At 38.7% G+C, this 57671-nt stretch carries 48 protein-coding genes, 1 rRNA gene and 1 other RNA gene (1 of these 50 running past the window's edge); 28 read left to right on the top strand and 22 right to left on the bottom strand.

Annotated elements, in window-relative coordinates:
* The 4 genes in view from moaA to IV512_RS00235 are tightly spaced (at most 49 nt apart) and all read right to left on the bottom strand, a layout consistent with a single transcriptional unit that may run on beyond the window.
* Nucleotides 1–535 carry the 5' portion of a GTP 3',8-cyclase MoaA gene (gene moaA, locus IV512_RS00250; RefSeq protein WP_209399554.1) on the bottom strand. It extends 449 nt beyond the left edge of the window, so 535 of the gene's 984 nt are visible here — the first part of the coding sequence; the start codon lies at nucleotides 533–535; its stop codon lies off the left edge, out of view.
* Between the two features lie 30 nt (nucleotides 536–565).
* Nucleotides 566–988: a molybdenum cofactor biosynthesis protein MoaE gene (locus tag IV512_RS00245; RefSeq protein WP_100869057.1), complete on the bottom strand. Its 423-nt coding sequence runs from the start codon at nucleotides 986–988 to the stop codon at nucleotides 566–568.
* Complete coding sequence (locus tag IV512_RS00240; protein WP_209399552.1) at nucleotides 988–1230, bottom strand: MoaD/ThiS family protein; 243 nt, start codon at nucleotides 1228–1230, stop codon at nucleotides 988–990. The genes IV512_RS00245 and IV512_RS00240 overlap by 1 nt, the downstream gene beginning before the upstream one ends.
* Nucleotides 1231–1279: 49 nt before the next feature.
* Nucleotides 1280–2080 carry a DUF6503 family protein gene (locus tag IV512_RS00235; RefSeq protein WP_209399550.1) on the bottom strand — a complete coding sequence of 267 codons (801 nt, stop codon included), beginning with the start codon at nucleotides 2078–2080 and terminating at the stop codon, nucleotides 1280–1282.
* Nucleotides 2081–2142: 62 nt separating this feature from the next.
* Here IV512_RS00235 and IV512_RS00230 point away from each other — a divergent pair, with 62 nt between their 5' ends.
* The 14 genes from IV512_RS00230 to IV512_RS00165 all read left to right on the top strand — a co-directional run bounded on the left by IV512_RS00230 (nucleotide 2143) and on the right by IV512_RS00165 (nucleotide 20948).
* Nucleotides 2143–2949 (top strand): RNA methyltransferase, encoded by an 807-nt coding sequence (locus IV512_RS00230; RefSeq protein WP_209399548.1) that lies wholly within the window; start codon nucleotides 2143–2145, stop codon nucleotides 2947–2949.
* 106 nt (nucleotides 2950–3055) lie between these two features.
* A complete protein-coding gene (locus IV512_RS00225) occupies nucleotides 3056–4243 on the top strand; it encodes a M48 family metallopeptidase (protein WP_209400663.1) in 1188 nt (395 codons plus the stop codon).
* A gap of 120 nt (nucleotides 4244–4363) precedes the next feature.
* Entirely contained in the window at nucleotides 4364–6568 is a 2205-nt protein-coding gene (locus tag IV512_RS00220) for a bifunctional (p)ppGpp synthetase/guanosine-3',5'-bis(diphosphate) 3'-pyrophosphohydrolase (RefSeq protein WP_209399546.1), read from the top strand.
* Nucleotides 6569–6622: 54 nt separating this feature from the next.
* Nucleotides 6623–7078, top strand: a complete 456-nt coding sequence (locus IV512_RS00215) for a Fur family transcriptional regulator (RefSeq protein ID WP_100869063.1) — start codon at nucleotides 6623–6625, stop codon at nucleotides 7076–7078.
* A gap of 13 nt (nucleotides 7079–7091) precedes the next feature.
* Nucleotides 7092–8363 carry an adenylosuccinate synthase gene (locus IV512_RS00210; protein WP_209399544.1) on the top strand — a complete coding sequence of 424 codons (1272 nt, stop codon included), beginning with the start codon at nucleotides 7092–7094 and terminating at the stop codon, nucleotides 8361–8363.
* A 139-nt stretch (nucleotides 8364–8502) separates the two neighbouring features.
* Nucleotides 8503–10257: an OstA-like protein gene (locus IV512_RS00205; RefSeq protein ID WP_209399542.1), complete on the top strand. Its 1755-nt coding sequence runs from the start codon at nucleotides 8503–8505 to the stop codon at nucleotides 10255–10257.
* A 26-nt stretch (nucleotides 10258–10283) separates the two neighbouring features.
* A complete protein-coding gene (locus tag IV512_RS00200) occupies nucleotides 10284–11477 on the top strand; it encodes an aspartate aminotransferase family protein (protein WP_209399540.1) in 1194 nt (397 codons plus the stop codon).
* A gap of 84 nt (nucleotides 11478–11561) precedes the next feature.
* Entirely contained in the window at nucleotides 11562–12971 is a 1410-nt protein-coding gene (locus tag IV512_RS00195; RefSeq protein ID WP_209399539.1) for a tetratricopeptide repeat protein, read from the top strand.
* A 138-nt stretch (nucleotides 12972–13109) separates the two neighbouring features.
* Nucleotides 13110–14024, top strand: a complete 915-nt coding sequence (locus IV512_RS00190; RefSeq protein ID WP_209399537.1) for a DUF368 domain-containing protein — start codon at nucleotides 13110–13112, stop codon at nucleotides 14022–14024.
* A 9-nt stretch (nucleotides 14025–14033) separates the two neighbouring features.
* On the top strand, nucleotides 14034–15047 hold the full coding sequence (locus IV512_RS00185) for a DUF368 domain-containing protein (RefSeq protein ID WP_209399536.1): 1014 nt from the start codon (nucleotides 14034–14036) through the stop codon (nucleotides 15045–15047).
* A gap of 1 nt (nucleotide 15048) precedes the next feature.
* Nucleotides 15049–15798, top strand: coding sequence for a shikimate dehydrogenase (locus IV512_RS00180; protein ID WP_209399535.1), 750 nt, complete (start codon nucleotides 15049–15051; stop codon nucleotides 15796–15798).
* A 268-nt stretch (nucleotides 15799–16066) separates the two neighbouring features.
* Nucleotides 16067–18163: a DUF349 domain-containing protein gene (locus tag IV512_RS00175; protein WP_209399533.1), complete on the top strand. Its 2097-nt coding sequence runs from the start codon at nucleotides 16067–16069 to the stop codon at nucleotides 18161–18163.
* A gap of 436 nt (nucleotides 18164–18599) precedes the next feature.
* Nucleotides 18600–19868 carry an ATP-binding protein gene (locus tag IV512_RS00170; RefSeq protein WP_209399531.1) on the top strand — a complete coding sequence of 423 codons (1269 nt, stop codon included), beginning with the start codon at nucleotides 18600–18602 and terminating at the stop codon, nucleotides 19866–19868.
* A 564-nt stretch (nucleotides 19869–20432) separates the two neighbouring features.
* Nucleotides 20433–20948 (top strand): DUF3124 domain-containing protein, encoded by a 516-nt coding sequence (locus IV512_RS00165; protein WP_209399530.1) that lies wholly within the window; start codon nucleotides 20433–20435, stop codon nucleotides 20946–20948.
* Nucleotides 20949–21051: 103 nt separating this feature from the next.
* Here the strand turns inward: IV512_RS00165 and rny are convergent, their stop codons facing one another.
* The 4 genes from rny to IV512_RS00145 all read right to left on the bottom strand — a co-directional run bounded on the left by rny (nucleotide 21052) and on the right by IV512_RS00145 (nucleotide 23435).
* Nucleotides 21052–22620: a ribonuclease Y gene (gene rny, locus IV512_RS00160; RefSeq protein WP_209399529.1), complete on the bottom strand. Its 1569-nt coding sequence runs from the start codon at nucleotides 22618–22620 to the stop codon at nucleotides 21052–21054.
* 48 nt (nucleotides 22621–22668) lie between these two features.
* A non-coding RNA gene (gene ssrS, locus IV512_RS00155) (6S RNA) lies at nucleotides 22669–22778 on the bottom strand.
* Between the two features lie 54 nt (nucleotides 22779–22832).
* Nucleotides 22833–23129 carry a cell division protein ZapA gene (locus tag IV512_RS00150; RefSeq protein ID WP_209399528.1) on the bottom strand — a complete coding sequence of 99 codons (297 nt, stop codon included), beginning with the start codon at nucleotides 23127–23129 and terminating at the stop codon, nucleotides 22833–22835.
* Nucleotides 23130–23144: 15 nt separating this feature from the next.
* On the bottom strand, nucleotides 23145–23435 hold the full coding sequence (locus IV512_RS00145; RefSeq protein ID WP_209399527.1) for a hypothetical protein: 291 nt from the start codon (nucleotides 23433–23435) through the stop codon (nucleotides 23145–23147).
* Between the two features lie 193 nt (nucleotides 23436–23628).
* Between IV512_RS00145 and IV512_RS00140 the strand changes: the two genes are divergently transcribed.
* From IV512_RS00140 to IV512_RS00130, 3 genes are read left to right on the top strand one after another with little or no spacing between them, the layout of a single operon-like run.
* Nucleotides 23629–25320 carry a M23 family metallopeptidase gene (locus IV512_RS00140; RefSeq protein ID WP_209399526.1) on the top strand — a complete coding sequence of 564 codons (1692 nt, stop codon included), beginning with the start codon at nucleotides 23629–23631 and terminating at the stop codon, nucleotides 25318–25320.
* A 6-nt stretch (nucleotides 25321–25326) separates the two neighbouring features.
* A complete protein-coding gene (locus tag IV512_RS00135) occupies nucleotides 25327–27792 on the top strand; it encodes a TonB-dependent receptor plug domain-containing protein (RefSeq protein ID WP_209399524.1) in 2466 nt (821 codons plus the stop codon).
* Nucleotides 27793–27803: 11 nt separating this feature from the next.
* The gene (locus IV512_RS00130; protein WP_209399522.1) at nucleotides 27804–28457 is read left to right on the top strand and encodes a hypothetical protein; all 654 of its coding nucleotides are present in this window, start codon (nucleotides 27804–27806) and stop codon (nucleotides 28455–28457) included.
* A gap of 41 nt (nucleotides 28458–28498) precedes the next feature.
* Here IV512_RS00130 and IV512_RS00125 read toward each other — a convergent pair whose 3' ends face one another.
* A complete protein-coding gene (locus tag IV512_RS00125; RefSeq protein ID WP_209399520.1) occupies nucleotides 28499–29647 on the bottom strand; it encodes a cysteine desulfurase family protein in 1149 nt (382 codons plus the stop codon).
* 113 nt (nucleotides 29648–29760) lie between these two features.
* On the opposite strand from IV512_RS00125, the gene IV512_RS00120 reads away from it, so the two are divergent.
* Complete coding sequence (locus IV512_RS00120) at nucleotides 29761–30774, top strand: hypothetical protein (RefSeq protein ID WP_209399518.1); 1014 nt, start codon at nucleotides 29761–29763, stop codon at nucleotides 30772–30774.
* On the opposite strand, the gene IV512_RS00115 is transcribed toward IV512_RS00120, so the two are convergent.
* On the bottom strand, nucleotides 30771–31316 hold the full coding sequence (locus IV512_RS00115; protein WP_209399516.1) for a Smr/MutS family protein: 546 nt from the start codon (nucleotides 31314–31316) through the stop codon (nucleotides 30771–30773). The genes IV512_RS00120 and IV512_RS00115 overlap by 4 nt on opposite strands.
* A gap of 63 nt (nucleotides 31317–31379) precedes the next feature.
* Between IV512_RS00115 and IV512_RS00110 the strand changes: the two genes are divergently transcribed.
* From IV512_RS00110 to IV512_RS00100, 3 genes are read left to right on the top strand one after another with little or no spacing between them, the layout of a single operon-like run.
* A complete protein-coding gene (locus tag IV512_RS00110; protein WP_209399513.1) occupies nucleotides 31380–31679 on the top strand; it encodes a DUF2752 domain-containing protein in 300 nt (99 codons plus the stop codon).
* Between the two features lie 14 nt (nucleotides 31680–31693).
* Nucleotides 31694–32032, top strand: a complete 339-nt coding sequence (locus IV512_RS00105) for a CCC motif membrane protein (RefSeq protein ID WP_100869081.1) — start codon at nucleotides 31694–31696, stop codon at nucleotides 32030–32032.
* Between the two features lie 23 nt (nucleotides 32033–32055).
* A complete protein-coding gene (locus IV512_RS00100) occupies nucleotides 32056–32367 on the top strand; it encodes a CCC motif membrane protein (protein WP_100869082.1) in 312 nt (103 codons plus the stop codon).
* A gap of 79 nt (nucleotides 32368–32446) precedes the next feature.
* Here IV512_RS00100 and rocD read toward each other — a convergent pair whose 3' ends face one another.
* Nucleotides 32447–33691, bottom strand: coding sequence for an ornithine--oxo-acid transaminase (rocD, locus tag IV512_RS00095; protein WP_209399511.1), 1245 nt, complete (start codon nucleotides 33689–33691; stop codon nucleotides 32447–32449).
* A 257-nt stretch (nucleotides 33692–33948) separates the two neighbouring features.
* Here rocD and rlmD point away from each other — a divergent pair, with 257 nt between their 5' ends.
* From rlmD to IV512_RS00080, 3 genes are read left to right on the top strand one after another with little or no spacing between them, the layout of a single operon-like run.
* Nucleotides 33949–35358: a 23S rRNA (uracil(1939)-C(5))-methyltransferase RlmD gene (gene rlmD / locus IV512_RS00090; RefSeq protein WP_209399509.1), complete on the top strand. Its 1410-nt coding sequence runs from the start codon at nucleotides 33949–33951 to the stop codon at nucleotides 35356–35358.
* 4 nt (nucleotides 35359–35362) lie between these two features.
* Nucleotides 35363–35851, top strand: a complete 489-nt coding sequence (locus tag IV512_RS00085; RefSeq protein ID WP_209399507.1) for a DUF6452 family protein — start codon at nucleotides 35363–35365, stop codon at nucleotides 35849–35851.
* A complete protein-coding gene (locus IV512_RS00080) occupies nucleotides 35832–36653 on the top strand; it encodes a DUF6048 family protein (protein ID WP_209399504.1) in 822 nt (273 codons plus the stop codon). Before IV512_RS00085 ends, IV512_RS00080 begins: the two co-directional genes overlap by 20 nt.
* A gap of 6 nt (nucleotides 36654–36659) precedes the next feature.
* Here the strand turns inward: IV512_RS00080 and IV512_RS00075 are convergent, their stop codons facing one another.
* A complete protein-coding gene (locus tag IV512_RS00075) occupies nucleotides 36660–37823 on the bottom strand; it encodes a class I SAM-dependent RNA methyltransferase (protein WP_209399502.1) in 1164 nt (387 codons plus the stop codon).
* A 139-nt stretch (nucleotides 37824–37962) separates the two neighbouring features.
* Between IV512_RS00075 and IV512_RS00070 the strand changes: the two genes are divergently transcribed.
* Complete coding sequence (locus IV512_RS00070) at nucleotides 37963–38634, top strand: ZIP family metal transporter (protein WP_209399500.1); 672 nt, start codon at nucleotides 37963–37965, stop codon at nucleotides 38632–38634.
* Complete coding sequence (locus IV512_RS00065; protein WP_209399498.1) at nucleotides 38635–39066, top strand: DUF4268 domain-containing protein; 432 nt, start codon at nucleotides 38635–38637, stop codon at nucleotides 39064–39066.
* Nucleotides 39067–39073: 7 nt separating this feature from the next.
* On the opposite strand, the gene IV512_RS00060 is transcribed toward IV512_RS00065, so the two are convergent.
* The 5 genes from IV512_RS00060 to IV512_RS00040 form a co-directional block, all read right to left on the bottom strand.
* Entirely contained in the window at nucleotides 39074–40450 is a 1377-nt protein-coding gene (locus tag IV512_RS00060; protein ID WP_209399496.1) for a putative oxidoreductase C-terminal domain-containing protein, read from the bottom strand.
* Nucleotides 40451–40556: 106 nt separating this feature from the next.
* Nucleotides 40557–41933, bottom strand: a complete 1377-nt coding sequence (locus IV512_RS00055; RefSeq protein ID WP_209399494.1) for a Gfo/Idh/MocA family protein — start codon at nucleotides 41931–41933, stop codon at nucleotides 40557–40559.
* Nucleotides 41934–41945: 12 nt separating this feature from the next.
* Entirely contained in the window at nucleotides 41946–43178 is a 1233-nt protein-coding gene (locus tag IV512_RS00050; protein WP_209399492.1) for a PmoA family protein, read from the bottom strand.
* Nucleotides 43179–43293: 115 nt separating this feature from the next.
* Nucleotides 43294–44967 carry a RagB/SusD family nutrient uptake outer membrane protein gene (locus IV512_RS00045; RefSeq protein WP_209399490.1) on the bottom strand — a complete coding sequence of 558 codons (1674 nt, stop codon included), beginning with the start codon at nucleotides 44965–44967 and terminating at the stop codon, nucleotides 43294–43296.
* A 10-nt stretch (nucleotides 44968–44977) separates the two neighbouring features.
* Nucleotides 44978–48046 (bottom strand): TonB-dependent receptor, encoded by a 3069-nt coding sequence (locus IV512_RS00040; RefSeq protein WP_209399488.1) that lies wholly within the window; start codon nucleotides 48044–48046, stop codon nucleotides 44978–44980.
* A 249-nt stretch (nucleotides 48047–48295) separates the two neighbouring features.
* On the opposite strand from IV512_RS00040, the gene IV512_RS00035 reads away from it, so the two are divergent.
* The gene (locus IV512_RS00035; RefSeq protein ID WP_209399486.1) at nucleotides 48296–49318 is read left to right on the top strand and encodes a LacI family DNA-binding transcriptional regulator; all 1023 of its coding nucleotides are present in this window, start codon (nucleotides 48296–48298) and stop codon (nucleotides 49316–49318) included.
* 16 nt (nucleotides 49319–49334) lie between these two features.
* Nucleotides 49335–50249, top strand: a complete 915-nt coding sequence (locus IV512_RS00030) for a ThuA domain-containing protein (protein ID WP_209399483.1) — start codon at nucleotides 49335–49337, stop codon at nucleotides 50247–50249.
* Nucleotides 50250–50329: 80 nt separating this feature from the next.
* On the opposite strand, the gene IV512_RS00025 is transcribed toward IV512_RS00030, so the two are convergent.
* The 5 genes from IV512_RS00025 to rrf all read right to left on the bottom strand — a co-directional run bounded on the left by IV512_RS00025 (nucleotide 50330) and on the right by rrf (nucleotide 57464).
* Complete coding sequence (locus IV512_RS00025; protein ID WP_209399481.1) at nucleotides 50330–52591, bottom strand: c-type cytochrome; 2262 nt, start codon at nucleotides 52589–52591, stop codon at nucleotides 50330–50332.
* A gap of 35 nt (nucleotides 52592–52626) precedes the next feature.
* A complete protein-coding gene (locus IV512_RS00020) occupies nucleotides 52627–53250 on the bottom strand; it encodes a hemolysin III family protein (protein WP_209399478.1) in 624 nt (207 codons plus the stop codon).
* A 28-nt stretch (nucleotides 53251–53278) separates the two neighbouring features.
* Nucleotides 53279–55228, bottom strand: coding sequence for a sulfocyanin-like copper-binding protein (locus tag IV512_RS00015; RefSeq protein ID WP_209399476.1), 1950 nt, complete (start codon nucleotides 55226–55228; stop codon nucleotides 53279–53281).
* A 10-nt stretch (nucleotides 55229–55238) separates the two neighbouring features.
* Entirely contained in the window at nucleotides 55239–57125 is a 1887-nt protein-coding gene (locus IV512_RS00010) for a DUF1080 domain-containing protein (RefSeq protein ID WP_209399474.1), read from the bottom strand.
* A 227-nt stretch (nucleotides 57126–57352) separates the two neighbouring features.
* Nucleotides 57353–57464: ribosomal RNA gene (gene rrf / locus IV512_RS00005) — 5S ribosomal RNA — on the bottom strand.
* Nucleotides 57465–57671 lie beyond the last annotated feature (207 nt).

Genomic DNA, 57671 nt, shown 5'->3' with positions numbered 1-57671 from the left:
AGTGTTTGGTCAACTCGAGCATTGGCAGAATATCTTCGGTATTTTGACCTTCCAACGCAATAAAATTGATACGCACGTTGAAGCCTTCGGTAATCAAACGTACCATATTGTTATATACCGTATCATATTGATTACGGCGGGTTATTCGCTCAAAGGTTTCGCGATTGATAGCGTCCATACTAACATTGATGTTTCTTACACCAAGTTCTTTCAGTTCATCTATATACGGGCCTATCAAGGTTGCATTGGTAGTCACCGAAATATCGTTGAGTTTTTTCAAGCTTGAAAGCTTTCGAAAAAGAACCATCAAGTCTTTACGAACAAAGGGCTCACCGCCGGTAATCCGAATTTTATCGACACCTTGTGATACCAGAATTTCACTGAGTCTCGACAATTCGTCAATAGTAAAAAGCTTATCGTTTTTCACAAAATTAATGCCCTCGGCCGGCATACAGTAATTGCACCGCAAGTTACAGCGATCCGTCACCGCCAGTCTCACATAGTTAATCTCTCTATTGTGATTGTCTATCAGCATATTTTGTTTCTATTCAAGTGTCTTTAATTTTTATGGTGTTGCCGAAACCCATACCGATTTGTTCTTGAAAATTTCTTTTTTCCATATGGGCACCCGGTCTTTTAATGTATCGATTAAAAACCGACATGCTTCGAAACATGCATCTCGATGGCCCGAAGAGGCACCTACAACAACTACAGGTTCTTCCACCCCTTTGTTACCGACCGCATGGCGCATTACCACCCGGTTTAAATTCCATTTGGCATAGGCTTCTTCAGCGATTTTTCGCATTTCTTTGATGGCCATCGCTTTATAGGTCTCGAATTCGAGAGCAATAACCTGTTCGTTTTGCGTAAATTCACGAACTGCCCCGACAAAAACACATATACCACCGCTATTGGGGTGTGAAAGTTCACCGTAAACTTGTGACGCATCGATGTGGTCAACAATTTCAATCGTAATTTCTTGCTTCATTAGCCACCACTAACCGGAGGAATCAAGGCAATTTCATCTCCTCGACTCAATTTTTCTTCATCTTCGGCATACTCGCTATTTACCGCTACGGCCAGAGAAGACAATTTATCCAGTTCAGGAAAAGATTGTTTTAGCTTTTGCTTCAGTTCAAAAACAGAGCCAGGCAACACATCGCCTTCATCAAATCGAAAAGATGATTCGCCTACAATGTCTTTGGCTATGCCGAATAATAAAACCTCCATATTCAACTTATAGGTTAAAGATACAATGTACTTAAAATTTTACGATTCGCTACGGCTTTAAGACGACTTTTGCATTTTCAGGTTTTTGATAAAAATGCTCTGGCCTTGAAGATTCGGTCAAAGACATATTTTCAAAGATGGTAGGGTCTTTGGCTTCCTTTATGGTTCGACCTTCATAATTGTGCCATGTCATTGATTTAGGCAGTAAAATTCCGTTGATTTTATTCCAATCGTTGTAACGAATCCACCTTACATCATTTGATTTTTCATCACTACCAAAGGTAAAGGTATAACCCAACCAAGCCATTTGAAAAGTTTCAGGGTCGTAATGCAAGTAATAATCATCTTTTGACGAAGCCCCTACCCCATCATTATAACTCATATGAATACCTGGGTAAGATTTGCCCTCAAACTCTAAAGGCTCAGCCATTTCATAGTTTACGCCCGGATCAGCAAAAACGAAAGGCATTGCATAGAAATAGAACATGAGGTTGTGGTACACAACAGCGTTACCCTTATACAATTCTTTCTCATCTTTGAGCCATATCTCCGAACCATCGTAACCCATTGAAATATCAGCAATATCAATTCGGTCGTTTCTACTATGCAAGTCAATGGTATGTACTTCATTTCCATTAGGTTTTAGCAATTCAAAAGTCAATGTTTTTTGCTTTTTCCATGTTTTAAGCGACCCATGTGATTCAAGCACTTTCTTGAAAGATTCGGGATAGTCTCTTTCTATCGCCTGGTTTAAAGTTTCCACACTTTCTTCAGCACTATTTGTTTCTTTTTTTACTTCTTTACAACTAAATAACGCAACAAATAATACCAGGGTTAAAATTCGTGTCATGATAGGTTTTTAAGGTTTCTATCATTAGGTCGCACATTCTTTGTTTTATTTACATTTGCTCTATGCTTGAAATAAAACAGATTAGTAGCGTTCAAAATGCCTCGATTAAGAAAATAGCGCTTTTAAAAGAAAAATCAAGAGAGCGAAAAAAATCAGGTCTTTTTGTTTTAGAAGGACTTAGAGAACTTGAACTTGCACTAAAAGGAGGTTTTGCTATACGAACCATTCTGTTTCAAGCGGAGCTCATTTCTGAAGAGTCGATACAAAAATTTTTAAAGGATTGCCCAAATGCCGAGATAATTTCAGTTTCTAAAGATGTTTATAGAAAGTTGGCTCATAGGGAGACCACAGAAGGAATGATTGCTCTTGCAGAAGTCAAGTCACATACTTTAGAAGAATTTGAAATCTCTTCTGAAAACCCCTTAATTCTTGTTGCGGAAGCCCCTGAAAAACCAGGGAATATAGGTGCGCTTTTACGCACGGCCGATGCAGCCAATTTAGATGGGGTAATCATAGCCAATCCGAAGACCGATATCTATAACCCAAATATTATACGTTCAAGCGTTGGTTGCGTATTTACCAACAACATTGCTACCGGAACCACTTCGGAAATCATTGATTATTTAAAAGGTAAGAATATTAACATTTACTGTGCTGCGCTTTCGGCATCGATTAATTATACCGATTCGAATTTCACTCGGGCGTCGGCTATAGTGGTAGGCACCGAAGCTACAGGCCTATCAGAAGAATGGCTGAAAAATTCAGACCAGAATATAATTATACCCATGCAGGGAGAAATCGATTCAATGAACGTTTCAGTATCAGCTGCTATTATTATCTTTGAGGCCAAGAGACAACGAAATATTTAAATATATTACCTACCCCACGTATATTTCGTTTTAAATTAGGAGTACCAAACTCTAAACCACCCATATCGTGAATACGCTTTTCTACATCATAGTCGCAATTTTAATCATGCAATTTGTACTTGAAACAGTACTTGACTACCTGAATGCAAGACACTATAACGACCCAATACCGAATGAACTGAACGATGTTTTTGATAAGACAGAATATCAGAAATCGCAATCGTACAAAAAGACTACCTATCGATTTGGTTTGATTACTTCTACCTTTTCACTTCTGCTCACTTTGATTTTTCTCTTCTTCGGAGGCTTTGAGTGGATAGATGGTATAGCGCGAAGCATAACTCATAGCCCTATCTTAATAGCCCTAGTTTTCTTTGGCATAATAATGATAGGAAATGATTTGATTACTATGCCTTTCTCTTACTATTCTACGTTCGTCATCGAAGAGAAATTCGGGTTCAACAAAACCACAAAAAAAATATTCCTATTAGACAAATTAAAAGGATGGCTGATGATGGTAGTAGTGGGCGGTGCCATTCTTGCCCTGATTATTTGGTTTTTCGAATGGGCAGGAAGCAATTTTTGGATTTACGCTTGGGCACTGGTAGCTCTATTTACGATTTTCATGAACCTGTTTTATAGCAAGCTCATTGTTCCTTTATTCAATAAACAGACTCCGTTGGAGCTGGGAAGCTTAAAAACTAAAATTGAAAACTTCGCTCAGCAAGTAGGTTTTGAACTTCAGAACATTTTTGTCATAGACGGATCTAAAAGATCGACCAAGGCCAATGCCTATTTCTCAGGTTTCGGTAAAGAAAAAAGAGTGACCCTCTATGACACACTAATAAACGACCTCGATGAAGAAGAAATTGTTGCCGTATTGGCACATGAGGTCGGACACTATAAAAAAAATCACATTGTTTTCAATCTGATCGCCTCGTTAATTCTTACGGGCATAACACTTTTTATTCTATCGCTGTTCGTGAATAACCCCGAAGTGTCATACGCCATAGGTGTTTCTACGCCGAGCTTTCATGCCGCTCTAATCGGTTTTGGTATTTTGTATAGCCCTATTTCTGAAATTACCGGCTTGGCCATGAACCATCTTTCAAGAAAATTCGAGTATCAGGCAGACGATTATGCAAAAGACAATTATGCGGCACTTCCGCTCATTTCGTCCTTAAAAAAACTTTCGAAAAATAGTTTAAGTAATCTTACTCCACACCCGGCCTATGTTTTTATGCATTACTCTCATCCTCCCTTAAGCAAGCGCATCGCCAATTTGAGAAAATAGCGATTTCTGTTTTTCTCGGTTACTTTTACTCTGAACTTACAGCCGTACCAAGTATGCAATATTGAGGCAGGTACAATTTTTGTTGTTTACCAATAAAGATTGTCCTATTTTTATTTTAATATGACGCAGGCCGCTATAGAACAAGAAAACAAAGAGATTGCCAAGCAATACAAAGAGCTGCTTCGGTTGAGTTATCAAAACTTATCTGACGATGATAAAACTTTGATTCGCTCTGCTTTCGAGGTTGCTGTAGATGCACATAAAACTCAGCGAAGAAAATCGGGGGAAGCCTATATATTTCACCCTATAGCTGTAGCTAAAATCGTGGCATCTGAAATTGGCCTAGACGCAATTTCAATAGCTTCTGCCCTATTACATGATGTGGTCGAAGATACGGAGTACACCCTTGATGATATGGAACGTATGTTCGGGGAAACCGTTGCCAGAATCGTTGATGGACTTACAAAAATAGCGCATCTTAAAAAAGACATGAGCACTTCGCAGCAAGCGGAGAACTTTCGAAAAATGCTGCTCACCTTACACGATGACGTTCGGGTAATTTTAATAAAGATTGCTGATCGTTATCATAATATGCTCACTATGGATGCCATGCCGGAGCACAAACAAGTGCAGATGGCATCGGAAACCCTCTACATTTATGCTCCTTTAGCTCATCGAATCGGGTTGTACAACATCAAGACCGATTTAGAAGACTTAAGTTTGAAGTACACAGAACCAGATGTGTACCGAGATATCAAAGGCAAAATTGAGGAATCGAAAGAGGAACAACAGGCCTATATAGATGCATTTTCCGGAGTTATAGATAATTCGCTAAAAGAAGAAGGATTAAATTACACTATCAAGGGTCGAATGAAATCAATCTTCTCCATCAGGAGGAAAATGAAGGCCCAAAATGTGGTTTTCGACGAAATTTATGACAAGTTTGCGATTCGAATTATATACAAATCTGACCGGCAGAATGAAAAATTTTTGGCCTGGAAAATATATTCTATAGTAACCGATCATTTTACACCTAACCCCGTTCGGCTTCGAGATTGGATATCCTCCCCAAAATCCACAGGTTACGAAGCTCTTCATATTACCGTTATGGGACCCAAAGGCAGATGGGTAGAGGTTCAAATTCGCAGTGAACGAATGCATGAAATCGCTGAAAAGGGCTATGCTGCGCATTTTAAGTACAAACACGGCCAACAAAAAGAGCAAGGTATCGAAGTTTGGCTCAATCGTCTGCAAGAGGCGCTGGAAAATGCCAATTCCAATGCCATCGACTTTGTAGAAGAATTTAAGCTAAACCTCTACTCCAAAGAAATATTTGTGTTCACGCCTAAGGGAGAACTAAAATCGCTGCCCAAAGGTTCTACCCCTCTTGATTTCGCCTTTCACATTCATACACAAATTGGTATGAGAACGCGCGGGGCAAAGGTAAATGGAAAACTTGTACCCCTAAATACCACCTTACATAGCGGTGATCAGGTAGAAATAATTACATCAGACCAAGCCCAACCTAATCAAAATTGGCTTGACTATGCGACAACTGCTCGGGCGCGTGCAAAAATAAAATCGTCATTACGAGAAGAGAAAAAATCGGTTTCCGATGAAGGAAAAGAAATTCTACGTCGTAAACTGAAGTCCCAAAAGGTAACCTTGAGCGAAGATGTGATCAATAAAATGGTAATTTTTTTTAAACTTAAGACAAGTCTAGACCTCTTTTACCGAGTAGGCATTGGCGCCATAGACAATCAGATGATCAAAGATTTCGTATCATCTTATAGTAATGCCTTTATAAGTTTTTTTAAGAATAAAATACGTCGAAATCCAATTCCTGAAGATATTGACAAGCCAGAAATCACCTCGAAATTCGATGTGCTGGTTTTCGGTAAAGAAGAAGAGAAACTGGAATATACCCTTTCTAAATGTTGTAGCCCTATACCGGGCGACGATGTTTTTGGTTTTGTAACCGTTAATGAAGGCATTAAAGTTCATAAAAAGAACTGCCCAAATGCAATTCAATTACAATCGAATTACGCCTATCGTATCATCATGGCTAAATGGATCGATTCGACCCAACAAGAATTCCGCTCTGAAATAAAACTTACAGGCATAGACAATCTCGGTTTAGTCAACGAAATTACCGAGGTTATTTCTGACGACATGCATGTTAATATGCGAAACCTTAACTTTAGTACGGATGGAGGTACTTTCACGGGTCGCATAACCGTAGTGGTAAAGAATAATGGTATACTCAAAACCCTTATCGAAAACCTGAAGCAAATTCACGGAATCGATAAAGTAACCCGAATGTAGACTGGGTATTAAAATATAACTGTACATTTGCAAATTGAAGTACGTAATCTTGTTATGGCTGAAAATAAAAACCAGGAAATAGTAAAAAATGTCTTTACGACCTTTTTAGAGGACAACGGACATAGAAAAACTCCCGAACGTTACGCTATACTCCAAGAAATTTATGATAGTGAAGAGCATTTCGATATCGAATCGCTCTACATCAACATGAAGAACAAGAATTATAGGGTAAGTAGGGCCACCCTCTACAACACCATTGAACTTCTATTAGAATGTAAATTGGTTCGCAAGCACCAATTCGGCAAAAGTCAAGCGCAATACGAAAAATCATATTTCGACCGTCAGCATGACCACGTTATATTGACCGATACCGGAGAAGTGGTTGAGTTTTGCGATCCTCGCATTCAATCTATCAAGAAGACCATAGAAGAGGTTTTTGATATTCATATCAACACCCATTCTCTTTATTTCTATGGCACACGAAACAAAAAAGAAAACACAAACAGCTAAGCGAATTTTTTAAATGGCAGTAGATTTATTGTTAGGACTACAATGGGGAGACGAAGGAAAAGGCAAAATTGTAGACGTACTAACCAAAAACTATGATATCATCGCACGCTTTCAAGGTGGGCCAAATGCAGGTCACACTTTAGAGTTCGATGGTATAAAGCATGTTCTCCATACCATTCCCTCAGGAATTTTTCATAAAAATGCCATGAATGTGGTCGGTAACGGAGTGGTTATAGATCCCGTGATATTCAGAAAAGAATTGGATGCTTTAAAGCAATTCAACCTTGACATTAAATCGAAGCTGGTCATTTCAAGAAAGGCACACCTTATATTACCGACCCACCGTTTACTTGATGCCGCATCTGAAACCGCAAAGGGCAAGGCCAAAATAGGCTCAACACTTAAAGGTATCGGACCTACTTATATGGATAAGACGGGTCGAAACGGTATGCGAATCGGTGATTTAGAACTTGATGATTGGAAGGAAAAATACCGCGCATTGGCAGACAAGCATGAGGCAATGATCGATTATTACAATGTCGATATTGAATACGATTTGGCCGAACTGGAAAACGAGTTTTTTGCTTCAGTAGAAGAATTAAAAAACCTTGACTTCATCGATAGTGAAGAATACTTATATCAGGCCCAAAAATCAGGTAAAAAAATCTTGGCCGAAGGTGCTCAAGGTTCACTTCTCGATATTGATTTCGGCACCTACCCATTCGTAACCTCAAGTAATACGACAGCTGCTGGCGCATGCACAGGTTTAGGGGTTGCCCCGAACCAGATTGGCGAAGTATTGGGTATTTTTAAAGCCTATACCACCCGTGTTGGTTCCGGTCCGTTCCCGACCGAGCTTTTTGATGACGACGGCGAAACTATGGGCCGTGTTGGCAACGAATTTGGGGCTACAACAGGTAGACCTAGACGCTGTGGTTGGTTAGACCTTATCGCGTTAAAATATGCTGTACAAGTAAATGGTGTTACCGAACTTATGATGATGAAGGCCGATGTACTCAGTGGCTTCGAAACCTTAAAAATTTGTACTGCATACAATTATAAAGGGCAAAAAATAACCCATCTACCATACAATATTGAGGCAGAGAATGTAACGCCGATTTATAGTGAGATGAAGGGCTGGAAAGAAGATTTGACCAAGATGAGTAAGCCAGAAGAATTTCCTTCTGCTTTACAGGATTATATCGACTTTTTAGAGAAAGAACTTGAAGTACCTATCAAGATAGTTTCTGTCGGGCCAGATCGCACGCAGACGATACATAGATAGGTTCCCATGAGAGTTGCTTTTCGCTGATGTATATATCATAGACTAGCTATGTCGATGATATATACCTCCTTCCTAAATCTATGCTAAACCCTGCATTTGCCAAAGGAAAAAAACTATTTTTGATGAAAATTTGAAGGACTTGAAACAACTTCTCAGTGTTCTATTTTGCCTAGGCTACTTTCTAGTAGGCGTTGCCCAAGATGAGCAATCTGATGTCAACGATAGCATACAGAGTAAACAGATCAATATTGTTTACGGTGCTAATTTCACCAAAAATGAAGCTCAATTTCCCGGGGCCTCTATTTTCAGCAAAGACAACAGGCAAGTTCAGTTTGAACATCAAGGAGCCGACCTTTGGTGCGATATTGCAATTTACTATCAAAAAGAGAATCGATTGAGAGCGCTAGGCAATGTTCGCCTGCAGCAAGGGGACTCCATAGAACTCACTAGTGGAAAAATAAATTATGACGGGGAAACCAAATTGGCGAAAGCCTTTGAAAATGTGCTCTTAGAGGCCGAACAGCAAAGCGGGCCTGTTACCTTACGTACAGATACCCTCTATTTTGACCGTGAAAGTCAAGAATCTTATTACAATAGCTCAGGCACCGTTGTTGATTCTACAAACACCTTGACAAGTGAAATTGGTCGCTACTTTATGGAGGTGAACAAATATCAATTTTTAGATAGTGTTCATATTGAAAACCCTGAATACACCCTTGATTCAGAGCAACTTGACTATTACACCACTTCAAAGAACGCTTATATGTACGGGCCTTCTACCATTACTGGAGAAGCCTATAAAATTTACTGTGAACGTGGGTTTTACGACACCAAGGTAGAAAGTGGTTATGGCATCAAGAACACCAGAATCGATTATAACAATAGAATAATTGAAGGGGATAGTGTTTATTTTGACAAGGCTCGAGAATTTGCTTCCGCAACTAATAATATAGTGGTTACCGATACGGTGAACAATGGGGTAATACGGGCACATTATGCCGAAGTTTTCAAGGCCAAAGATTCTGTATTTGCTACCAAACGGGCAGTATCCATAAGTCTGGTCGAACAAGATTCACTCTACATGCATGGCGACACCCTAATGGTGACCGGTAAACCGAAGAATCGAATATCAAGGGCATTTAGAAATGCCAAGTTTTATAAAACGGATTTAAGCGGAAAATGTGACTCCCTTCACTTTTCAGAAAAAACAGGAGTTACACAACTCATTAAAAACCCTGTGATTTGGAACGGTGAAAATCAAATGACAGGTGATAGCATCCACCTCATCTCAAATTTAAAAACAGAGAAAATGGACTCGCTAAAGGTCATCAACAATGCCTTTATCGTATCGCTGGACAGTATAAGTAAAACTGGTTACAATCAAGCGAAAGGCAAGGACCTCTTCGGTAAATTTGTAGACAATGAACTCAAAGTCATTGACTTGATCAAGAATACCGAAGTCATTTATTACATGTACAATGATGATGATGAACTGATTGGCATTGACAAGACCATTTGTAGCAAGATTCGCATCACCATGGCCAATAACGATGTGGAAGACCTTACGTTTACAACCGATCCTGACGGTGATATTTTTCCGGAAAGAGAACTTCCGCTAGATAGTAGGAAGTTAAAAGGATTTGTTTGGCGTGGTGATGAACGCATAAAAACTATGGAGGGTATTTTTGATGAAGATGACAACAACGTTGAGTTGGTAGTAATAAGAGGTATAGACAATCCCATCGATATAGATGCGGAGGAAGCCGAGCGAAGTCAAAATTCCGGTGACCCTGTGAATGGCATACCCCCTCCGGAGAACAAAACGCCCCAACTAAAACCTATCGACCGACCGAAGCAGATAAAGGTAACCTCTGATCCCAATCAGTTTCAGTAAACTAGATATTAAATAATTACGTGGTCATGAAGAAAGATTTCTTTAAATATCAGGCCCAAACCTCTACCCATCCCTTAGCGATGGAAGTTTCTCGAGCAAAAGGAAGTTATATTTATGATACCGAAGGGAAAGCGCACCTAGATTTCGTTGCAGGAGTTTCTGCCTGTAGTTTAGGTCATTGTCACCCTAAGGTCGTTAAGGCGATTCAAGAGCAAACTGAAACCTATATGCATGTCATGGTTTATGGGGAGTATGCCCAAGCACCTGCGGTAGAATATTCTAAATTATTGACATCATTTTTACCCGAAAATCTTCAAACCACTTATTTGGTCAACTCGGGTACAGAGGCCGTTGAAGGCGCACTGAAACTAGCAAGAAGGGCCACTGGCCGAAGTCAATTAATTGCTGCCAAGACAGCTTATCACGGCAATACGATGGGCAGCTTGAGCGTTTTAGGTGTTGAAGAGCGAAAAAGTGCTTTCCGACCGCTTATTCCCGATGTATCCTTTATTACTTTTAATCAAGAGGAGGAGCTTAACAAAATTACCGACAAAACGGCAGCTGTCATACTCGAGACCATTCAAGGCGGAGCCGGCTTTATTCTGCCGCAGAACGATTATCTTAAAAAAGTAAGAACTCGATGTAATGAAACGGGAGCTCTCTTAATTTTAGACGAAATTCAACCGGGTTTTGGCCGAACCGGAAAATTATTCGCGTTCGAGAATTATGGCATCTCTCCCGATATTCTGGTAATCGGCAAGGGTATGGCCTCCGGTCTTCCTGTTGGTGCTTTCGTCGCTTCCCATAAACTAATGACCTATTTACAGCACGGCCCTAAAATGGGTCACATTACCACTTTTGGTGGTAATCCGGTAATTGCCGCCGCAAGTTTGGCAACCCTAAAATATATTACCGAAACCAACCTAATAGATGATTCTTTATATAAAGAAAAGCTATTTAGAAATGAGCTGAAACATCCGCTAATTAAAGAAATTAGAGGTAAAGGTCTAATGTTGGCCCTCATATTCGAGAAACCTGAGATAGCTGACCATGTAATCTTGACATGTGCCAATAAGGGTTTGATTCTATTCTGGTTATTGTTCGAACCTCGCGCCTTGCGCATCTCCCCACCGCTAACGATTTCTGAAAGCGAGATTAAGAAAGGATGTGGCATGATCCTTGAAGTTTTAAAGGAGTATGAGCAATATCTTGTTAACTAATTTGTTAATAATATAGACGCTGACGGAAAAAAAGAGCCTTTCAAAAGGCTAATTTTAATTCCATAGTTTAACCAAAACGTTCTTATGGCGTTAGAATCTAACGAAAAGCCCGACCGTCCCATCGCTAAGTTTGAATCGATGCTCAAGACTGACGATATCTATTTTTTCGATGCGGAAGATTTTGAGGACATCATTCATCACTACCTCAATAATGGCAAAATCACTTTGGCTAAAAAAGCGATCGGTATCGGTTTGCAACAGCACCCCGCTTCTGTAGAACTGAAGCTACTTGACGTAGAAGTTCTTGTTTTTGAAAACCATCTTGACCTTGCCGAACAATACTTAGATGAACTTCAGGTATTGGACAGTAATAATGAAGAAATCTTTATACAAAGAGCGAACATTTACTCTAAAAAAGACAACCATGAAGCTGCGGTTGCCTTGTTAAATAAAGCCCTAGATTTGGCCGAAAACAGCTTTGACATCTATTCCCTACTTGGTATGGAATATCTTTTCATGGATGATTTTAAATTGGCCAAGGAAAGTTTTATGCGCTGTGTCTCTTTTGATGAGCAAGATTATTCATCGCTTTATAACGTGATTTATTGTTTTGAATTTTTAGAAGACTACGAGGGTGCAATTATTTATCTTAACGATTACTTAGAGCGCAACCCTTATTGCGAAGTGGCTTGGCACCAATTAGGCAAGCAATATATCGCTAAAGATATGTTGGCAGAAGCTCTTTCCGCCTTCGATTTTGCGATTATATCAGACGATACCTTTATCGGTGCATACTTCGAAAAGGGCAAGGTGCTCGAAAAATTGGGTAGGTTTAACGAAGCGATAGAAAATTATGAGACCACCATTCAAATGGAGGATCCCACATCACATGCCTATCTTAGAATCGGTAAATGTCATGAACGTCTCGAAAATGACGAAATGGCCAAGTATTATTATTATCATACCGTTCATGAAGACCCTCTATTGGACAAAGGCTGGTTAGCTATTACCGATTTTTATTTTAAACGAAAGAATTTTAAGAAGGCGTTGTTCTATGTAAACAAGGCTTTAAACATAGATGGTGAAAACCCTCAGTATTGGAAAAAGTGTGCCATGATCAATGCCGCTTTAAACCGTCATGACCAAGCCGACTTTTCGTATAAACAAGCTGTTGATTTAGGAAATTACGAATTGGGTACTTGGCTAGATTGGGCCGATGTCGTTTTAAAAAATGATGACATACCCAGCGCTATTCAAGTTCTAAAACAGGGCCAAGAGTTTTATCCGGAAAATGCCGAGATCAGGTATAAGACGGCAGGTTTCTACCTTGAGATGAACGACCCCATCAATGCAAGAATAAGTCTTATCGATGCCCTAAAATTAGATTTTCACAAACTATCTATTTTTAAGGATGAATTTCCGCAGTATGCAGCAACTGATTGGGTCAGTAACATTGTTGCGAACATAAAAAAATCAACGGGAAAAACACGGTGAAGTAAGCCGATTGACCAATTACCGGTCATTTAAAAATCTAAATATTCCCCTACAGGGCCAAGCCGTTAAGGTTTGGCCTTTTTTTCTCCACTTACCACTATAAAAACTTATTTTTGTTTCTGTTGAAAATGACAATCAATGGAAAACAGAAACCTAACCCAGTATATTTTTGTAACGCTTAAAGGCATGGCCATGGGTGCCGCCGATGTAGTACCTGGGGTTTCCGGAGGTACAATTGCATTTATTTCCGGTATTTACGAAGAGTTAATCACTTCTATCAACAACATAGATATTTCCCTTTTCAAGACATTAAAAGAAAAAGGAATTAAAGAAGCTTGGTCACAACTCAATGGTAATTTCTTATTGGCACTTTTTCTTGGTATTGCCATTAGTGTACTTTCTTTGGCCAAGTTGGTGAGTTGGTTACTTGAAAACAAGCCGATTTTAATTTGGTCTTTTTTCTTCGGTTTGGTGATTGCAAGCATTCTTTTAGTTGGCAAAGAAGTAAAAAAATGGAATGCCCCGACAATTATCGCTTTGATTCTTGGGGCTGCCACGGCTTTCTATATTACCACGCTGCCACCATCCGCCAGTGTGGATAGTCTTCCATTTTTATTCTTGTCTGGGGCCTTAGCTGTCTGTGCGATGATACTACCAGGTATTTCGGGTGCTTTTATCTTAGTACTCTTGGGGTCTTACAAAACGATTATCGATGCACTTCACAATGTTGACCTAAAAGTTATTGCAGTGGTTGGTTTCGGCGCTGTATTTGGGCTTTTAAGTTTCGCACGTTTGTTGAAATGGATGTTCAACAACTATAAAAACGTTACATTGGCTTTACTCACTGGTTTTATCATAGGTTCTTTAAATAAAATCTGGCCATGGAAACGTATTTTAGAAACCAAGACCATTGGTGAAAAGATTATAGTTATCGACGAAAATGTCTCTCCCTTCTCTTTTGAAGGTGATAATCAGCTTACAATTGCCATTATTGCTGCCATTGTTGGGTTTTTGGTTATATTTATTCTTGAGCGAACCGCTGCGAAAAAATAGTTGCCCCGAATGTACGAAACACGAACTTTTCTAGATAAGTTCTTTCTTTTTATAAAAGGACTCTGCATGGGTGCGGCCAATAAAGTACCCGGGGTATCAGGAGGCATTGTTGCTTTTGTCGCCGGTTTCTACGAAGAATTCATCTATTCGCTTCAAAAAATAAACGCTAAAGCTTTTAAACTTTTGATCAGTGGTCGTTTTAAAAGCTTCTACCGTTATATAAACGGCCCATTTCTTTCGCTATTGATTTTTGGCATGCTGGTCAGTTATTTCAGCATTTCAAAACTTCTTGATTTCTTTCTCGAAAAAAAAGAACTGTACGTCTGGTCGGCTTTCTTCGGAATGATTTTAGGTTCTATTTATTATATCTCAAAAGATTTCGAACACTGGAACCGAAAGACTATTATTTCTGGCTTAATTGGTTTGGTTGTGGGTATATCAATTAGCTTTTTAAGTCCCGCTAAAGAAAATGACAACCTCTTCTTTATATTTCTATGTGGCATAATCAGTGTTTCGGGTATGACACTTCCCGGTCTATCGGGCTCCTTTATTCTAATATTATTGGGCAACTATGTATTACTATTAGTCGACTCGGTCAATGCACTTTATGATACCTTCGCTGAATTGCTTCGCGGCGATTTTAGTTTTGTAGAAAATAAAACCCGTATAGCCACTTTGAAAATATTGGCGGTATTTACTTTGGGCTCAGCTACCGGTCTTGTAAGCCTTTCACATTTGCTCAGTTATGTGCTCAAGTACTACAAACATATTACTACAGCGGTTATCATAGGCTTTATAACCGGATCTTTAGGCGTAGTATGGCCTTGGAAAAAAACAATTTATAAGACTGACGCTATTGGAAACCCCTTGTTAGATTCAAATGGCAAAGAGATAATCGTTAACTATGAAAGGTATTTTCCTGATTTATCGATTTCAGAAACTTGGTGGGCAGTATTCTTCATAGGTATCGGCATAGTGGTTTTATTGTCTTTAGATTGGTACGGCAAAAACAGAAAAAAATAAAATGGCAAATAAAGAGCATCGGTATGGTTTAGTGGGAAAGAATATTGCGTATTCTTTTTCCAAGGGCTATTTCAAAGAAAAATTTAAAAAATTAGGTCTAGCGAATTATTCGTATGAAAACTTTGATCTTCAAGATATTAACGAGTTCAGTGACGTTCTGAGAAAGACCTCTAGTTTAAAGGGGTTGAACGTGACCATACCCTACAAGCAAGAAGTAATTCCCTTTATGAACAGCCTTGATAGTCAAGCTGAACAGATTGGGGCAGTCAACACCATACAATTCACCAAAAACGGACCTAAAGGCTTTAATACCGATGCATACGGTTTTGAGAATACCATAAAACCATTTTTGCAAGACTATCATAAAAAAGCCCTTATTTTAGGTACTGGGGGCGCCTCTAAGGCAGTAGCCTTTGTGCTGAGCGAATTACAAATCGATAGTGTTTTTGTTTCTAGAAATCCCTCTGACGAGCAAATGAGCTACACCGACCTGAATGATAAGGTGTTTGAAGAGTATACTGTTCTGATAAACTGCACCCCTTTGGGTACACACCCGAATGTAGAAAAGAAACCGAATATACCGTACCAAGCAATTACAGAAAAGCATTTGCTTTTCGACCTTATTTACAACCCAAGTAAAACAGCCTTCTTGCAAGAAGGAGAATCTCGTGGAGCCCGCATTTGTAACGGTCATCGAATGCTCGAGCTTCAAGCTGATAGAGCATGGGAAATCTGGCAAGAAGTCTCGTAATGCCAAAGGCTACATACTAGGTTCAGAATTAGTTTGAACTTGAAATAATCGCTTGAATTGTAAATCTTAAAATAGATCAAGAACTTTTGTTCTTAATAAGGTTGTTAGTATCTTACCATTAAATCTAGCAGTTGATTTCCCCAAATAAAAAATAGGCCTGAAGTATTAAAGTTTTAGGAATATATATTCTGCAGATTAAGAGGATGAATGAGAAGAATTAAGCCTACTTACTTTGAAGATACTGGGCTTCAAAAAAATACAAACAACCATGTCTGAAGATAAAAAACTTCAAAAAAACATTGAAAACGAAAATGAGGTTCAGGCCCCTGAAAAAGCTTCGAGCCAAATCAAAGAAGATACCTCTGAAACAACTGATGAGATAGCGAATGTCGAGCCCAAGAGTGAAGAAGTGGCAATAACAACCACTAACACTGAAGCTGAAAGTGATAACGATGCCAATAAAAGCAATGAAGAAAAGGTATCGGGAGCAGAAACTATCGAGGGCAAAGAAGACGTACTTGACGAAATTGACGAGAATAATGCAGAAGACGCTGAAGATAGCGATAATGAACACCGTCACAACATTCCCCTATTAGATTATCATTCGATGTCTATGGAAAACCTAGTGGGAGAATTACAAAAATTGGTTCGTAATGAAAAAGTTCAGGCCATTAAAAAGCATGTAGATGGCATAAAGTCTGAATTCGATCTCAAATTTCAAGATTTTATCGAACAAAAGAAAGAAGATTTCGTAGCTAGTGGAGGTAACGAAGTAGATTTCAGATATAATTCGGTGACGAAAAGACAGTTCAATGAGGTGTATGCCGATTATCGTGAAAAGAGAAATCAATATTACAAGAGTCTCGAGAAAGACTTAAAGTCAAATTTGACCCATAGGCTTGAAATTATTGAAGAGTTAAAAGGTCTTGTAAATGTTGAAGAAGACATGAACACCACCTATAAGACTTTTAAAAATCTTCAAGAACAATGGCGTAATGCAGGACCGATTCCAAGAGCGAACTACAACGATGTATGGCGAACATATCAACACCATGTCGAAATTTTCTATGATTTTCTGCATCTAAATCGAGAGTTGCGCGACCTTGATTTCAAACATAATCTAGCCGAAAAAGAAAAATTGGCTCAACAAGCCGAGGCCTTGGCTACCGAACCCGATTTGAACAAAGTTTTTCGTGAGCTTCAGATTTTACACAAAATTTGGAAAGAAGAAATTGGTCCCGTAGGCCAGGCACATCGTGAGGCAATTTGGGAACGCTTCAGCAACGCGACCAAAGTATTGCACCAACGAAGGCAGGATCATTATAAGCAACTAGATGCTGAATACGAAAAAAATTGGGAGAAGAAGCAAGAATTTATCGCTGCCATTTCAAACATAGCGAACAATGTTTCGAACAACCATAAAGGGCTTCAACAACAGATCAAGCAAATTGAGGAGTTACGAAACAACTTTTTCAATGCCGGTAAGGTACCCCGAAACAAAAATGAAAAAACTTGGGCCGAGTTCAAGCAAGCAGTTCGTTCGTTCAACCGTAATAAAAATGCCTATTACAAAAATTTAAAGAAAGAACAGCAAGAGAATCTCAATAGAAAAAGGGAACTTTTGAACTTGGCAATCTCATTAAAAGACAGCGATGATTGGGACAGCACTACCCCCGAAATGAAACGCATTCAAAGTGAATGGAAAAAAATAGGCCATGTTCCCAGAAAATATTCAGATAAAATCTGGAAAGAATTTAAAAATGCCTGCAACCACTACTTCGACCGTTTACATGCTTCAAAAAACAAGGGGCAACAAGAAGAGGAAGATAACTATGTAAAAAAAGAAGCATGCCTTGAGCGATTAAAGGCTATGCAACTTACTGAAGACCGAAAAGCAAACCTGCAGGTTATTAAAGATTTTGTTAGCGAATGGAAATCGTATGGCAGAGTACCATTTCGTAAAAAGAATATTGACCAAAAGTTCAATAAAATTTTAGATGCCCTTTTTAAGAAACTAAAGGTAAGCAAGCAAGATGCCGAACTTTTAAAATATGGCGATAAGGTGCAACAATTGGCAGATGCCGACAACGAACGTGCTATACAGAACGAGCGAACTTTTATCAGAAAAAAAATAGAGGAAAGTAAAGGGGAAATTCGACAACTAGAGAACAACCTTGAGTTCTTTTCCAATGCCTCAGAAGACAATCCTTTGGTGCAAGACGTTATTAAACGAGTGAACGGTCACAAAGAGTCACTTGCCACTTGGAAAGCCAAATTAAAAAAACTAAATATCTTGAAAAATAGCATTAACCGAGAAGCAGAGTCTTCGGATAATGAAGAAAAGGGAGATAGTATAGACGAATAGTTAATCGAACCAACTAGCTACCATATTGTTTAAATCATTGTTACAAAGATTTAAAGCTTTTAATTCAAAACATTCGATACTAACTCTTTAATACTTATTATTGATTTCTAATTATCTTAACTTTTTTTTGAATTAGGGTTCGATAAAACTTGAATCACCACCAAAAATTACATTTACCCTAAAAACTTCCAATAATGTAGTTCTAGCATTTTTTTAAAGAAAAGGTAGATATATCAACCTTCTTGAAACCGGTTTGTTACGAAATTTAAAATTCTCAACATAGTCATCAACTATTAAGTATTTTTCTTACAAATTATAAAGAAAGATTACAATAACATCTGCTCTATATACGTTTTTAGACTTAACAGTGATATCAATCAGGCTTAAATGATAATTCCTCCGCATTTAAACTGTGAGTCTTTTAATTATTGTGATAATGATCAAACCACAAATACCGCTCAATGAAAGAGAGCGGATATTAGCTTTAAAGAGCTTTAATGTTTTAGATACTCTAGTGGAAGAGGAATATGATGCTATTACCAAAATTGCAGCTGAAATATGCAATACACCAATGGCCTTGGTTTCACTTGTAGATTCCGATAGGCAATGGTTCAAATCTCATTATGGTATTGATGCTACAGAGACACCAAGAGATTTGGCATTCTGTGCCCATGCCATAAATACTCCCGAAAATATACTAATTGTTGAAGACTCACATAAAGATGATAGGTTTAAAGATAATCCATTGGTAACTGGCGGACCTCTAGTTCAATTTTATGCAGGTGCTCCTCTAAACACTCAAGAGGGGTTTTCAATCGGTACCCTTTGCGTCATAGATACAAAACCCAGAAAAAACTTTTCGCAAAAACAAAAGGAATGTTTAAAGGCCTTGGCAAACCAAGTTATGGCCCAATTAGAGTTACGTCGCCATATTTTGCTTCAAAAATTGGTTAATGAAGAGCTTAATCGTAAAAACGACCAACTCAAGCATTTTTCTTACCGCTTGGCTCATGATATGAAAACGCCACTTCATGGTATCAGCTCGTTAGTAGGTTTTATAAAAGAAGATTATCTCCATCTTTTAAAGGAAACGGAAATACCCGAATGGCTAGATACTATAGATGACCGTGTCAGCTATATGGAAGCCCTCATCAATGGAATTATGACCCATACGAATATTTTGAACAACCCCATTGAGTTCAAAACCTTTCAAATCGTTGATGAAATTAATAAGATTGAAGATAAAATAGATTCAACAACGCATTTCAACCTAAAGTTAAATAACTTTGAGGGTCAATTAAACCATTCTTTAGAGTGCATATCCTTTATTTTTAGTGAACTGATAAAAAACACCTTAAAGTTTTCAAATCAATCTCTACCTGAGATTGAAATTGGCATTAGCGATGAGAACAAGCACTATGAATTCTCTTATATAGATAATGGCCCGGGTATTACAGAACAGATGCACAAAAAAGTTTTTGTCATGTTTGAAACGCTTAAAAGAACCAATGTGACCGACACCGGTATCGGCTTGGCCACCGTGAAAGCTTTAGTAGAAAAATTAGGTGGAGTAATTACCCTGAACAACAGAGCAGATAACCAATCTGGTGTAGATTTTCGTTTTACCCTTGCTAAAGAGATTTATACCACACCACTTCAAATGACCCAATGTGTTAACTTAAAAGCGCCCCATGAGTTGAAATAAAATTTCACCAAGTAAGTACTTATGTAAATAAGATGTGTCCTTAAAGTCACAGAGGTTTGTCCACTAGCCTGAGCGTTGAACGATAAAACATTACGATAACTAGCATTGGAAAAAAAATTATCCAAAATAGTTTTTTTTGTGAAAACTACCGATAAATAAAATGATTTACCCAACCACAAATCAACATTTGTGACAATCTCACCGAAGTCGCCACTGTAGTACTTTTTGACCGCTGCGTTGATTTAAACCACTTTCACTCTACAAGAAGTCGTTCGCTACCCGTAAAAAGAGATAAGGGCTTAATAGTGCCTATTTTTCAGTTAGATTTTATAAAACTGTAGATTTGAAGAATGAGCATCTCAATTGTTAAATGCTAAAAGACAGACTTGAAATTAGCACTCTGACCAGACTTTATCTTTAGGGTAAAATTTTGTAACTAAAATCGTTTAACTAGCAAAAGCTATTAAGTCTAAATTTGGTAGTTTTGAGAAAACTAGCCATTGACTTCAAATACTTCTATTTTTAGTCATCTAGAACGATGTTTTACGAATTTATAGAACGTTTATGAAAACACTTTATTTATTGTTAGTAGCGTCGATACTGTTTGTTGGCTGTGACTTCGAACAAGAGAAAGAAATCAGTTCTTTCAATCCTGAAAATTGGTCGAAAAGAAAAGTAAATCTGAAAGCCAAGAATAGTTTAGAATACGGTAAGTCTTATCTTTCTATTTACTCACAGATTTATAGTCTATCGGAACACAAGACCCATAACCTTACCGCGATGGTAAGCATGAGAAATACAAGTGATCAAGACACATTATATATTCTCAAGGCTGAATATTTTGATACCCACGGGAAATCGATACGCACTTATTTTGACCATGCCATATATTTGGCCCCTATGGAAACTACGGAAATAATTATTGACGAAGTCGATATTTCAGGTGGTACCGGTTCTAACTTTGTTTTCGAATGGCAAATACCTCAAGACTCTCCCGAACCTTTGTTCGAAGGTGTTATGAATTCAACTGTCGGTCAACAAGGCTTATCATTTACCACACAATCAAGAAGAATTAAATAAACAAGAAAAATTCTACTGTGTTAAAACTTAAGGTAGTTGTAGCTGGCACCAACAAAAAGAGGCTGCATTAGGCAGCCTCTTTTTGTTGCTAATATCTTAAACTCTACTTCGCTACATTTACCGAACGCGTTTCACGAATTACAGTAACTTTAACCTGACCTGGGTAGGTCATATCAGTCTGTATTTTCTGAGATATTTCGAATGACAATTGAGCGGCTTTTTCATCGTTCACCTTCTCACTCTCTACGATGACCCTAAGTTCTCTACCTGCTTGAATGGCATATGCTTTTTGAACCCCTCCAAAGCCAAAAGCAATATCCTCTAGATCTTTAAGTCGTTGAATATAAGAGTCAAGAACCTGTCTTCTCGCCCCTGGTCTTGCGCCACTGATAGCATCACAAACTTGAACTATCGGCGATATTAATGTTTTCATTTCTATTTCATCGTGGTGAGCTCCGATAGCATTGCATACATCTGGTTTCTCACCGTACTTCTCTGCCCACTGCATACCTAAGATTGCATGTGGTGTTTCCACCTCTGCCTCGGTATTAGGCACTTTACCAATATCATGAAGCAAACCGGCACGTTTCGCCAGTTTAGGGTTCAAGCCCAATTCGGCTGCCATTACCCCACAAAGTTTAGCAACCTCCCTAGAGTGTTGAAGCAGGTTTTGCCCATATGAAGAGCGGTACTTCATACGACCAACTGCTCTAACTAATTCTGGGTGTAAACCATGTATGCCTAAATCGATAACGGCCCTTTTACCTACCTCAACGATTTCTTGTTCTATTTGTTTTTCGGTTTTCTTAACAATTTCCTCAATTCTGGCCGGGTGAATTCTACCATCGGTAACCAACTTATGAAGAGAGAGTCTGGCCACCTCTCGGCGAACAGAATCAAAACAGGAAAGAATAATAGCCTCTGGAGTATCATCTACAATAATCTCAACGCCGGTTGCAGATTCTAAAGCCCGTATGTTTCGCCCTTCTCGACCAATGATTCGACCTTTTACATCGTCTGACTCTAGGTTAAAGACAGATACGCAGTTTTCAACGGCTTCTTCTGTACCGATACGCTGAATCGTGTTGATTACAATCTTTTTGGCCTCTTGCTGAGCGGTAAGTTTAGCTTCTTCTAAAGTAGTTTGAACGTAGGCCATCGCGTCTGCTTTGGCGGTTTCTTTCAAAGATTCCAATAGTTGACCTTTGGCGTCTTCGGCAGAAAGCCCTGAAATAACCTCCAATTGCTGAACTTGATTTCTATGAAGTTTATCAAGCTCTGCCTGTTTCTTCTCAAAAATAGACTCTTTGTGGTTAACTTCTTTAATCTTAACGTCGAGTTGATTGTTCAACTTTTTGTTCTTGGCCAACTCACTGCTTACTTGTGATTCTTTGTCACGTGTACGTTTTTCGGCCTCGCCAATCTTCTTGTCTTTATTGACAATAACTTTTTCGTGCTCGGCCTTAAGTTCTAGAAACTTTTCTTTGGCCTGAAAGATTTTATCTTTCTTGATATTCTCGCCCTCGACCTTGGCATTTTTAATGATGGCATCGGCTTCTTGCTTAGCACTTGCAAGGGTTTTAGAGGCCTTGCCCTTCTCCATAAATTTAGCAATTCCGAAGCCGACTGCGGCACCTATAATTGCTACTATAATTAATGTTGCGATATCCATATATTGAAAATTTAGTATAAAAAAACCCACATTGGCGAAGTTTTGTACAAACTCCTAAAAACAGGTTTAGGGCTACCAGATTGCTCAAGGATCCTTATACTAGTAAGGCTTGCTTTTACAACCTAAACTCACCCTTTTTAAACAAATTAACGTTGAGTTTGTCAAAAGATAATACCAATGTGGGCAGTAACTTATGCTATTTTAAAGAACGTCTACTTTACACTAAGCTTCGTTGCAACCAATTGTTCCAGAGCCTTCAATCGGTCGGTCGCTTCTTGATTATTTTCGGTTTGGTCTATACCACGCTGTTCTATTTTTGATGCAAATTGTAACGCGCACATTGCGAGTACATCTTGTTTATCTCGAACCGCATAGCTCTGCTCAAACTTTTTCGCCAACTGCTCTATATTCTTGGCCGCCTTTCGCAAACCTTCTTCTTGGCTTGGATCAATGGTCAAGGGATAGACCCTATCGGCAATTGAAAGTTTTATTTTGAGCTTTTCCGACATTATCTCCTTCTTCTATTATTCGGATAGTTGGGTTATACAATGATCCAACTCCCTTATCAAAGCATTTATCTTAAGCTTAGCTTCTGTCTTATCTGTACTACTGCCAAACATCGTATCTGCCAATTTAAGCGAATTATATTTTTCTTCCCAATACGAAACGGAGTCATTAACTTTCTCCTTATCATTTCTTAGGGTATTAAGTTCGTCTTCCAGCTTGGTATTGGCCTGATGAAGCAATTCCATCTTATGCAATAACTTGCTGATTTTGTTCTCTAAAGAATCGACTACCTTAACCAATTCACTCATAATTTCAAACGCGATGCATTTTACACAAAGTTAACATACCTATCGGTTCTTAGCAATACTTTTTTCAATTATTCTTGAAGCTATACTTTAACCCCTTGATTACCGTTCATTGACAGTAGCCAATTTATTTTTATGCAGTTCATTTTTCAGCAATTGAAAGCTATTGGCTAATTTCGTAACAGTTTTTAAAACTATGGGCAAAACTTTTTCAATTCTTTTATTGTTATTTTATTTTTCGGGTTTTGGGCAAGAGGAATATCCTAAAGATGCTTTTCGTTCACCTATGGATATACCTGTGATACTCGCCGGAACATTCGGTGAACTTCGATCAAATCATTTTCACTCGGGAGTCGATATTAAAACTAAGCAAAGAGAGGGTTTGCCTATTTATGCCATTGGCGATGGTAGCGTTACCCGAATAAAAATTTCTCATTGGGGGTACGGTAAGGCGTTATATGTAGCCCATCCTAATGGATATACTTCCGTTTACGGTCATTTGCAAAAGTTTGCCCCTGAAATCGAAGCTTACATTAAAAAAGTGCAGTATGAAAAAAAATCATACGAGGTCGAGGTTTTTCCCGACTATGGGGAGGTAAAAGTTGAAAAAGGAAATGTTATCGCCTATGGCGGAAATTCTGGAGGTTCTTCGGGTCCCCATCTACATTTTGAAATTAGGAGCAGCATCTCCGAAAAACCTACAAACCCTTTACTGTATGGGCTTGATGTACGCGACGCTACGAATCCGACCCTAGAAAAACTTTTTGGTTACCCGTTATCCGATGATGCCGTCGTAAACCAAAGTAAACAACCTATAGAACTCCATTTTAAAAAACAAGAGGATGGTACATTTTTGGCCGAGACCGTAAAAGCTTCGGGCACCATCGGTTTTGGTTTTATTGGTTACGACCGACAAGATTTAGCAGCAAACAGAAATGGCATTTATTCGGTACAGCAACTGGTAAACGGCACAGCATATAGTGAATACAATTTTGAAAAATTCTCTTTTTCCGAAACCAGATACCTGAACACCCTAATAGATTATGATCGATATGGCAGGTACCGACAGCGTGTTCAAAAATTGTTCAAAGGCCCCGGTAATAAGCTTAGCATTTATCAAACCATGTATAACGATGGTAAACTCGATGTTCGCGAAGGGCTAAGTTACAAAGTCGAGCTGCTTATAAAAGATTATGCCGGTAATTTGACCAAAGCGGTGATACCCGTAGAAGGTAAAGTAGAGCCTGTTATCATTGAAAAAGATGAGGATAAAACAGAAAATTATGTTATCGCCAAAAAGCCGAACAATTATGATCTTGGGGCAGCAAAAGTCTATTTTCCGTCAAACACTTTTTATGACAACTTCTATATTGATTTAAAGAAAGATGACGATACCGTAACCATTCATAACAATCGAATAGCCGCCCACAGAAATTTCACGGTTACTTTTGATGTGTCGAAATTCAGTAAAGAAGAAAGAAAGCAGCTTTTTATAGCCCGGTTAGATAGTCGATTAAAACCTCATCACTCCTCGACCTATAAAAGAGGAAATACCTTTACCACGCGCACCCGTAATTTGGGCACCTATACCTTGGCTAAAGACAGTGTTGCCCCAAAAATTCGCGCACGAAATTTTAAAGAAGGTAAGTGGCTCAATAACTACCGGTATTTAAGTGTACATATTTCTGACGACCTGAGCGGTATAGATACTTATTCGGCAACCCTGAACGGAGAGTGGATCCTTATGGAATACGAACCCAAGAACAATACGCTTACCTATAATTTCGATGATATTATTCTCGACCAGAAAGAATGTAAGCTAGAACTCACCGTTACCGACAATGTCGGCAACTCCAATACCTTTACCAGCACTTTTTTCAGAAAATAAGACCTTTTGAAATGTTATAAGATAGTTGTCTCGCTTGTATTCCTACTTTTTTCAATAAAGGGGCATACACAGAATGCAACTATTACCGGAGTGGTACTCAATGAACAAAATCTACCTGTTGAACAGGTCAATATTACGGTCGACGTCGTTGGCACAAGTACTGATGAAAATGGATTTTACATTCTAGAAGTACCGGCCGACTTGGCTATAACAATTTCATTTTCGCACCTTGGCCATCATGATATCATTCTTAAAAATCTACTGTTGACCACTAATGAAATCTATGAATTCAATCCGGTTTTAAAACAAGAAGTTACCCAAATTGCAGGGGTAACCGTTAGCCCTACCGGTGAAAAAGCAATCGAAGGTGTTACCAGTGTTTCACCAGAGGTGATACGTCGAATTCCTGGAGCGAATGCAGGGGTCGAAAACATTATCAAACTATTGCCGGGAGTTTCTTCAAACAACGAATTGAGTACCCAATATAGCGTGAGGGGCGGTAACTTTGACGAAAATTTGGTATACATCAATGAAATTGAGGTGTATCGGCCCTTTCTTATTCGATCGGCCCAACAAGAGGGGCTGAGCATTGTAAACAGTGATATGGTTCAGGCCGTAAAATTTTCTTCCGGTGGCTTTCAAGCTAAGTACGGCGATAAGCTCGCTTCTGTTTTAGATATTTCTTATAAAAACCCTTCAGCATTCGGCGTTCTTTTAGATTTAAGCTTCTTAGGAGCCTCTGCCACCCTTGAAGCTATTTCTAAAGACAAAAACTTCAGTAGTATTTCTAGTGCCCGCTACAGAAACAATAGCCTTTTGGTTAACAGTCAAGACACAAACACCAACTTCGACCCAACTTTTTTCGATTTTCAAACATATAATACATATAGGTTCTCCAAAAAGTTTCATCTTAATTTTTTAGCCAATATTTCAGTGAACGATTACCAAAATGAACCTATAAGCCGCCTAACAAATTTCGGAACCATAAGGGCACCACGGTCTTTGGTAGTTCTTTACGAGGGTCAAGAGACCACAAAATATAATACCATCTTAGGCGCCTTCAAGGGTAACTATGCTATCAATGATAAAACTGTTCTTAAACTCATCGCATCTCTTTATCATACTACCGAAGAAGAATATTCAGATGTTATCGCAAAATATCAGCTCGGCCCATTGGAATCTGAAGGCATAGGTGGAAATAGTTTGGGTTCATCGGCACAGGGTATCGGTAATCAATTCAAAAGAACAAGAAACGATTTAGATGCCCTCATTTTTAACATCGAACATAAAGGTATTCATAATCATGGCAATATTTCTATGGATTGGGGGTTAAAATTCACTCATGAAGATATTCGCGATCAACTACGCGAATCTGAATTTCTCGACTCGCTCGGGTATTCTGTTCGCCCCCCTCTTCCCCAATACCAAAATACCCAACCTTACGAGCCTTTTGAAGCTCCACTAGTTGCTTATTCTAATAGAAACGCAAGAAACTTCGTTAAGACGGATAGAGTTTCCGGCTTTTTTCAGTTTTCTCAAAGAACACAAATCGACTCACACAACCTCTATTATAACTTTGGACTAAGGGCACAACATTGGAGGGTCAATGGAGCAAACTTGCGTAAAAAATCATATACTATCGTGAGCCCTCGCGGGCAACTCTCCCTGAAGCCTGATTGGAACAAGGACATGGTATTTCGCCTATCGGGCGGGTTATACCAGCAACCCCCATTTTATCGTGAACTTCGAGATGCAACCGGTACGGTAAATCCAGAAGTGAAGGCTCAAAAATCAGTTCATGTAGTGGCAGCTAATGAGTACTCGTTCACTTGGTGGCAAAGACCCTTTACCCTGAACAGTGAAATCTATCACAAAAAACTAAACAATGTAAACCCCTACACCCTTGACGATATTAGATTGCGTTACGCAGCACAAAACAATGCCAAAGCCTATGCTTACGGGGCCGATTTTCGTCTTAACGGAGCTTTTGTGCCTGGAACCGAATCTTGGGTCAGTGTCGGTTTTATGAAAACGGAAGAGAATATTGACAATCGTGGGTTTATCGCGAGACCTACAGATCAGCGAGTCAAGTTAGGGCTTTTATACCAAGATTATATACCTGAATTTCCTGATTTTAAAATGTACCTCAATCTTGTATACAATACTGGTCTTCCCAGCGGATCACCAAGTTATGCCGACCCCTACATTTATCAAAGTAGATTAAGAGATTATAAGCGTGCCGATTTAGGAATTTCCCATATTTTTGCGGGAGGTAAGAAAACACACTCGAAAAGCCATTGGCTGAATAGTTTTAAAGAACTTAGCGCGGGTGTAGAAATATTCAATTTATTCAACAATCAAAATTCGATTACCAATACCTGGGTAAGAGATGTCGAAAGTAAACGACAATATGCAATTCCGAACTTTATGACCTCACGAGTATTGAGTGCAAGGTTGCGAATGCGTTTTTAATTTGTATACTGATGAAAAAGGCCATTTATATAGTTTTGTTTTTTGTGCTTTCGCAAGTGAATGCCCAAAAGAACATTTACGAGACCAACAAGTTTGAAGAGCTTAGTGAAGAACACGAATTGCTGGCTATTATCCCCTTCTTAACGAATCTTGATTTGAAAGATGAAATCTCTAAATCAGAGCTAAAATTGTTGGAAGAAAAGGAGGGTTACGCGGTTCAAAACGCTTTGGAAACCTATTTTTCTAAGAGAAAGAAAAAGAAAAAGTTCTCGGTAGAATTTCAAAACATAAAGAATACAAATGCCATTTTGGCCCAAAATGACATTACTTTTAAGAATATCGATGTTTATACTATAAAACAACTTAGCGAAATTTTAGAAGTCGATGGTATTATCAGCGGTAGTATAGACTTAAATGTTCTACTCTCTAAAGGAGTCTCTACGGAGTTCAATTTTATGGATTATTTCTCAGGAAGTGCAAATTATGGTCGAATTGGTGTTAAAATAAGTGATGGCTCAAGCGGAAAACTCCTTTGGAAATATGAAAAGGAAATCAATAAAAAATCAGGCAAGAACACCAACGATCTCATCGACCGAATGATGAAGTTGGCGGCAAGAAAATTTCCGTACGATCGAGAAAAAAGAAGGGATAGAAAAAAGGGATAAACAATGTTAACCCTTAATATATAATCCTAAATGCTTTTAACTTATTCCTCAACAAAACTTTTTAAGACATCAATCGTATAATCGAGTTCTTCTTTAGTATTGTACTTTGAAAAAGAAAATCGCAATGAAGGCTTTTTTAGATCTTCATCGCTTAAAATTTCCGTAAGAACATGTGAGGCTATGTTGCTACCCGATTGACAAGCACTACCTTTAGAACAAGCTATACCCTTAATATCAAGGTGAAATAAAAGCATTAATGCCTTTTGTGGTTCAATCGGCAAACAGACATTGACCAACGTATAGGTACTCTTATCCATATCCCCAGAATGCCCGTTCAATTTCGCATTCGGTATTTTCTTTTGAAGTTGCTCTATAAAGTGCTGTTTTAAGCTTGAAACATAATGCATTTCTTCCTCCAAATTATCATAAGCAGAAACAAACGCCTCTTCAAGACCAACAATATTATGAAACGACTCCGTTCCCGCACGAAATCCACGTTCTTGAGAACCTCCTGATATCATGGGCTTCAAACCTGAATTTCTTTTGATGAAAGCAAATCCGATGCCCTTCGGACCATGAAATTTATGTGCAGCAGCGGTCATAAAATCAATAGGCGTTGCTTTCACATCCCATGGGTAATGACCTATAGACTGCACCGTATCAGAATGAAAATAAGCACCCTTTTCGTGACACATGGTGCAAACGGCATCAATATCAATTTTGTTACCTATCTCATTATTAATGTGCATTAAGCTGACCAATTTTTTTGAACCATCAGCCTCTAGAAGAGTTTTTAAATGATTCAAATCGGGGTTGCCGAATTTATCTAGGTCGACAAACCTCAGCTTTACATCGTAATCTCTTTCTAAATCTTCGGCTGTGTGTAAAACCGCATGGTGTTCAATTTTAGTGGTAATAATTGTAGTTACGCCCAAATCTCGTACGGCGCAGCGAAGAATCATGTTATCGGCTTCGGTACCTCCAGACGTAAAGATTATTTCCGCTGGGTGGGCGTTCAAATATTTTGCTATGGTTTTTCTAGCGCTTTCAATAGCCGTTTTTGCCGAACGGCCAAAGCTATGCGTCGATGAAGGGTTGCCATACATTTTGGCTAGCGCATCTTGCATTTTTTCTATGACATTCTCTCTGACCTGAGTGGTCGCGGCATTGTCTAAATACACTTTTTTCATGGCCAAAAAATCTATAGTATTTCGATTTATAAGCGTCCAAAATTAGAGGATCTAAAGTTAATTTCTACCCAATTGCCCATAAACTTGTGACTAAATTACTTTAAATTTGGGCCATGAAGAAAGTCATGCTTTTATGTTTATCGGCGCTGTTGTTCACCTGCGACGATGGAGACCTACAAATAGAACGAGTTGATTTTGATTCGGTAAATATCTCAAACTGCGGTAATGTAGATGATCTTACCGAAACGACCTTCTTTTTCAAAATTGACCAAGACGAGGCATTACTATTAAATTTAGCAAGCGGCTTGCTCGAGAATGAGACCTCAACACCTGAAAGTATCTCTTCAACGATACCATCATCGTCAAGTTTGATTTACCGTCTTTTTTCCGACAATGTTTCACAAGCCTATTTCTGTGATGTTATACCTTCGTTAGAACCTACCGTGATAGAAGAAACCACTGCAACTGCCGGTGATCTCAATATCGATACTGAAGTAGGTTCAGTTACCGAAACCGTTAAAAATTACAGACATACCATTTCGATTACAGGGCTATCGCTCACCAATTCACAAAATGAAAGTCTTACCGATTCTTCTACATTTGAGTATGGCACCTTTACCACAAGTACGAGCAATAGTATCGAATTAGACACACCGTTTTCAAATTACGCAGAAATCGAATCCTATGTTGAGTGTTTAGAAAACCCTTCTGATTCAAGTATTCGATTATACAAAACCATTAACGATGAATTTATAACCCTTGATGTACCGATAGACTCATTGGCAAATATGGCGACTAACGATACGTTACCTCGAAAAATCAATCTAGATACCGGATTATTTAGGTACGTAGTTGCCGACACTTTGGTTACATCTGACATGGCCTGTACTACGAACGCTTTGTCAGAAGATATTGAAGCATGGTATTTTAATTCGACATCGGGCCACTTAAACATTGAAACGGTAGAAAGCGAACCTGACACCGAAGGTACCATTACCTATACCCACAGCTTTACGTTAGACAGTCTTGTTCTTACCTTAAAGGCGAATGAAGAAGGTGAAAGCGATTCAACATTAGATCTTATAGAAAGTATTGAAATGGGCAGTTATACGACATTCGGCAATTAAATATTCTGGTAGATATATACCTCTGTAGCGCCTAAACCATATTTCTGATAATCAGCATCGTAGTATTTGACGTTTTCATACCTTCTAAAAAGGTAGTAAAGTTCTTCTTTTAGCACCCCTTCACCTACCCCATGTATAAAAACTATCTTTTGAATTCGTTTGCGCATAGCAAACTCGAGTTGTCTTTTGGCAGTCTCTAACTGCAAATTGAGCATGTCGAAATTTGACAACCCCCTTGTAGAAGTGGTCAATTGGTTGATGTGAAGATCAACCTCCATTTTAGGCGCATTTCTCTCTTTAGATTTAATGGATTTGCTCTGTCTCTTTTTTGGTTGCTCCTTTTCAGCCTTTATTTGCGACACCTCGTAATGGCTAACTTGAATCTGTCCGCCCTCGATTATTACCAGTTCCGAAGGCATAAATTTTAATATAAAACCATCATTGGTTTCAATAGTAACTTCATTGCTATCGACCTTAACAACCTCTCCACCAATAATATCATCGATGGTCTCTACCCTATCTCCAACTGCAAAAACGCCCATATTTTATTTTATATCCACAAAAATAATGGTAATTTTCCTGAAAGAATTTCCGGCAAGCCAAAAATGTATCTGACCAGCTTTTTACTGAACATCGAAAATTATATGTTACCCTGCTTTACGAAAAAACTATGGGGTTTCGATTGCCCCGGTTGTGGCCTGCAAAGGTCAATGCTATTTTTGATAAAGGGCGATTTTGGTTCAGCGTTTGAAATGTACCCTGCCATCTATGTGCTCTTGCCTCTTCTTTTACTGTTAGTATTGGGTAGTTTTTCAAAGCTAAAAATCAACAATTACATAATCGTTTTTCTAACCATAGCAAGTGTGGCCTTGATACTTGGCAACTATGTGCTAAAATTTATTTAATACGCCTTTAATTTATGGAACAACAAAAATTACCAAACGTAACCATCGCCCTTGTTTTGGGTATTGTCTCCTATCTTTGCTGCTGTTTTAGCATAGGGATCGGTGGAATAGTTCTTTCCGGTATTGCTTTCTTCTTAATTCTTAAGGATGAAAAATTATACAAACAAAACCCCGAAAACTATTCGAACTTCAGCCAATTGAAAACCGCTAAAATTGTGGCCATCATCGGTTTGGTTTTAGGTGCAATTGCCTTGGTGTGGACGATTTTCTCAATTTCGCAAATGGGCGGATGGGAAGCTTATATGGAGCAGACCCAAGAAATTATGGAACAATGGGGCATCGAACAAGAATAAGTATACCTACCTAAAACTAAAATATGAATCAAGAACCTTTACCTGGAGCAAGTACAGCTCTAACCATGGGTATTATCGGTGTAATCACCCCTTTTGTTTGCTGTGGGCCCTTTGCCTTAATCTTTGGCATAATCGGACTAAACAATGCCAAGAAAGCTGAACAGCTACATTTAGCTAACCCAGGCGTCTATTCCGGTTATGATAATGCTAAGACGGGCAAAACGTTATCTTATATTAGCATAGGGCTATCGATTGTGATGCTATTATTCACCATTCTCTATTTTGGTGCGATCATAGCTTTCTTTACTACTGACGGTTTTGGTTCAGGATTATAGAATTTAAAATAGTGCTAAATAAAAAAAGTCCCTTCTAATCGGTTAGAAGGGATTTTTTTATACTAATGTGCGTCTTCAATTACTTCTCAAAATGCTTCAATGTCGATGTGATAATTGACACACACTCGCGCAACTGTTCTTCATTCATCACCAATGGAGGTGCAAAGCGAATGATATTACCGTGTGTTGGTTTAGCCAAAAGTCCGTTATCTCTTAAAGCTATACAAATATCCCAAGCGGTAGAACTTTCTTCGGTATCATTAATCAATATAGCGTTCAACAATCCTTTGCCGCGTACTTCGTTTACGATATTGGAAGTCGGTATAAACTTATTCAGTTCATCTCTAAACAACTCGCCCAGCTTCATGGCATTTTCCGCAAGGTTTTCGTTTTTCACGACTTCCAAAGCTGCCATACCAACAGCAGCAGCTACCGGGTTACCCCCAAAAGTACTACCATGATTACCCGGGCGAATAACACCCATGACGGCATCATCTGCCAATACAGCCGATACCGGGTAAGCCCCTCCTGAAAGTGCTTTTCCTAAAATTAAAATATCAGGTTTTACGTTTTCGTGGTCGACCGCCAACATTTTTCCAGTTCTGGCGATACCCGTTTGTACCTCATCGGCAATAAACAATACTCCATACTTTTTACATAATGCCTTGGCCTTGCTTAAGTAACCCTCTTTAGGAACATAAACCCCGGCCTCACCCTGAATGGGTTCGACCAAGAAGCCGGCAATATTGGAATTGTTTTTTAGGGTTTCCTCTAGAACTTCAAGGTTATCATATTCAATTTTTAGAAACCCAGCGGTATAAGGTCCGAAATTTTTGCGGGCTACCGGGTCATTGGAAAATGAAATAATCGTTGTGGTTCGACCGTGAAAGTTATTCTCGCAAACTATAATCTGCGCCTCATTTTCGGCAATGCCTTTCTGCTCGTAAGCCCATTTTCTACACACTTTTAAAGCGGTTTCAACCGCTTCAGCTCCCGTGTTCATCGGCAACAACTTATTGAAACCAAAAGTCTCGGTAACGTATTTCTCATACTTGCCCAACATATCGTTATAAAACGCACGAGAGGTAAGGGTCAAGGTCTGGGCCTGTTCTGTCATCGCGCCCACAATTTTCGGGTGGCAATGACCTTGGTTTACTGCAGAGTAAGCCGAAAGAAAATCGTAATATTTTTTTCCTTCAACATCCCATACATAAACACCTTCTCCCCTATTTAGTACAACGGGTAATGGATGATAGTTGTGTGCACCGTACTTGTCTTCTAACGCAATAGCGTCTTCAGAAGTGATTTTTTCTAAAACTGACATGATAAAAATTACTTTAAATAAAACTTCAGTAATTCCTTCTATACCTTTTTCCTTTCGAGAGTTCGAAAATTCAGCGTAGGAGAGAAATCATCCTTGTAGAGCTACAAAGCTACAAAATATGGTCCAGACCGGCATAATTTTTCGGTTGTGCACTAGCAATTCTTAGGTGAAAAAAATGATACAAACTCGAATAGCAATAGGCCTAATTATCTCTTAAACGCAAGTCTCATTTTATAGAAACATCCTATTTTTGCGCCATGCGGAAAAATAGAAGGAAACAAGTTTTCGAAAATGTTGAAGTAATCGATGCTGGAGCAAAAGGTAAAACTATTGGCAAAGCACCTGATGGGCGGGTCATTTTCTTAACGAATACTGTACCAGGCGATGTTGTTGATGTACAGACCACCAAAAAAAGAAAAGCCTATTTTGAAGGCGTTGCAACTCAGTTTCATAAACTGTCCGACAAACGTGTTGAACCAGAATGTCAGCATTTCGGCGTTTGTGGCGGCTGCAAGTGGCAAGACATGGGGTATGAACATCAACTGTACTATAAGCAGAAAGAAGTAGAAAACAACCTTAAGCGGATCGGACATTTAGAACTTCCTGAAATCACCCCTATTCTAGGTTCAAAAGAACAATATTTCTATCGGAACAAAATGGAGTTCTCGTTTTCCGATAGCCGTTGGCTGACCTTAAACGAGATACAGTCAGATATTGAAATCACCGATAAAAATGCGCTAGGGTTTCATATTCCCGGTATGTGGGATAAAATACTTGACATCAAAAAATGTCATTTACAACGTGACCCATCGAATGCCATTCGCCTAGCCGCCCGTAATTTTGCCGATGCGAACGGACTCTCATTTTTTAATCCGAGGCATCAGCACGGGTTATTGAGAACCTTAATGATTCGCACCGCATCTACAGGTGAGTTGATGGTATTGATACAGTTTTACGAAGATGACGTAGAGAAGCGAGAATTGTTACTCAATCATTTGAAAGATACTTTCCCAGAAATAACGGCATTGCTATATGTAGTCAACCAAAAGCAAAACGATACCATTTACGATCAAGAGATTGTTTGTTTTGATGGCCGTGACCATATTTTTGAGGAGATGGAAGGTCTTAAATTCAAAATAACCGCTAAATCTTTTTATCAGACCAATTCAGAGCAAGCATATGAGCTCTATAAAATAACTAGGGATTTTGCCGACTTAGATGGTAATGAATTGGTCTATGACCTGTACACCGGTACAGGAACCATTGCACAGTTTGTGGCTAAAAAAGCCAAAAAGGTGGTGGGTATAGAATCTGTTCCCGAAGCAATCGAAGATGCAAAGGCCAATGCAGAACGAAATCAAATCGAAAACGTAAATTTCTTCGTTGGAGATATGAAAAACGTATTCAACAAGACGTTTATTCAGCAAAATGGAATTCCTGACGTGATCATTACAGACCCGCCTCGAGATGGCATGCATAAAGATGTGGTACAACAGATTTTAAACATAGCACCGGACAAAGTGGTCTATGTGAGTTGCAATAGTGCTACACAGGCTCGTGATCTTGCTTTGATGAAAGACGTTTACAAAGTTGCAAAGGTAAGACCGGTAGACATGTTTCCTCAGACCCATCACGTAGAAAATGTTGTACTTTTGAAAAAGATATGACCCTATGAACAAAATCAGAGTTGTAGTACTAATTTTCTTGGGTATACTTTCTTTTTCCGCATGTGAGAAAGACGATATTTGTACAGATGCAGATACCCCTAGTTTGGTCATTAGATTTTATGATGTTGCCGACACCACCGAGTTTAAAGATGTAGACAACTTAATTGTTCGTGGTCTTTTACCTGAAGGCGAACAAGATACTATTGACAATACAGCGTTAGATTCTATAGTACTTCCTTTACGGGTCGATTCAAATACCACATCATTTACGCTTAGCCGTCAAACGTCAATCGATGATATTAACGTTGACACCTTAACCTTCAACTACATAACTAAAGAAATCTATCAATCTCGTGCTTGCGGCTATATAGTCAATTACGAACAATTAGAGCCAAATATTGTGCCTAGTGATAGTTTATGGATTCAAGAAATTAGGGTAGTAGATTCAACGATTCAAAATACAGCCTCGGCCCATGTTAAGATCCTACATTAGTATTTTATTTATTTGTACGGCATTTCTTGGGTATGCACAAGACAGGCCGATAGACCTCAACCGAAAAGACACTACGGTTTACAAACAACCTTATGGTCTTCGTGTAGGAATCGATTTGAGCAGACCGCTAATTTCATTTTTAGAAGATAATTACACAGGTCTAGAATTCGTAGGAGATTACCGGTTGAGCCAAAAATTGTATTTAGCAGGTGAACTGGGCAATGAGAAGAAAACGATAGGTGTTCGACTCGGCATTGATGAAACAACGGCGTCGGGAGACCTTTATAACTTTACGATATCGGGCAGTTACCTCAAGCTAGGTATAGATTATAATACCTATGGCAACTGGTACGGTGAACAGAACATGATTTATGTCGGAGGGCGCTACGCTTTCAGTACGTTCAGTCAGACCCTGAACAACTATAAAATTTTTGATATAGACAGGTATTGGAGTCCGGAAGATTTTACGGCAGGTACCGAACAAGTCGGCGATTTTAGTGGCTTGACCGCATCTTGGTTAGAGTTTGTAGTAGGTATAAAAGCTGAAATCGTGAAAAATCTGTATTTCGGAGCTAGTGCTCGATTGGCTTTTTTGGTGACCAATAAAAACCCTGATAACTTCAGAAACCTATTCATTCCTGGGTTCAACAAAGTAACAGATGGCAGTAAATTCGGCGTCGGCTACAATTATTCCATTTCATATTTGATACCTCTTTATAAGAAAGCCAAGGCTCCGGAAGAACCTAAGGTCTTGAGCCGACAAGCACCTCCGCCACGGCCCAACCAAGCATCCCAGAACTAACACCTTTTAATCTGCTTTCTGGTATTTTGCTTTCTTACTACCTTCGTACATTACATATTTGACCAAACGCGACTCAAGGTGGCTATTGAAAACCTTAATTTTTCTCGATGGTCGCAGCCCAACATATTTTAAGGCTTCTAAATTAGATGTAATGAACCAAGCCTCTGTACCCGGGTAACTTTGCTTTAAGGTATCACCTATAGAACCATAAAATTCTTCCATATCAAGGTTTAGACGTTCACCATATGGTGGATTAAAAACCATGTGTAATTTAGCATCTGTAAACTTTTCAGTTTGAAAAAAATTCTTGCGTTCTATGGTTATATAATCCGATAAATTGGCATTGGCCGCATTATCCGTTGCTTTTCTGACTGCGGAAGGAGCCTTATCATAACCAATTATTTTATGATGAAACTCACGCGTTTTGTTCAAGCATACCTCAACAATTTTATCGAACAGAGGTTCATCAAAATCATTCCATTTTTCAAAAGCAAACTCCTTACGATTGATATTTGCGGGAATATTACATGCAATCATTGCCGCTTCGGTTAAGAAGGTTCCACTTCCACACATAGGATCCAAGAAGTCGCATTGCCCATCCCAACCGCTCATCAGCAAAAGACCGGAAGCTAACACTTCATTAATTGGCGCTATATTGGTCGCAGTTCGATAGCCTCTTTGGTGCAACGACCTCCCCGAACTATCTAATGAAACATTACAATGATCTTTATGAATATGAATGTTGATCCTCACATCGGGAAACTTGACATCAACATTAGGCCGAGTACCATCAGTGTCACGAAACTTATCTACAATGGCATCTTTTACTTTTTGAGAAACATAGAGCGAATGTGAAAAATTATCTGAGTTCACCGTAGAATCAATAGCAAATGTGGTGTCTACAGCTAAAAACTCGCCCCAATCCATCGAATATATTTTGCGATAAAGTTCTTTCTCTGTGCGTACCGAAAACGAGTGTATCGGTTTGATAATTTTTATGGCCGTTCTGAGACATAAATTTGCCTTGTACATAAAGCCGGTATCACCTTCGAAGGAAACATTTCGTACCCCGGTGACAATATTACCGCCGCCAAGATCCTTAATTTCCTTTGCCAGAATTTCCTCAAAGCCAAAAAGTGTTTTGGCGACCATTTTAAAATTAGAACCCATAGAAATGATATGAAAGTTGCAAAAATAGGTTAATTTTGGCCCAAACTTTAAGATTCAGGTCAATAGTTAGGGATTGTCTAGAATCGATAAAAGAATCATCCCTACTACATAATACTACTATCTACTCTCACCAACGTTCATGAACTACCTTCTGCCCATACTGGCCGTACTTTTGAGTTTTGTATTTGTATATATCATCAAGCCAGAGAATAAAAATCATTTTAAACTGGTATTGGCTTTTAGTGGTGCTTTTCTACTGGCGTTGACAATTTTCGAACTATTTCCGTCAGTGTACGAACATTCAGATGCCAAAACAGTTGGGGTGTTTGTAATGTTAGGAATTCTGCTGCAAATATTTCTAGAGTTCTTTTCTAAAGGTGCCGAACACGGCCATGTACACATCGACAGTGAAAAATCAGGATTCCCGTGGGCCATTTTCATTAGTCTTTGCATTCACTCGTTTCTAGAGGGCTTTCCTATAGAACACCACGATACTATACTTTATGGGGTGTTGATTCATAAAATTCCGATTGCGATTATTTTAAGCATCTTTTTACTGACCTCAAAGATATCGTTCACAAAGGCACTTTTGTTCACCACCTTATTTTCATTAATGACGCCAATGGGTAGCTATATTGCGGCACATGCCCAGTGGATAGCAAATTATTATGCCCCCATAACGGCCTTGGTCATTGGCGTATTTCTTCACATCTCTACCGTAATACTTTTTGAGAGTTCAGAAGGCCATTCGTTTAATCTCAGAAAAATTTTCGTTATTATTTTAGGAATCGTTTTCGCCTATTTTCTATAAATGTTCAGCAGGGAAGAGTCAAAAAAACTACGGGAAGAATTCTGGATCGCCTTTGGAAAATCGTATCCAAAGAAATGGATTCTATATAATACCAAAATAAAAGGCCTTGTCTTTAAATTTCATTTTGATGTAAAAAAGGCCATGGTCATAATGGATGTGGAAACCGATGATTTGGAAAAACGTATTACGCTTTGGGAAAAGGTACAATCTTTAAAATCGATTATCGAGTCGGATGAATACTTGCCTGAAGCCCGTTTTGATGACAGCTATATTCTCGAGAATGGTAAAGAAGTCTCTCGGGTATTCATTGAGAAATCGGCGGTATCGATTCACAATAAAAACACCTGGCAAGAGACCATGGTGTTTTTAAGTGAAACTATGCTAAAATTTGAAGACTTCTTTTTAGATTTTAAAGAAGTGCTCAACTCTTAGAAACAATTTATTCTTGGGTCATTTTATACCCTTCAATAGTCGTATAATATTTAGCGATCATATTGGGCTCTTCCCAATTAGGCAGTTCTCCCGCCTCTAAATACTTTAAGAAGTTTTCGGTTACCTGACCAAAATGTGCTTCGTGACCAATTTTGAACTCATCAGGTATATTCACCCGATAGGTACCATCATCCATCTTTTCAGTGGTCGTGCCTGCAAATTGTGTTTTAACTTCTCCGTTAATGGCCTTGTTAAGGGCGGCTTCAAAGTTCTCGGCATTTTTTGGTTCGACATAAAGTATCGGCTTGTACCCTTCGGCTTCCCCTTGTTTAATGATAAGATTACTTTTGGTACCGCGCATTATGCTATAATGGGTATCACCTGTACCTTCGGGGGCTTGATAATTCCAGATAACGGAAACTTTAGCAAACTTATCATTGATTTTATAAATCATTTCTCCGTTGGAATACGCATGTAATTTTCCATCTTTAAGATCCTTTTTCAAATATGGGGGGAATTCTTCTAGACCGGTCACCTTCTGAAACTCTTCAGGCGTAAGTACTGTTGGCCACCTGTGAGCTTTGACCATTTCTACATTCGTCGTATCGATAACCTGATCAGGGAAAGCTTCCCATTGCACCAAATCTACTAAATGGGTAGTTACATCAACGATACCTTCACCCTCTTCATTTACATCGAAAAACCATGCTGGCCGCACCAAGGGTTGATCACTTACATACTTAAAGAAGTGATGTATACTTTCTTTACTGATAGCGGGTTCTTCCGCTGTACCATCTACCAGTTCACCAAACACATCAGGCATCGTAGACAATAGTTTTTGCATCATTGTAGTCGATTCAAAACGCTCTGTCATGATATCGTAAATCAAAACATTGTTCTGTTTGGCCACTTCAAAAGCTTCCTTCAATTTTTCAAACCCTTCTGGGTTTATTACTAGGGGCTTATCGGCATAAACATTTAAACCGGCCTTTACCGCTGCGAGTACATAATCTATTTTCTTTGAGTTTTTACCTGCTACGATCATAACATTACCAGGTTTATCGGATATCATTTGCTGCAAATAGTCATCGCCGAATTTACTTTCGATAGTCCAGTCTGTTGGAGATTCTTCCCTAGAATTATAAGCATCGATTTTGTTCAGAAAATCTTTGACTTCCGGACCTTCGGGAGCGAATAAATAAATGGTCGAATCTACTTGCGGATACATAGATTTGTGTACCAAAGCTGCATGAAAATGCCCTGGATCGAGTGTCATCAACTTTACTTTTTCAGTCATTTCTTCGTTTTCTGGTTTCTCGTTTTTCTTTTCTTCCGCGCAAGAGAATAGTACAATTGCGCTTAAGAGAGTTAGGTAGTACTTCATGGTATGTTCAGTTTATCTGCCTGATTCAGGCTAATTTCAAAGTTACTTTTAAAATCAAAACACCTCCGTTATTCAAGGAGGTGTTTATAGTAAAATTATTATATAATTACGCTTTAACGTAATCAGTACCGTACGGTTTTCGTTGTTCGCGATGAAGAAGAGCATTCGCCTCATCATCGTTAATGAAAACTTCTTTATCTGGGTCCCAATCCAATTTACGGTCAAATTGCATTGCAATATCACTGATTAGGCAAGTTACACAAGCTTTATGACCTTTCTTAATATTAGAAATAGGTTGCTTTCGGCTTTTTATACAATCTAACCAGTTACCGTGTTGATCATCTATTTTTTCTAAGTGGATTTCGTTTTCCCCAATTACGGATTCCAATATTTTAGGATCGGAAGCATTCAACGCTTTCGCGCTTTTTTCTTTGTCAACAGGATCAGAGGCAGAAGCTTGGTATGACCCACGGGAAACAAAGATCCAGCCGTCTTCACCAATATATTTTATTCCATTGGTATATCCACCACTGGTGTAAACCGTCATACCATTATCATATTCATGTTTTACGAAGAAATCACCATGAACATTCCAAAGACCTGATTTAGGGAATTCCGCCAAGGCTTCAACTGAAGAAGGCCCGGTCAATTCGGTATTCATTCCCCAAGCTGCAGAATCGTAATGATGTTGGCCCCAACCGGTAATCATACCGGCCCCATAACTACGTAACCTTAACCAACCGGGCCTGCTATAACCTTCTTGAGGATGCACACCTATTTCGGTATAAGGTACTTCAGGGGTAGAACCCAACCACATATCAAAATTCAAGTTCTCAGGAACCGGCATGGCCGGTGCTTCTGGCCCGGCAGGATCACCTGGCAATCCTATTTTCACAGTATGAACTTTACCGATTCTACCGTTTCTGACCAACTCAGCGGCAACCCTAAACTGTGGCATCGCACGTTGTTGGGTACCTACCTGCAAAATAACTCCGGTGTCTTTTACCGCCTTTCTTAATTGTTGCCCTTCTTTCACAGTTAAAGATGTGGGCTTTTGAAGGTAAATATCCTTACCGGCATAGGCTGCTTCCATAGCTGGCTGTGAGTGCCAGTGATCAGGTGTACTGATAACTACCGCATCAATATCCTTATTCATGAGCATTTCCCTATAATCGCCATAAACTTTAGTACTATTATACTTCTGCTTACCCGTTTTTTCTTTATAAAAAGAATCTACCAAGACTTTGGCGTCATCGGCCCGTCTAGAATCTACGTCACAAACAGCGATATATTTGGTTTGGTCAAAACGAATGGTATCATGAATATCATGGTCACGAGCTATTCGGCCACAACCAATTTGCCCAATATTAATTTTATTACTAGGTGCATTTTTTCCTAAAACGTTTGCGGGTACAATGGTAGGAAAACCAACCATAGCTGCAGTGCCCAGCGCTGTTCGGTTAATAAACTTTCTTCGTTGCATTTAACTTTCTATTTAATTCTTGGTTACTTCTATCTTTGGTTCTTTTGCAAAATGTTGCCAATAGGCCTCGGCTTCTTGAGCCCCTAACTCACCATCAAACACTATCATTCTATATTTGAGTCCATAATTTTTATCGGGCTCGATTCGCCATTCTTCATGGCGGATCGGGCAAAACTCAAAAAACATATCGCCTCTACCACCATTGGCATCTTTGGGCCATATGCGCATAGGTTCAGGATGCATTCTGTTATCAGGGTGGCTTAAGAAAAGTATTCCACTCTCCCCATTTCCATCTGATGATTCCCCTGAAACTATACACCATCTGGCATTACTGCCATCGGCATTTGATCGGTCTTTACCTTCTGAGGCGAGTACCGTGCAATTATCTGCCTTCCAACGCTCATGGAAACGTAAACCCAGTCCCCCACCATATCGGTATGCTTCAAACAATATACCGTTCTCGAGAGGGGAACTAAAGTTAGTAATATAATCGAACATATACCGATCCGGTCTGTTGATATCCCAAATCTTTACGGTTACATCTTCATTCAAGGCCACCTGGGGCTTGCTTTGTGTTTTTAAATCGATATGTTCTTGCGTTGCGGTAAATGAGGTAAACAAATTACCCGTCGATTGCTCTTTAAATTCCTTGAAAAGAACGGTTCCCATTCCTTCTTTGAGATTCCAAAAATCAACGCGTTCGCCGTCTATCTGCGTATGGGTCCATGGGGCCCATAGCCCATAGTGATGGTAATGGTCTGGGGGTTGAATTCTGGTCAGCGTATCACCTTTTGGAGTAATGATTGGGTGTATGTAGCCAGACTTTCCATAAATGGAGTCCACCCCTTCAGGGGGATATGTCATATCAAATCTATAGGATACCGCAGTATTTCCATTTAATTGAACGTTTAAATTACCGTTCTCCTTTTGTAGTAACAGTTCGCCATGTAGAGATGATTCTTCTTTCTGATTTACAAATTTATAAGACCCTTGTTCATTTGAATTTGAAATAAACCAAAGTTTACCATTTTCCTTCTGAAATGGAATTTGTTCACCAGAATTAGATTTAAGAGCTAAGGTAGCATCTAATCGCAAGCCGCTAGACACAATGTCATCTTCTTGTATCGATTGCGGTTGATTTAAAAAAATTCCATTGCCCCTATCGACCTGAAACTTGAAAGATTTTTCTTTTTCACACGAAACTGCAATAAGAATAAAAAAGAGAACAAAATATCTATTAAGCATAAATCGCAATTTAAGACAATGGAATTTAAACATAAACTAACTAAAAAAAACTAACTCTCAAACATGTTATTTTTAAAGTACTGAGTGATTGCACATCTTCACTTTACACCTAAAATCAATTGTAACCAGGGTTTTGAACCAATTCAGCGCCTCTATTACCTTCGATTTCATCTGCTGGTATTGGCCACAGATTAAAGTGTGGTTGCATACCGTTTTCAACATAGAACGGATTATTATCAATTACACGCTCATAAATAGTATTAGTTCGCATAAGGGTAAGTCTTCGTTTTTCTTCTAAACCTAATTCACGCACACGCTCATCTAAAATGTAATTTAAGGTCACGTCACCTGCAGCTACTTCAGAAGCGTTTGCCCGATTACGAATTACGTTGATATCATCAGCTGCCAAGCCAGGTTGATTATTAGCTAAATAGGCTTCCGCTCGTAACAAATACGTTTCTGCCAGTCTCAACATATATTGATCTGTGTATGTACCACCTGCAGATGAAGTAAGTGCAAAAGGAACATCACTTGACCTTAACAAACCATCAGGATGGTTATATGGTGTGGTCACCTTTGTAGGAAATGCGTAAAACTCTCGTATACGTGGTTGAGTTTCGGTAGACCATACCGTATCACGACCTATCTGCTCGGCCAATAGTGACAAGGCAGACGAATTGTCCTTATTGAACACCCTCACGAAGTTATGATTGGCGTTTCTAATATCGTTCACAAAATCTGGGTTGCTATCATCGCCGCCCCAAACGGTATTGGTATAATATTCTGTCGTGATTCCCCATCCGATACCACGACCACCGGTATAATCACCAACAGGCCACGAATCAAATGGAGCAAACCTTAATAAAGGACCAAAATGTCTTTCGAAGGCATAAGAGCCTCCTCGGCTACTGGACTGCAGTCCACCACCTTGCACATCTATTTCGAACTGTATAACCCATAGCGCCTCAGTATTGCCACTGGCTCTATTTTGATTTCCTCTTCTAAATAAATCCCAATATACATCACCTGGTTCTTCCCCTGATCTCGTACCAAAACGCTCTGTCATCAAACCTGTATTACCATCATTAATTACAGTCGATAAAGCTGCAATTGCTTCAGCATGGTTGCCTAAGGCCAAATAGGCTTCACCTAAATAGTGACGGGCTATTAAATTATTGATTCGCCCATCTTCAGCCTCACTAATACTTGGCAAATTAGCCGCAGCAAAACTTAAATCTTCGATTACTTGATTTAATACTTCTTCCCTGGTATTGCGAACAAAATCTATTTTTGGCTCAATAATAGCGTCAGTTACAATAGGTACACCACCATATAAGGTTACCAAAATATTATAAGCAAAACCTCTAAAAAATCGTGCTTGAGAAATAATGTCATTTTTTTCTTCATCAGTCATGTCAGCTAGCGGAGCACGTTCTAAAACGGTATTTGCTTCTGCAATATTCTTGTAAAGCAAATTCCAATGCGTTGTAGCAATATCTCCTGCAGGATCGTAAGCCTGTACCATATTACCATGCCTTTGGGTCCCTCCTGGCTCACCATCGAATACCAGATCGGTACCATATAAAAAATCGAATGGTCGATTCTCGTCTCTGCTATAAAACTGCCTTCTTACCAGAAAGTACATGTTATTTACCGAAGCCGAAAAATCGGTATAATTATTAAATGCATTTACAGAACTAAGAAAATCCTCTGGTGTTTCCTCTAAAAAATCCTCGTCGCAAGACCAGAAAAATGAGATTACTGCTAAAAATATAATTGCTTTTTTCATGTCTATTTCTTTAAAATGATAAATTAATACCCATTGAATACCCTCTTAATACCGGTCTACCGCCTGTGGTTAAACCGACTCCATAAATACCTCTATCGGAATCCTGAAATTCTGGGTCAAATCCATTCCAATCTGTCCAAGTTGCCAAGTTTTTACCACTAACAAATATGCTTAACTCTGACAAAGACAGTTTTTCTAAAATTTTACTGTCAAAACTGTATTTCAAATTAACATCTTGTAGTCTTACAAAACTTCTATTCTCATAACGTGTGCCAGCAATACCAGGTCTATTAGGCGCCATTGCATTTAAACCACCTGGGTTTTGTGGAGACCAGTAATCGATACCGGAAACTACGTTTTGATATAAGGTATTGGCATTTCTATATAAAGCATTGTCATTTCTTGATAAATAATGCTCATCATCCCCCTGAATTGAATTTAAAAAGAAGCTAAACGACAGATTTTTATATTTAAAGGTATTCAATAATGATACGGCGTAAGAGGGATCTCTCGTACCTATAATTTTTCTATCATCAGCTTGGGTAATCATGCCATCGCCATTTTGGTCCACCACCCTATAGTTTCCTATACCATAACCATCTGGTATATCGTCACCAACTTGATAAATACCATCTGTCTCGTAATCATAAAGTGCATTAATAGACTCTCCAATAAAAAGTCCACTCTGAATTAAATCATCTTCAACGCCATCACCATCTGCATCTTCGCCAGTAAGTTCTAAAATCTCATTCTTGTTGGTAGAATAATTGGCTGTAGCCGTCCATGAAAAGTTATCGCTACGAATAATATCGCCAGTTAACGTAACCTCTAGACCTGTATTTTGAAGTTTACCAACATTGGTCTGTATATTACTAAAACCTGTTAGGTAAGGAATTCTTACAGAGAACAATAAATCATCGGTAACATTCTTATAGGCATCTATACTACCATTTAATCTACTGTCGAAGAAATTAAAATCTACACCAACGTTTAGACCGGAGGTTTTTTCCCACCGTAAATTAGGGTTTGCCAACGATGTTAATTCTTGGCCGAAAGCAGGGCTACCACCATCTCCGAAAACATATGCAGGAATTGTTCGTAACCTTGCCAAAGAAGTATATCTAGGTGTCTGATTACCTGCAATACCGTAACTAGCTCTTAACTTTAGATTATTTACCCAAGATACATCCTTAAGAAAGGCTTCATTTGACGCTACCCAACCAAATGCACCAGAAGGGAAATAAGCTGTCTTTTCATTAGCGGCAAAACCAGAAAAACCATCTCTTCTTATAGTTCCTGTTAGGATATAACGATTATCAAACTTATAATTTGCCCTAAGCATTTGGTAATTTAATGTCTCAGTATAAGCACCGGAATTAACCAAAGGGATACTACCACTACTTAAATCACTATACCCCAACGACAACCTGTCAAAACCAGAAGCATATGCATTTGTATTTTCTCTTTGCCTTTCAATAGCTCCGTACAGAAGTGTTGCCCCAACTTCGTGCTTACCGAATGTTCTATCATATTTCAGCAGATTATCCAAAGTATAATCTCTATAAAAAAGTATACTCTTACCTGCATCGCCAGTAAGGCCCGCACCATAAATACTAGAACCGTAATATTTTTCTATCCTATAGTTGTTTCCAAAATTTATACGATAAGAAAGTCCTTTTATAAACGGTAATTCTATTTCTGAATAAAGGTTTGCAAAAAAGTAATCTTTACGTTGATAATCTTCAGTGATTTGCCCTTGATATGGATTAGGCTCTATAGTACCAGCTGGGTTAGGAATTAAATTACCCTCATCATCAAAGGGCACTAAAAGTGGCGAAAAGTTTCTTAATTGAGACAAAAACGGTTCATCACCATCTTCATTTACAAAAGATCCAAATGCTTGCACTCCTACTTTCCAAAAATCATTTACATCTGTATCTAAATTTACTCTTAAACTTCTTCTAGAAAATTTATCATTTTGAATTATACCTTCTGCTTCGGTTAGACCAACGGAAAGCAAATAACTTGTTCTTTCTGAAGCTCCTGTTACATTTATTTCATTTTGATGCACGTAACCTGTTTGCGTACCATTGCCCCACCAATCAAAATCATTCTCACTAAACTCCCCCGGATTAGTATCAGATTCTAATTCAAAATTGGCATTAAAACCCTGACCGCCTTCAAAATAACCAACATAATCTGGATTAGGGGTAGTATAATCAGGAGCCAAAAAACGTAAATCATACAACTGCATATTGATATGGTCAATGTAATCTGCCCTCCTTAAAGGTCTGTTACTTACAGTAGGGTCGAGTGTAGCGTAAGAAGATGTAACCGATATTTTGGGTTTTTGATTTCTCCTACCCCCTTTCGAAGTAATCAGTATGACCCCATTTGCGGCTTGCGCACCATAGACCGCCGTAGAACTTACATCTTTTAAGACATCTATAGAGGCTATATCACTAGGATTTATAGATGAAAGGCTTCCGTTATATTGAATACCATCTAAAATAATAAGTACACTCTGACTACCACTTATAGATGCTCGTCCACGTATAGATATTTCCGGTGTTGCCCCAGCAGCGTTTACCTGACCAATATTAAGACCAGCAACTGTACCTTGTAAACTTTGCGCAATATTAGTATTCGGGGCATCTTCAAATGCTTCAATATTAGCACTGGCAACAGCACCTGTAACATCTGATTTTTTTTGGCTGCCATAACCTACGAGAACAACTTCATCTAAATTAGATGCATTTGGTTCCATCTTGGCATTAATGACAGTTTTGCCATTTAAAGGAATTTCTTGTTGGCCATAACCGATATAACCTATCACCAACACAGCATCGGGCCCGGAAACTGTCAACGAAAAATTTCCATCAAAATTTGTAGAAGTACCATTGGTAGTACCTTTCTCAACAATCGAAGCTCCTGCTAGCGGGCTATCGGTTTCATCAGTTACGGTACCCGTAACCGAAAGTTCTTCTTGTGCATTTGCTACTATGCTACCAAATAGCAAAAGCAAAACAAGGAACACGTTTCTTCTCAGTCCATTAAAGTAAAGTAGTAATCGTTCCATACATGAATTTAAGTTTAGTTGTTTTATAAGTGTTCAATAGACACTATTGCAAATCTAAAAAATTAAATTGTTTATGCAACCGATTACGTAAAATTTTCTGATTTTTTTCGACGATTTGGCAATTAATACTTAGAATAACCCCCAAAATAAAAATAATCATGACTATATTTTGGATTAAATCAATACTCTTATTCAAAAGTTTTTGTAATATTGCGTTGATTTATTGCATAAAATTGCATCAACTAAATATTGGCTAAAAAGACCACCATATACGACTTAGCTAAAAAGCTAGGTGTTTCCCCTGCTACGGTGAGTAGAAGTTTGAACGAACACCCATCGATTAGCATTAAAACCAAGGAGAGAGTACTAAAGGCCGCAAAGGAAACCGGATATAGAATAAATAAATTTGCCTCTAATTTAAGTCTTCAGAAATCTAACACTATCGGCGTAATTGTTCCTCGGTTAAATTCAGATTTTATGTCAACCGTGTTATCTGGCATTGAAAAAATGGTTAACGAAGCGGGATATAATTTAATAATAAGCCAGTCGTTAGAATTAGAGGCAAAAGAAAAAATTAATGCGAAGACCCTTTTCGAGAGTGGTGTAGACGCGCTTCTAGTCTCGTTAGCTAATGAGACTGAAGATTATGACCATTTTACCACCTTCACAGAACGAAAAATTCCGTTATTATTCTTTGACCGAGTATTCGATATGCCTAATTGCCCGACAATTATAATCGACAATCAATTGGCAGGCCTTGAAGCAACCGAACATCTGATAAATCAAGGTTGCCAAAATATCCTTCATGTTTCCGGCAACTTAAAACGCAGTGTTTATAACTTAAGATACAAAGGTTATAGACGAGCTTTAGAAAAACATGGCTTAAAAGGTTGTGAAAATTTAGTACAAATATCTAATTTCAAACCAGAATCAGTTCAATCCGTAATTCAGTATATCTCTACTTCTAGCGCTCCTATAGATGGTTTATTCGTCTCCAATGATTCCTTCGCGGTATACTGTATCAAAGCCCTGACGAAAAAGGGATACAGAATTCCTGAGGATATTAAAGTAATTGGTTTCAATAACGATCCGGTATCTGAAGTAATTAATCCTGAATTATCAACCATCGAATACCCTGGCTACAAAATGGGTGTTTTGGCCGGGCAAAGTATACTTGGGCACCTAGGCGGTTCAATAGATATTGAATCAGCGGACCAAATTATTATAAAACACAAACTTATTATTCGGGAATCATCCCAGAAATGCAACTAACAAACAACAGATTCAAATGAAAATTAAATTACTTTACCTTATCTTCTTTGTAACCACGATAAGCTGTGCCCAAGGATTAGACTCTTTTGAGATAACGAAAGAATGGCATTCTAAAATTGAAAAAATTGCCCCTTCAGAAGCTAGGGTCAAAACCGACATCAAAAAGGTGCTAGTATTTTCGCAGCATACAGGGTTCTATCATTGGACAGCCCCTCACAACATAGAGATGCTCAAAATTCTGGGGCGCAAATCAGGTGCTTTTGAAGTGACCAATTCGTATGATATCGATAGTTTTGAAAAAGAAAACCTTAAAAAATATGATGCTGTCGTTTTTAACAATTGCAACCCTGCCGGACCAAAAAGAGACTTGTTTTGGGACCTGTTGCAAAAAAACTCCAACCTTTCGGACAAAAAAATTACAGAGTTGGCCCAGCGCTATGAAAAAGGTTTTATGGAATATATTGCCGAAGGAGGGGGGCTCATGATTTTACACGGTGCTATCACCGTTCAGAACAATTCTGAAGCATTTAGCAAAATGACCGGTGGCAGTTTCGATTATCACCCAAAACAGCAAGAAATGCATGTTATGGAGGTCGACGAAGACCACCCTTTGGTAGCCTCTTTTTCTGGTAATGGATTCACACATATTGATGAGCCCTATTTCTTCAACAATGCTTATTCCGACCATAATTTTAGACCGCTACTGTATATCGATGTTACTAAACTTGAGGGCTTAAAGAAGGAACCTGAAAGTGATATCAGCTATGTTTCTTGGATAAAAAAACATGGTGAAGGCAGAGTATTCTACACCTCCCCTTCCCATAATGCGCAAACCTTGAACAATCCTGAGTTTTTGCAGTTTCTGCTCGACGGTATGCAATATGTTACGGGAGATTTAAAATGTGATGATAGTCCTATCAAAAAGAAATAAGAACCATTAACAAAATAAAGGGCAATTCTTAAAATTGAAGAATTGCCCTTTATTTCGATATTTTTGACGAGATTAATCACTTATTTAAGTGTTTTCAGCTTTTCTTCCAATTCTTCAATCGTATATTCTGAACCACTCTTAGATTTCATTTCTCTCAATTCACTTACCTTTTTAGCACTCAACCCCTTTGGGTATTTCGAAAAAGCATTGGTTACATATGAAACTATTGCAGAAATATCTTTGTCACTAAGTGTTTCATTGGTGTTCAACCCGGGCATTGAATGATTTAAATCGTACATAGTACCATCAACCTCGATGGGCCCCTTAAGACCGTGCAACACGATCATCGATAATTTTTCGGGTGGCAATATATGTTCAGAGCCAACCAAAGGTGGTGCCAAGCCTTCGACTCCAGTCCCATTTGCTTGATGACAAGATGCGCATATTTGCCTGTATAACTTAGCCCCTTTTGTTCTACTATCTTGGTTTGACCCTTTGCTAACGTAAATGGGGTTTTTCTTATCCTCATCTTTACGGCTAATATTTTTTAAAACTTCTTCATGAAAAATATCATTTTGCTGTTCCGTTTCCCCAGAGGCCAATAAGCTTTTATCGGCTGTTACAAGTCCTCCCAACAAAGCTTCCATGATAACGGGGTTATCTCCGTGGAGATTTCTCAACGTATTTACCAAATGATAAAAAGACTCATGTGAAGTGTTGAGCCACACGCCTAAAGTTGATGCTATATATACATCAATACCTTTATTATTCTTTTCAATCAACTCTTCAAAAAGGTCTCGTGCAAGCACTGAATTTTCTTTTGATGTATAATTTTCAAGCAATACGATGGCATGGTTTACAACCTCCGCATCGCTTACCTTGGCTATATCGGATAACAACTCAAAAGAAAGCCCCTTTCCTATTCCATTTAAGGTATTGAGCGCATGTATTTGGCTTGTAGGTCGATTTGTGTTCTGGGCCATTTCTAAAAGTTCCGGTATAGCTTCTGTTTTATTCATGTAAACCAATCGATGCTGTGCTTGGTCACGTATATAACCGTTTTTATGCCTCAACAGTTGTACGAAATCTTTAGCCGATAATTTATCGAAATCGGGTGTTTCAACCGTTTCAGCAAATTTTGATTTCACTCTAAGAATGCGACCAAAATCAACCAGTGTATCTAATTTAGCTTCCTTGGCCCTTTTCTTTAAATACGGACTCAAAAAAGCATGGTGCTGAATAACACCTCTGTGCATATCGACAACATACATATTACCATCTGGACCATTCGATAAATTAACGGGGCGAAAACCCTCGTCGGTACTGGCCAAAAACTCTTTGCTATCCCAAGCCTGTTGAGCTTCAACTTTATCGTCTTTAAAAGTCAGTATATTTCTTTTGATTGCATTAATTTCAGGAATACATACAAATACGTTCTGTTCATATTCATCAGAAAATTGCCCCCCACGATACACTAATGGTGCACAGGCTGCCGTAACCTCTCTTAGCAAACTGTCTTTATCTAAAACCCCATCTACATAACCGCGGTTTACCCTAGCCGCGTGAATGGGGTAAACTCGTTGGTCTTGAGTCAGTTTTTGATTCACACCTTTATTAGGAATAAGATGTTGGTTGCGAACCAATCGATTGGGCAATACGTAATCACCTAACAATTGTGTCGAATTATTGTTATAGTAGAGCCTGCCAAAATTATCGTGTGTTATACCCCACTGCCCCCTATAGGTTGTCGGTTCTTTTTTCCACTCCCCATTTTTTCTCTGGTACCTAAAATGTGAACCGGCGTTATAAATCCAGTTATCAATATTTAAACGCAACCCATTAGGTTGGTACTCGGGGTTACCTTCAAGTGCGTATAACGAATCTACTACTACCTTGTTTTTAGGGCGATCATCTTCCCCAATTTCCACAAAATATAGATTTGGTGGCACGGCATATAACAAGCCTCCATATACCAAGGTCAACGCCCTGGGCATAACCAAGCTATCGAGAAAAACTTTGGCGTGATCCATAACACCATCGCTATCTCTATCTTCTAAAATCTTAATGGTGCCTGAAGGTTGGTTTTCATCTATACCGTCAACATCACGCATAAAACCTGTCATTTCCGCCACCCATATTCTTCCTTTGGTATCAAAATCAATTTGTACCGGTGCTTCTAAAAGCGGTTCTGAGGCGACTACTTCCAAACTAAATCCTTCTTCAACCTGATATCCATCCAAATTAATTGTAGGTTCTTCATACGTTTCTTTACAACTCGAAAATATAATCAGAAGCAAAAGGGCTGAGAAAAATTCAAGGAAAGCACTTATTTTTATATTCATTTTCTACTAAGGATATTCGATTAGAAATACATTTTTCATACCACACTTAAAAACATTGTCAGCCAGTGGCAAAATGCTCCGGCCAGTACAAATAAATGCCATATAAAATGATGATAGGGAATTCGTTCCAACGCATAAAAAAGAATACCAAAGGTATAAAAGACCCCGCCAAGAAACAACAGCCTAACGCCCAAAACCGAGGTATTTTCAACTAGATTGTTAAAATCTAAAATGATAAGCCAACCCATAGCCATATATATTAACAATGAGATAATCTCATACCTCCCCGTAAAGTATAATTTGAAAAACAAGCCTAATAAGGCAATTGACCATACTGCATAAAAAATACCCCATCCATTCCCTTCAATCAATGTAATTAAACAGATGGGCGTATAGGTGCCCGCTATCAGAAAATAGATGTTTATATGATCTAAAACGCGTAATCTTCTTTTAAGAGAAAAATCTATTGTATAATGGTAGGCCGCCGATATACCAAACATAGAGACCAAGGTAAGCCCGTATAGTAAAATCGCAGGAATTGTGTAGCTAGAGTTTTGATTATTTTCAAACAATAGAACAATTGTACCCAAAATTGCCAAAATAGCCCCTATGGCATGTGAAGGACTATTTAATTTCTCTTCTCCATTTAATTCATTCATGCCATAAAGTAAACTTCTTATGCATCTACTACTCAACAATTAATTTGATTCTCATGGTATTGGCATGGCCTGGAAATGTGCATACTATCCAATAATCACCAGGCTTATTTGGCACATCAAAAAATATTGTCTCTTCTGATTCAGGTTGTACTATACCTGTATGTACCAAGACCAAATCTGACTCAGGTACATAATTGACGTCGGCACCATCTAGACCTAAATTGAGAGCCATCTGCGCAACCTCGTTTACAGACGCTTCCCCCTGCTCTGTTATAACAAGATTGTGCAACATATCATCATTATTCGTAAAAGTAATTTCAACTTTAGACCTTCTTTTTAAACGAAGTTCTTGAATATTGTACTTTAAGCCTGGTTCAGTACCGATTACCACCTTTTGGTCAGGTCCGTTCATCCAAGTCAAGGGCATCTCATTTTTGCGTTTGGGTTGGTAAACGCTTTTATCGTTTTCGCTTACTTGCAATGGTTTTGAATTTAAGGTTCCGCCAGGAACTTGATTCAAGGTATAATACCCCGTATCATGTAATAATTTCTCACCTGCTTGCGATTTTAACGAAGGAAGCTTCACCTGATGTATGTAGCCAAGACGCATACCATTTATCTTCAGGTGGACTGAAAGACCGTCATCAGAAACTTGAACTTCTGGCACTTCTGCCTTTTTTTGATCAACTATTGGGCTACCATACGTATTATGGTATAGGTAATTAAAAGTTGTTATATTGTAGTTTTTCGCATCGGCAGCTATATTCTTATTGATAGGTTTGGTAAACTCTATTAGAAAACCATCATCCAAAGCTTTTATCGTTTTCATTTCAAAGGGAACTTTACCGTTCCACACCAATCGCTGCAAACCGAACATTTTTTTACCAGTAGACGCCCACCCTCTGCTCGTCATCCCCACAAACATACTATTATCGCTTCCCCAAAGCATTCTTAAGATACCGGAGGAAAATCCTTCAACAAATGGAAAAACGGCACCTTGATAAACACCATTGACCTTTTCCATAAAGACCCTCATAATCTTACTATGACCCTGATCGCCTACGAACATCTGATTTTCAAAAGGTCCGAATTTACCGTCGGTCTCATCAAAAACCATATCGGAGGTTGAAATACCTAGAATAGTATGCGGTAGCCAAATTGCAGGAACCTTTAGTTCAGGAAGCTTTTTGGCATACTCGTACATATTCAATCCTGACTGTTCCTCAACGTCTTCCATTTTGATATCAAGAGGGGAGTTTGGCTCGCTTGTCCAAACCAAACCTTCCGGATTCCCAGCAAAATCCCCCTTTTCAAGATGTGTAATTCGACCTGACCCTACCCAATCTCCTTGATTTTCCGAATAAAAAACATCACCTGCAGCATTCATTACAAAACCTGATGGAGAACGTAAACCGGTGGCAATCGGCTCCATACCACCATCAGGAGAAATTTTTAGAAGCCAGCCTCTCCATTTAACCAAACTAGCACCGTGACCAATCCATGAAAGATTTAGGGTAACGAGCATATCACCATCATCGGTGAATTTAGGACCATATGAATAATCATGATAATTACCGGATAAAGGCCACGCATAAATTGTTTTAAAAATATCCGCTTTACCATCATTGTTCTTATCGGTAAGTTTGGTCAACTCTCCCCTTTGGGTGAGATAAAAGCTATCATCTTTATAGTTCAGGCCCAACGCCTCATGCATACCATGTGCAAAAAGAGAATATTTTGGTCTTTTGCTATAGGGTTGATCAATTACCCATAACTCTCCCCTTCTGGTCGAAACACCCAATTGGTCTCTATCGGTTAGGGCTAAACCACCAACTTCTAAAATCACATCTTCAGGAATAGGTACGTCTTCAATACGGTAATATTGAGCCTCTTTCTTAGCTATTTCAGATTGAGCCGATACCTCTTGCCCAAAGCTGGAAAACGTCAAAACAATTAATAATATATATCTAATTTGCATGATTCTTTTTTTACCAAATGATTCTATACTGTAAACTTTGTTTGTCGGTAGATAGCTTCACCAACATTTCCTCTTTTTCTCCTTTTTTCCTAATTATTGGTGCAAAACCGTCCCCTAGAACCTGAACAAAATAGTTTGTACCATCTATTCGATAGGTGTCATCGGTAATTTTCTTTATGGAATTTCCCTCACCGATTTTATGCCATATTTGGCTATCACCTTTTGTATTAATTGTTCTCTCAAGACCTCGCCCAGTTTCAGTAGGCACAAATTTGTCTTTAATCTGTACTCCGGATACTTTTCTTAAAAAAATGGGAAAACCATTTGTATCAAGCTCATAGCCATCATAATTCTGAGGTGAAACTTCGTAGTCATGGGCAGGCCAATCAGAGTTGTCTGTTTCAAGAGCGGAAAATTGAGGCTCGCCTGCGAACCACATCGTGAAACCTAAAGGCTTACCTAACTGCTCAATACCCCGATTATACCACATCTCTGTGACATCGTAGAAAGGTCCGTTCCAAGCAGCTAATAGAGATCCAGCCGCCAAATCATAAGAATAATGTGTTTTTTCTGGTGTACCCACAGCTATACAATGTGTACGTTTATTACCGGTAAACATGAGGAAACCACGTTGCATTACCACTTCATTATCAACTTCTATAACTACTTGATTATCTTCGTTAGATTTTTCAAAAATTAAAGATTCTGGAGAGCTAAGCGACTGATATTGAATACCAGGTCCTTCATAATTTAGCTGAAAACCTAGGGTCCATTGGTTACTTTTGTTATAAATAAACTGAAAAGGCACTTCGCCCTTTGTAAGATTTACTAGACCAGTGTTGGTATCATCTAACTCATACGCCCTATTACGGTTAATGACCGTATCATTTTGGATTATCAATAGGGCTCCGGCACTATGCAATCGAGCATCGAACAAATAATCACCACTCTCAGGAACTATAAGAGTTCCTTTATAATCAAGTAAACGAAAGACTCGATTTTCTTTTATAATTGAGGAAGAGATACTATCAGTCTGTAATACCCTTAAGGGTTGTAGCGAATCTAGATTTGGAATTTGAACTCCTTTATAATCATACTCCCTAACTGATAATTTACTGGTGAAAATTCTATTTGAATCATACAGTTTATACCTTAAATTTTTAAATGCTACCTGACCATGGTCCCCTTGTATCATTAGAGGAGCCATTTCCACTTCATCATCTGCAATTCCCGAACGAGTTGGACCTGTAACATCTACATTTTTTTGAACAAGTTCTCCGTTCAGCCAAACTTCTTCAAAATTGGCATTCTTTATCTTTTTACCAGATGAATCAAATTTAGGAGCATGAAAAATAATTTTCACATGTTGCCACAAACCGGGCGATTTAGCTGCATTGATTTTAGGAGAATGACCTTCAAAACCCTTCTCCCCATCTTCTCTACGTTCATCCCACCGTTCATAAATACCACCCATATCGGAATGAGATGGAACATTTTGACCCCAGCTATCAAAAAGCTGAACCTCATACCTTCCTTGGAAATAAACACCAGAATTAGACTCTTTAGGCATCATAACATCGAATTCAAGTTCAATATCACCGTGGTCAAAGGTTGTAATTAAATGTGATTTGTTCTTATCATCGGAAAGGTTGACTAAAACTCCTAAGCCCTCCATAACATCGAAGACATTTTCATTGAATTGATCAAGCTTAACTTCTTCCACGACTTTCCAATTTGATGAAGTCTTTTCAAATACATCTAAGTCATTAAGTTCAATTGAATGGTAAGGTAAATTGTAAATAGTTTCATGACTCTTTGTTTTATCATTAGTATTTTGAACATCGTTACATGATAAAAACAAAAAGACCATAGCAATAATCAGAATGGTATTTTTCATACTAGCGGTTTGGAAGTAAAAATAAAATACCGCTGTTAAATAAATACATTTAATATTTGATTTTACACAACATTTTATAAATGTTATGTTGAAAATTCAAACTGATCTAATAAATAGTTAAAATTGACCTGAAAAATGAAGTGGTTCTCAGAGATACAAATGGGATAAGTATAAAATAGCGGCAGCAAAAAAAAGCCCCTTCACATAATGTGAAGGGGCTTTTCGAAGTAAGGCGGCGACCTACTCTCCCACTTGGTATAGCAGTACCATCGGCGCTGACGGGCTTAACTTCCCTGTTCGGAATGGAAAGGGGTGGGCCCCGTCGCCATGGCCACCTAAATTTTGAATATTTTTTATCGGTACGCACTTGGCGTTTCCGATATGACATAATAATGGGACAGTCTGAAGAAAAATAAACGTATAATATTTTAAGTAAAAAAACACTTCTGAACGGCACTTGCAAAGGATTTGCCGTGCCCCCGAAGGGGCACGTCGTTGCGCAAGCCGTACGGGCAATTAGTACCACTCGGCTACCGACATTACTGC

Source organism: Pseudozobellia sp. WGM2 (genome assembly GCF_017810075.1).
In the GTDB taxonomy this organism is placed as follows: Bacteria; Bacteroidota; Bacteroidia; order Flavobacteriales; family Flavobacteriaceae; genus JADNYK01.
Note: the sequence above shows the minus strand (reverse complement) of the source record. Positions and strands in the feature narration are given on the sequence as shown.

Coding starts and splice junctions, on each gene's coding strand:
- IV512_RS00245 (WP_100869057.1), bottom strand. CDS start 988: ATGAAGCAAGAAATTACGATTGAAATTGTTGACCACATCGATGCGTCA.
- IV512_RS00240 (WP_209399552.1), bottom strand. CDS start 1,230: ATGGAGGTTTTATTATTCGGCATAGCCAAAGACATTGTAGGCGAATCA.
- IV512_RS00235 (WP_209399550.1), bottom strand. CDS start 2,080: ATGACACGAATTTTAACCCTGGTATTATTTGTTGCGTTATTTAGTTGT.
- IV512_RS00230 (WP_209399548.1), top strand. CDS start 2,143: ATGCTTGAAATAAAACAGATTAGTAGCGTTCAAAATGCCTCGATTAAG.
- IV512_RS00225 (WP_209400663.1), top strand. CDS start 3,056: ATGCAATTTGTACTTGAAACAGTACTTGACTACCTGAATGCAAGACAC.
- IV512_RS00220 (WP_209399546.1), top strand. CDS start 4,364: ATGACGCAGGCCGCTATAGAACAAGAAAACAAAGAGATTGCCAAGCAA.
- IV512_RS00215 (WP_100869063.1), top strand. CDS start 6,623: ATGGCTGAAAATAAAAACCAGGAAATAGTAAAAAATGTCTTTACGACC.
- IV512_RS00210 (WP_209399544.1), top strand. CDS start 7,092: ATGGCAGTAGATTTATTGTTAGGACTACAATGGGGAGACGAAGGAAAA.
- IV512_RS00200 (WP_209399540.1), top strand. CDS start 10,284: ATGAAGAAAGATTTCTTTAAATATCAGGCCCAAACCTCTACCCATCCC.
- IV512_RS00195 (WP_209399539.1), top strand. CDS start 11,562: ATGGCGTTAGAATCTAACGAAAAGCCCGACCGTCCCATCGCTAAGTTT.
- IV512_RS00190 (WP_209399537.1), top strand. CDS start 13,110: ATGGAAAACAGAAACCTAACCCAGTATATTTTTGTAACGCTTAAAGGC.
- IV512_RS00185 (WP_209399536.1), top strand. CDS start 14,034: ATGTACGAAACACGAACTTTTCTAGATAAGTTCTTTCTTTTTATAAAA.
- IV512_RS00180 (WP_209399535.1), top strand. CDS start 15,049: ATGGCAAATAAAGAGCATCGGTATGGTTTAGTGGGAAAGAATATTGCG.
- IV512_RS00175 (WP_209399533.1), top strand. CDS start 16,067: ATGTCTGAAGATAAAAAACTTCAAAAAAACATTGAAAACGAAAATGAG.
- IV512_RS00170 (WP_209399531.1), top strand. CDS start 18,600: ATGATCAAACCACAAATACCGCTCAATGAAAGAGAGCGGATATTAGCT.
- IV512_RS00165 (WP_209399530.1), top strand. CDS start 20,433: ATGAAAACACTTTATTTATTGTTAGTAGCGTCGATACTGTTTGTTGGC.
- rny (WP_209399529.1), bottom strand. CDS start 22,620: ATGGATATCGCAACATTAATTATAGTAGCAATTATAGGTGCCGCAGTC.
- IV512_RS00150 (WP_209399528.1), bottom strand. CDS start 23,129: ATGTCGGAAAAGCTCAAAATAAAACTTTCAATTGCCGATAGGGTCTAT.
- IV512_RS00145 (WP_209399527.1), bottom strand. CDS start 23,435: ATGAGTGAATTGGTTAAGGTAGTCGATTCTTTAGAGAACAAAATCAGC.
- IV512_RS00140 (WP_209399526.1), top strand. CDS start 23,629: ATGGGCAAAACTTTTTCAATTCTTTTATTGTTATTTTATTTTTCGGGT.
- IV512_RS00130 (WP_209399522.1), top strand. CDS start 27,804: ATGAAAAAGGCCATTTATATAGTTTTGTTTTTTGTGCTTTCGCAAGTG.
- IV512_RS00125 (WP_209399520.1), bottom strand. CDS start 29,647: ATGAAAAAAGTGTATTTAGACAATGCCGCGACCACTCAGGTCAGAGAG.
- IV512_RS00120 (WP_209399518.1), top strand. CDS start 29,761: ATGAAGAAAGTCATGCTTTTATGTTTATCGGCGCTGTTGTTCACCTGC.
- IV512_RS00115 (WP_209399516.1), bottom strand. CDS start 31,316: ATGGGCGTTTTTGCAGTTGGAGATAGGGTAGAGACCATCGATGATATT.
- IV512_RS00110 (WP_209399513.1), top strand. CDS start 31,380: ATGTATCTGACCAGCTTTTTACTGAACATCGAAAATTATATGTTACCC.
- IV512_RS00105 (WP_100869081.1), top strand. CDS start 31,694: ATGGAACAACAAAAATTACCAAACGTAACCATCGCCCTTGTTTTGGGT.
- IV512_RS00100 (WP_100869082.1), top strand. CDS start 32,056: ATGAATCAAGAACCTTTACCTGGAGCAAGTACAGCTCTAACCATGGGT.
- rocD (WP_209399511.1), bottom strand. CDS start 33,691: ATGTCAGTTTTAGAAAAAATCACTTCTGAAGACGCTATTGCGTTAGAA.
- rlmD (WP_209399509.1), top strand. CDS start 33,949: ATGCGGAAAAATAGAAGGAAACAAGTTTTCGAAAATGTTGAAGTAATC.
- IV512_RS00085 (WP_209399507.1), top strand. CDS start 35,363: ATGAACAAAATCAGAGTTGTAGTACTAATTTTCTTGGGTATACTTTCT.
- IV512_RS00080 (WP_209399504.1), top strand. CDS start 35,832: ATGTTAAGATCCTACATTAGTATTTTATTTATTTGTACGGCATTTCTT.
- IV512_RS00075 (WP_209399502.1), bottom strand. CDS start 37,823: ATGGGTTCTAATTTTAAAATGGTCGCCAAAACACTTTTTGGCTTTGAG.
- IV512_RS00070 (WP_209399500.1), top strand. CDS start 37,963: ATGAACTACCTTCTGCCCATACTGGCCGTACTTTTGAGTTTTGTATTT.
- IV512_RS00065 (WP_209399498.1), top strand. CDS start 38,635: ATGTTCAGCAGGGAAGAGTCAAAAAAACTACGGGAAGAATTCTGGATC.
- IV512_RS00060 (WP_209399496.1), bottom strand. CDS start 40,450: ATGAAGTACTACCTAACTCTCTTAAGCGCAATTGTACTATTCTCTTGC.
- IV512_RS00055 (WP_209399494.1), bottom strand. CDS start 41,933: ATGCAACGAAGAAAGTTTATTAACCGAACAGCGCTGGGCACTGCAGCT.
- IV512_RS00050 (WP_209399492.1), bottom strand. CDS start 43,178: ATGCTTAATAGATATTTTGTTCTCTTTTTTATTCTTATTGCAGTTTCG.
- IV512_RS00045 (WP_209399490.1), bottom strand. CDS start 44,967: ATGAAAAAAGCAATTATATTTTTAGCAGTAATCTCATTTTTCTGGTCT.
- IV512_RS00040 (WP_209399488.1), bottom strand. CDS start 48,046: ATGGAACGATTACTACTTTACTTTAATGGACTGAGAAGAAACGTGTTC.
- IV512_RS00030 (WP_209399483.1), top strand. CDS start 49,335: ATGAAAATTAAATTACTTTACCTTATCTTCTTTGTAACCACGATAAGC.
- IV512_RS00025 (WP_209399481.1), bottom strand. CDS start 52,591: ATGAATATAAAAATAAGTGCTTTCCTTGAATTTTTCTCAGCCCTTTTG.
- IV512_RS00020 (WP_209399478.1), bottom strand. CDS start 53,250: ATGAATGAATTAAATGGAGAAGAGAAATTAAATAGTCCTTCACATGCC.
- IV512_RS00015 (WP_209399476.1), bottom strand. CDS start 55,228: ATGCAAATTAGATATATATTATTAATTGTTTTGACGTTTTCCAGCTTT.
- IV512_RS00010 (WP_209399474.1), bottom strand. CDS start 57,125: ATGAAAAATACCATTCTGATTATTGCTATGGTCTTTTTGTTTTTATCA.